Origin of the sequence: Oceanicola sp. 22II-s10i (assembly GCF_002210105.1) — a bacterium.
Taxonomy (GTDB): Bacteria; Pseudomonadota; Alphaproteobacteria; order Rhodobacterales; family Rhodobacteraceae; genus Pseudooceanicola.
Genome location: NZ_AQQU01000003.1, coordinates 275,890 through 333,560 on the forward strand (window position 1 = coordinate 275,890; position 57,671 = coordinate 333,560).

20 protein-coding genes (1 of these 20 running past the window's edge) are annotated in these 57,671 nt (G+C 68.8%); 10 read left to right on the plus strand and 10 right to left on the minus strand.

Annotated elements, in window-relative coordinates:
* Positions 1-38: 38 nt before the first annotated feature.
* The 6 genes from ATO6_RS11470 to ATO6_RS11495 all read right to left on the minus strand — a co-directional run bounded on the left by ATO6_RS11470 (position 39) and on the right by ATO6_RS11495 (position 40,745).
* Positions 39-830 carry an enoyl-CoA hydratase-related protein gene (locus ATO6_RS11470; protein ID WP_088624136.1) on the minus strand — a complete coding sequence of 264 codons (792 nt, stop codon included), beginning with the start codon at positions 828-830 and terminating at the stop codon, positions 39-41.
* A gap of 94 nt (positions 831-924) precedes the next feature.
* Entirely contained in the window at positions 925-2,925 is a 2,001-nt protein-coding gene (locus tag ATO6_RS11475) for a translocase (RefSeq protein ID WP_088624137.1), read from the minus strand.
* 3 nt (positions 2,926-2,928) lie between these two features.
* On the minus strand, positions 2,929-5,070 hold the full coding sequence (locus ATO6_RS11480) for an HlyD family efflux transporter periplasmic adaptor subunit (RefSeq protein ID WP_141101972.1): 2,142 nt from the start codon (positions 5,068-5,070) through the stop codon (positions 2,929-2,931).
* On the minus strand, positions 5,067-6,929 hold the full coding sequence (locus ATO6_RS11485) for an HlyD family efflux transporter periplasmic adaptor subunit (RefSeq protein WP_088624139.1): 1,863 nt from the start codon (positions 6,927-6,929) through the stop codon (positions 5,067-5,069). The genes ATO6_RS11480 and ATO6_RS11485 overlap by 4 nt, the downstream gene beginning before the upstream one ends.
* Positions 6,926-39,721, minus strand: coding sequence for an Ig-like domain-containing protein (locus tag ATO6_RS11490; RefSeq protein ID WP_141101973.1), 32,796 nt, complete (start codon positions 39,719-39,721; stop codon positions 6,926-6,928). The genes ATO6_RS11485 and ATO6_RS11490 overlap by 4 nt, the downstream gene beginning before the upstream one ends.
* Positions 39,722-39,905: 184 nt before the next feature.
* Positions 39,906-40,745, minus strand: a complete 840-nt coding sequence (locus ATO6_RS11495; RefSeq protein WP_176440898.1) for an efflux RND transporter periplasmic adaptor subunit — start codon at positions 40,743-40,745, stop codon at positions 39,906-39,908.
* Positions 40,746-41,025: 280 nt separating this feature from the next.
* Here ATO6_RS11495 and ATO6_RS11500 point away from each other — a divergent pair, with 280 nt between their 5' ends.
* The 6 genes from ATO6_RS11500 to ATO6_RS25315 all read left to right on the plus strand — a co-directional run bounded on the left by ATO6_RS11500 (position 41,026) and on the right by ATO6_RS25315 (position 48,539).
* On the plus strand, positions 41,026-42,081 hold the full coding sequence (locus ATO6_RS11500) for a C4-dicarboxylate TRAP transporter substrate-binding protein (protein WP_088624142.1): 1,056 nt from the start codon (positions 41,026-41,028) through the stop codon (positions 42,079-42,081).
* Entirely contained in the window at positions 42,078-42,638 is a 561-nt protein-coding gene (locus ATO6_RS11505; RefSeq protein ID WP_088624143.1) for a TRAP transporter small permease subunit, read from the plus strand. Before ATO6_RS11500 ends, ATO6_RS11505 begins: the two co-directional genes overlap by 4 nt.
* Entirely contained in the window at positions 42,635-43,939 is a 1,305-nt protein-coding gene (locus tag ATO6_RS11510) for a TRAP transporter large permease (RefSeq protein ID WP_088624144.1), read from the plus strand. Before ATO6_RS11505 ends, ATO6_RS11510 begins: the two co-directional genes overlap by 4 nt.
* Before the next feature lie 12 nt (positions 43,940-43,951).
* Complete coding sequence (locus ATO6_RS11515; RefSeq protein ID WP_088624145.1) at positions 43,952-44,950, plus strand: MBL fold metallo-hydrolase; 999 nt, start codon at positions 43,952-43,954, stop codon at positions 44,948-44,950.
* 49 nt (positions 44,951-44,999) lie between these two features.
* Positions 45,000-45,926, plus strand: a complete 927-nt coding sequence (locus ATO6_RS11520; protein WP_088624146.1) for a fumarylacetoacetate hydrolase family protein — start codon at positions 45,000-45,002, stop codon at positions 45,924-45,926.
* A 141-nt stretch (positions 45,927-46,067) separates the two neighbouring features.
* Positions 46,068-48,539 (plus strand): CoA transferase, encoded by a 2,472-nt coding sequence (locus tag ATO6_RS25315; protein ID WP_088624147.1) that lies wholly within the window; start codon positions 46,068-46,070, stop codon positions 48,537-48,539.
* A gap of 6 nt (positions 48,540-48,545) precedes the next feature.
* Here ATO6_RS25315 and ATO6_RS11530 read toward each other — a convergent pair whose 3' ends face one another.
* The 4 genes from ATO6_RS11530 to ATO6_RS11545 all read right to left on the minus strand — a co-directional run bounded on the left by ATO6_RS11530 (position 48,546) and on the right by ATO6_RS11545 (position 54,401).
* Entirely contained in the window at positions 48,546-50,123 is a 1,578-nt protein-coding gene (locus ATO6_RS11530; RefSeq protein ID WP_088624148.1) for a cisplatin damage response ATP-dependent DNA ligase, read from the minus strand.
* Positions 50,120-51,127 (minus strand): ligase-associated DNA damage response exonuclease, encoded by a 1,008-nt coding sequence (locus tag ATO6_RS11535; protein WP_088624149.1) that lies wholly within the window; start codon positions 51,125-51,127, stop codon positions 50,120-50,122. Before ATO6_RS11535 ends, ATO6_RS11530 begins: the two co-directional genes overlap by 4 nt.
* A gap of 52 nt (positions 51,128-51,179) precedes the next feature.
* Entirely contained in the window at positions 51,180-53,774 is a 2,595-nt protein-coding gene (locus ATO6_RS11540; protein ID WP_176440899.1) for a PAS domain-containing hybrid sensor histidine kinase/response regulator, read from the minus strand.
* Between the two features lie 87 nt (positions 53,775-53,861).
* Complete coding sequence (locus tag ATO6_RS11545; RefSeq protein ID WP_088624151.1) at positions 53,862-54,401, minus strand: oxidoreductase; 540 nt, start codon at positions 54,399-54,401, stop codon at positions 53,862-53,864.
* A 138-nt stretch (positions 54,402-54,539) separates the two neighbouring features.
* On the opposite strand from ATO6_RS11545, the gene ATO6_RS11550 reads away from it, so the two are divergent.
* The 4 genes from ATO6_RS11550 to ATO6_RS11560 form a co-directional block, all read left to right on the plus strand.
* On the plus strand, positions 54,540-55,136 hold the full coding sequence (locus tag ATO6_RS11550; RefSeq protein WP_088624152.1) for a response regulator transcription factor: 597 nt from the start codon (positions 54,540-54,542) through the stop codon (positions 55,134-55,136).
* Positions 55,137-55,229: 93 nt separating this feature from the next.
* Positions 55,230-57,335 carry a methyl-accepting chemotaxis protein gene (locus ATO6_RS11555; RefSeq protein WP_088624153.1) on the plus strand — a complete coding sequence of 702 codons (2,106 nt, stop codon included), beginning with the start codon at positions 55,230-55,232 and terminating at the stop codon, positions 57,333-57,335.
* Positions 57,336-57,647, plus strand: coding sequence for a hypothetical protein (locus tag ATO6_RS24805; protein ID WP_141101974.1), 312 nt, complete (start codon positions 57,336-57,338; stop codon positions 57,645-57,647).
* A protein-coding gene (locus ATO6_RS11560) for a chemotaxis protein CheD (RefSeq protein WP_254919127.1) crosses the window boundary here: on the plus strand, positions 57,644-57,671 show its 5' end (the start). The gene runs 503 nt beyond the window's last position; 28 of the gene's 531 nt are visible here — the first part of the coding sequence; its start codon is at positions 57,644-57,646; the stop codon falls past the right edge of the window. The genes ATO6_RS24805 and ATO6_RS11560 overlap by 4 nt, the downstream gene beginning before the upstream one ends.

The window sequence follows — 57,671 nt, forward strand, 5'->3', positions numbered from 1 at the left end:
GTCCTCGGGTCAAGCCCGAGGATGACCGTGCCAACGCCCTACCGTCCGGTGAAGTTCGGCGCCCGCTTCTCCAGGAAATGCGCCGAGCCTTCCTTGTAGTCCTCGGTATAGCGGCACTCCATGATCTGGTCCTCGGACTTGTGCACCGCCTCGGTCAGCGTCTGGTACTGCCCATCCCAGATCTGCGCCTTCATCAGCGCCGTCGACCGGGGCGAGGAGAAATTGGCGATCTGGGCCGCATAGTCCTGCACCGCCGCAAGGAAGCCTTCGTCCGGCAGGCACCGGGCGTAGCCCAGCCTCTCGGCCTCGGTCCCGTCGATCCGGCGGGCGGACATCAGCAGGTCGGCGGCGTTCATCGGCCCCACCAGGCGCGGCAGCAGCCAGGCCGAGGCGTGTTCCGCCACCAGCCCGCGCTTGGCGAAGGCCGTGGAGAGCTTGGCCGAGGCCGCCATGAACCGGATGTCGCAATACAGCGGCAGGCAGAAGCCGACCCCTGCCGTCGCCCCGTTGATCGCGGCGATGACCGGCTTGGGGATCGCCAGCATGTAGCTGTAGCGCTGGTTGAAATCGCCGTCCTTGCGCTCGTGCGGCGGGGGCATGTCCTTGCCCGCGCGCTGCGACAGGTTCTGCAGCGACGCGCCCGCGCAGAACGCCTTGCCACGGCCGGTGAAGACGATGGCGCGGACCTCGTCGTCCCCGGCGGCGCGCGTCATCGCCTCGCGCAGGCCATGCTCCATCTCGGGGCGCCACGTGTTGAACTCGTCGGGGCGGTTCAGGCTGATCGTGGCGACGCGGTTCGCGACTTCGTACAGGACGGCCGGTTCGGACATTTCGTTCTCCCTTGTTCCGGGCGCAGCCTCGGGCGCAGGCTCCGACACCGCAAGCGGCAGCGCCCGGATTTCAGGAGTGTCAAATCCGACGCGCCTAACGCCGCCCGGTGAAGGCCATCAGCTCCGCCAGCTTTTCGGACCGGCGCAGGCTGGCCATCCGGGTCTGCGCGCCGCGCCGTTCGGCACGCGCCTGCGCCACGACGCGGATCGCGCTGGCGCAGGGACCGGGCAGGCGGCGCGGCAGGGGCCACGGGATCAGGCGCGCCGCGCGGCAGAGGCCGGGGGCGAAGCGGGTCAGCACCGGGTCGGTGACCGCCACGATCTGTTCGCAACTGCCGGGATCGCCCTGCCGCCCGGCGCGGCCCATGAGCTGGCGGTCGATACGGCGGCTTTCGTGGAACTCGGTCAGGATGACATGCAGCCCGCCCGCCGCCCGCGCCTCGGGTGTCAGCTTTATGTCGGTGCCGCGCCCGGCCATGTTCGTGGCGATGGTGATCCGCCCGGCATGCCCGGCTTCGGCGACGATGGCGGCTTCCTCGGCGTCCTGCCGGGCGTTGAGCAGGCGGCAGGGCGTGCCCGCCAGCGCGGCGGCGATGCGTTCGGACACATCGACCGAGCGGGTGCCGATCAGCACCGGGCGTCCCCGGTCCGACATGCGGCGGGCGCGGGCGACGATGGCGGCGATCTTGGCCCGTTCGGTGCGGTAGAGCCGGGTGCCGGTCAGCCGCCGCCGCACCCGGCGGTTGGTGGGCACGCGGGCCAGCGGTCTGTCATAGGTGCGCGACAGTTCGCGGGCGACCTCGGCCAGCGTGCCGGACATGCCGCCGAACCACAGGTAGCGGCGGAAGAATTCCTGATAGGTGATCTGCGCCAGCGTGCGCCGCTCCTCGCTCAGGTCCAGACCTTCCTTGACCTCGACCATCTGGTGCAGCCCGGCCTGCCACTGGCGGTCGCCGAGGATGCGGCCGGTGAATTCGTCCACGATCTGCACCTTGCCGTCGGTGACGATGTAATGCTGGTCCCGTTCGTAAAGATGCAGCGCGCTCAGCGCGTGGCCCGCCAGTTCCGCGCGGGCGCGCGGCACCCGCCACAGGCCGCCGTTGCCCTCGGTCGCGCGGGCAAGGGCGGCGTGGCCCGCGTCGGTCAGCTCGACCCGCCGGGCATCGCGGCGGATGCGGAAATGTTCGGGCGCCGTCATCACGCGGGCGGCGGCCAGCGCGATGTGGCAGTCGGCGTCGCTCATCCGCCTGTGCGGGGCGGCGATGATGAGTGGCGTCTGCGCCTCGTCGATCAGGACGCTGTCCACCTCGTCCACGATGGCAAAGGCCAGGGCGGGGGGCATGGAGGGCCGCGCCCCGGCCCCCGCCAGCCGCGCCGCCGCCCGGCGCTGCGGCGAGGCGAGGTCGTCGCGCCCCAGCCGTTCGCGCAGGTATTCGAACACCAGCGTCTTGCCCGAGACATGGACGATCGGCGCCAGCCACGCGCGCCGCTTGACCGCCGGATCCGCCTCGGGGTCGATGGCCGCGGATCCGAGGCCGAGCAGGGCATAGACGGGCAGCAGGGTGTCGTGGTCGCGGGTGCAGAGGTATTCGTTCACCGTCACCACATGCACCGGCACGCCCGCCAGCGCGGCGGTGGCGGCGGCCAGGGCGGTGGTGGCGGTCTTGCCCTCGCCGGTGGCCATTTCCGTCAGGTGGCCGGAGAGGATCCGCCGGGCCCCCATGATCTGGACCGGGTGGTGCCGGTAGCCGAGCGCGCGGCGCGTCGCCTCGCGCGTCAGGGCAAAGGCGCGGACGGCGGCGGGGCCGTCGAAGCCTTCGGCCAGCAGGCGGGGGCGCAGGGATGCGGCCGTGGCGCGCAGGTCGTCGTCGGACAGCCGGTCGAGCCTGCGCCCGGCCCGGACCACCCGCGCCGCGAACCGGCGGTCGGCGGAGCCGGTGTCGGTGATCCGGGGCTTTAGCGCCGTCAGCACGGCGATGGCGGCCCTGTCCCACCATTTCAGCTTGGGATGCCGCCGTTCGGGCAGGGCCGACGGGGCACGGTCGCGCGTGTCCCACGGGCGACAGGCGGTCAGGCGGAGGGCGGCGACGGCCATCCGTCAGGCCCCGCCGAAATGGCGCAGGAAACTGCGCCGCACGGCGCGGTAGAGGCGCGGGGCCAGCGGTTCGGTCCCGAAGTCGAGCCGCACGAAGGCGCGCCCGTTGAACCGCGTGCCGGGCCGCAGCCCCGGCGCGCCGAGGTCCAGCGCGATCACCGGGTCGAGCGCCTGCGTCTCGTCCGCGGGGTCGAGCGCGATGTCCCCGCCACCGCCGCTGCCCAGCACCGGGCTGGGCAGGTAGCGTTCGACCGCGGGGACGATGCGCAGCAGCGCGGCGTCATGGGTGCCCGCGGTTTCGGCCAGCCGCACCTCGGCCCCCCGGAACCGCCCGTCGACCAGTTCGGCGAGGTATTCCGGGGCCACCGCGCGGATGATCGCGGGGCGGTCGGGCAGGATGTGTCCGACATCCGCCCCCTGCGCGACCCACTGGCCGACCAGATCGGCGGGGGGCGGCAGGTCGACCTCGCCATCCGTCCCGGCATGCAGGGTCAGCCCCGCGATCCGGTCCGCGATCCGGTCCAGTTCCGCCTGCGCCTGCGTCAGCGACTCCTGCGCGATGGCGATCTCCGCCCGGTCGCGGACGCTGGCGATCCGCAGGTCGGCCCGCGCCTCGGTCACACGCGCTTCGGCGGCGCGCCGTCGCGCGGTCAGTTCCGGATCCTCGAGCCGCAGCACGGGCTGGCCGGCGGTGACGCGGGCGCCGGGCGGTGCCAGAACCTCGGCCACGGTGCCGTCGGTTCCGGCCCTGAGCCATGCATTGTCCGGCAGCCAGACGACACCCTCGACCGTGGTCCGGAGCGGCAGGGGGATCAGAAAGACCGCTGCCGCCAGCGCCCCGGCGACTGCCATGCCGATGCCGGTGGCGCGGGGGCGGGCCTCGATCAGCTTGAGGTCGGTGAAGAAGTGCTTCAGCACCCGGCCCGCGGGCAGGATCAGCCCCTGGAAGACCGAGATCGCGGCGAGCGCCATGCCGACCGCGAAATAGGTCCCCGCCACGTAGAGCGCGATCGAGATCATGATGAGCAGACGGTAGACGAAGGCGGCGGGGGCGTAGAGCGCGAAGACCCACGCCTCGAACCGCGTGACGCGGCGGCTGTCGCGCACCGGCAGGGACAGCAGGCGGCGTTTCAGCAGATCGCCCCACCATTTCGACGCGCGGGTGGCGAGGTTAGGGATCTCGATCAGGTCAGACATGACGTAATAGCCGTCGAACTTGAGCAGCGGGTTGCCGTTCACCAGCAGTGTCGAGAAGCCCGAGATCAGCATGGCGTTCCACGCGACGTCTCGCAGCAGCCCCGGTTCCGCCGCCCGCCAGATGAACAGCGCGGCGGCGGCGATGGCGATTTCCGCGAGGATCCCCGCGCCGCCGACCAGCGCACGGGCCCGTTTCGACGGGAAGGCGGCCGAGGACGAGGCGTCGAGATAGGGGACCGGGTAGAACACGAGGAACATAAGTCCGACCTCGTGGCATTCGCCGCCGTAGCGTTTCAGCGCCAGACCGTGGGCCAGTTCGTGCACCGCCTTGACGACGACATAGACCCCGGCGATCAGCATCAGGTTCTGCAGCGCGAGGATCTCGCGCACCCCGCTGGAGGTCAGGTCCTCCCAGCTTCCCGGCAGCACGGCCAGCGCGCTGCCGAGCAGCAGTAGCCATCCCGCTGCGATGACCCAGCCGGCCGGGCCGCGCGCGAGCGGCGCCAGCAGGTCCAGCAGGCGGGTCGGGTCGAACAGGGGCAGGGGGATCGACAGCGGGTTCTTCCAGAACCGCGCGCGCTTCTGGCCCCGGCGCTTTCCCATCCGTTCAACCAGTTCCTCGGTCAGCGGGATCGTGTCGCCCGCCAGCAGGTCGGCCTGGTAGAGCTGGATCAGCAGCTGCACCACATCGTCCTGGCTGGGTGCCCGCGCGCCGAGCCGGTCGCAGGCGGCCTGCCATATCTCGTCAAGCGTGGCCTGACCGCTCATCGCGCCCGCGACCGCCCATGTCTCGGCGGTGAACCGGTGGTGCGTTGCGCCGAGCGGATCGCGCACCACGAACCACGGGTGGCCGAGATAGCGGTGGAGCGTGATGTCCAGCCCCGGCTTCAGGGCGGGACGCAGGGTGGCGACGCGATACCACAGGGCGGAGTGGAACGCCTCGCTCACGGGCGCAACTTCCACAGCAGGATGCGGGTCCGGTCGACGAGGGGCCGCACGATCGCGTAGAGCAGGCTGCTGTCGCCCGCCTCGATCTTGGCGATCCCCTGCAGGCCGGGGCGCAGGTCGGCGGGCGGATCGGTCAGCGCGGCCTCCACCCGGAAGAATGTGCGCCCGTCGCCTGTTTCGGCCACCTGCGCAAGTCGCCTGACCTCAAACCCGAGCTGCCGCGCGCTGAGGCCGGTCAGGGCCAGCGTGCCGGCCGCGCCCGGCTGGACGAGGCCGATGTCGTATTCGCCCACCTCGATTTCGAGCCGGAAGGACTCGCCCGAGGCGATGCGGAACAGCGCGTCGCCCCGGCTGACCGGCGCGCCCAGTTGCTGGGACAGGTCGCCTTCTGTCACCAGCCCGGCCATCGGGGCCCGGATCTCGATCCGCTCCAGCCTACTGCGGGCCAGATCGGCCTCGGCCTCGACCCGCGCGATGCGGGCGGCCAGCTGGCTGAGCGCGGCGCGGTCGCCCTCGGCCTGCGCGGCGTTGCGTTCCTGGATCAGCTTGGCGCGCTCGCTTTCCCATTTCAGCAGGTCGAGCCTGAGGTCGCGGTCATCCAGCGTGGCCAGCACCTCGCCCTGCGCCACCGTGTCCCCGGCGCGCACCGGGGCGGTGGCGATGTAACTGTCGAAGGGCGCCGTGGCGACACGGCTGACGGCGCCCTGCACGCGACCCGTCGCGGTGACGCGCAGGTCGGTCTGCGCCAGTGACAGCCATGCGACAAGCGCCGCAAGCATCAGCGCGATGGCCTTGACCCCCTGATGCCGGGCCCCGAACAGCATCCGCATCGCCCGTGCCGTCCAGACCCGCAGACGACCCGACACCATCCGGTGTTCGCGTAGGCGCAGCCCGATATGCGGGGCGGTCAGGTCGGCGATGTCCTCCAGCCGGGCGCGCTCGGCCTCGGTGAAGGCGGCGTCGCCGTCGCGCGGGGTCAGCCGCTCGGCGGCGAGCACCGCGATCAGCTCTCCGCGCACGAAGAGCGGCACGGTGACAAGGGCGAGGCTGCCCGCGCGGGCGGCATGGGCGGCATGGGCGGCGGTGACGGCGATCGTGTCGCCGTTGTCGGGCCAGGTGACGGTGCGCAGCTGCAGGCGCGCCTCTTCCATCGCCTGCACGAGGCCGCGGGCGGTGTCGGTGCGGTGCTCGACCTCGGCCGTCTGCGACAGGGCGCGCAGGCGGAGCCTGCCGCGGCGGAGCAGGGCCACCCCGACCCGGTCCGCGCGGATCAGCGGCTGAAGTTCATTGACCAGCGCCCGCAGCGCCGCCTCGAGCGAGGCGCCGTCCTCGAGCGCGGCCAGAACGGCGAGGGCGTCGGCCAGCCCGGCCCCCGTCGTCGCGTCCCGCCGCGCGGCCCGTTCCGCGATCAGGCTGTGCAGCCAGCCCATGCCCCACTGGGCCCGGCGGACGGTGCGGCTGAGCATGGCCGACGGCACCACAAGGGCGACCACCGCTTCGGCCCGCCCGGCGGGCGCCACGGGCAGGGCGACCACGCGCCGGTCGCCGCCTGCGGACCTGACTGCCGCGGTGCGATTTTCCCGTGCTTCGGCCACGGCGGATTTCAGCGCGGTTTCCTCGTCCTCGGGGGCGGGCGGGGCCGGGCCGCGCGGATGGCGGGCGGCGGGGGCGAGGCTGCCCTCGGTCGTTTCGAGCAGCAGGATGGCCCGGCTGATCCCGCCGAGGTCGCGGCAGAGCAGGGAGAACCATGCCTCGACGAAGGCCGGCGGGCCGGAGGGGTCCAGAAAGACGCTCCACGCGGCTTCGTCGCCATCGCGTGCCGGGTCCGGGCCGGCGTCGGTCTGCTCGGCCGTCATCATTCAGCCGGGATCCTGTCGGTGCCCCAGCTGTCCGGTCCGCCGCGCCTGCCGTTGCGGTCGCGCTGCGTCGCGGGGCGCTGCGACGCGGCCGCGGCGGCGAAGAGCGGGAAGGCCGCGACCTCGGCCATCGAGGTCTCGACCGCCGCCGTATCCTGCGCGGGCTCCGTCGCGTCCGTGGCATCGGCTGCGGCAGGCGCCCGGCCGAGCGGCGTGAGTGGCGTCAGGGTGATGACGCACCATCCGCCCGCCGGGGCCGATTGCCGTCCGCTCAGCAGGCCGGTCAGGCGGTCGGCAAGTGCGTCGGGCAGGTCCGCGCCGCACCACATCTGCATGGAGACGACGGGCCGTCCCTCGGGATCGCTGTCGGGCAGCTTGAGCTGCTTTCGGTCCGGCAGGATGTCGAAGGCTTCCAGCACCTCGTCGCTCAGCGCACAGATGCGCTGGCCGTCCTCGGCGCCGGTCAGCGCCTCCAGTTCGGCCCGCAGGTCGTCGGGGAAATCGGCGTCCGAGAGCAGGCAGCGTCCCAGAACCTTGTCCAGCGTCGGACCCGCGCCGGTGACATAGGCGATGTTGATGAACCCGCCGGCACCGCCGCCGCCGAAGAGAGCGCCGCCCGCACCGCCGGCCATGCTGACGCCACCGCCGCCCGGCGCCGAGAAGCCACCGCCGCCCGACAGCGAGACACCGCCGCCGCCGCCACCACCGCCGGACGCACCGCTGCCGGTGGCCGGGGGCGTGGCCGGGGTGGTGGTCAGCCGGGTCGGGTCGATCCGCGGGAAGGCGGCAAGCCCGGTGTCGAGCCCCGACAGAACCCGGTCCAGCGCGGCATCGTCGGCGGCGTCGACCGTGCCGTCGGCATTGTAGTCGCCGGGTCGGATCCCGACGTGCACCGCCTCGGCCCCGCCGGTCACGGCGCTGCCGTTGACCGAGACCACCGACAACCCGATCCGCCCGTCCGCGCCGTAGGTCATCGCGCTGGCGGTCCGTCCGATCAGGCGCATCAGCAGGTGTTCGCCCGCCGCCAGCGGGGTGGCGAAGGACACCGTCACCCGGTCCCGCGTCACGCCGTTCTCGGTGACCGAGGTGCGCGACACGGTCATGCCGGGGGCGATTTCACGCAGGTCGTCGACCTCGACGGCGGCGGGATCGGCAAAGATGTCGAACACCAGTTCCCGCAGCCCACCGTCGCTGTCGAAGCGGATCGGCAGGCCGGCCAGCCCGTCGGGGCCGACAAAGCTCTGGCCCGGTGCGGCCAGCGCATCGGCGATGGCGATCACCGCACCGTCGGCCCCGATCGTGACCGTCGCGCCGTGGCTGTCGCCGGGTGTGCCGTCGGCATTGCCGTCCAGATCGCCGAGCGGGCCCGTCAGGGCGGTCCCGCCCGAGGCGATCTCGATCCCGTAGTCGCCCGCCGCCAGCCGCGTGGTCGGCAGGAAGCGCAGACGGGTCTCGGACATCACGACCAGCGAACCACGCACGGTGGAGCCGTCGGGGGCGGTGACGGTGACGTCCGGCGCGGGCCCCGGCGTGGCGGGGCCGTAGAGGTTCAGCGGTCCGACGGCGACCGGCCCGTTGAAGGTGATGTCGATGGCCGTCGGGCTGCCGGTGATCTGCGTGACCAGCAGCGGCGCGGCGAGCACGGTCAGGGGCGCGCTGTCCAGCAGGTGACGGCCGTCCTCGTCGATGGCCTCGACCGTGACGGTGACATCGCCCGCGTTCTCCCACACGTGGCTGGCCGTCCGGGCGTCGGGGGCGAGCGTCGATGTGCGACCGTCGCCCCATGTGACGATGATCGCGGTGACCGTGTCGTCACCGGGATCGGCCAGCGTGAAGGCGATGGTCTGGGCAATCCCGGCCCGCGCGCCGGCGGGCAGGGTCAGGTCGCCGGTCGGGGCGACATCGGTGACCTCGACGGTCAGGTCGCGCGTGGCCTTGCGCCCGTCCGGCAGCGTCGCCTCCACGGTCAGTGTGACGGTGGCGGGTCCGTCGGTGGCGGCAAGGCTCAGCGCCCCGTCCGCGGCCAGCGTGGCGCCTGCCGGGCCCGAGAGCAGTGTAAACGTCGCGGCGACCGGGGCGTTGCCAGCCGAAGCGGCGAGCGAGGTCGTCAGCGTATCGCCCTCGGCCACGGCCAGCGGGCCGGGGTTGGCGATGGTGAGCGGGGGCAGGGTGACGGTCACCGTTACGGTGGCCGGGGTGCTCTGACCGCTGGCGTCGCGGGCGAGGTAGGTGAAGGTGTCGGTGCCGGTGAAACCCGCGTCCGGCGTGTAGGTGAGGCGGCCGTCGGTGCCGACGGTGACGGTGCCGTTGGCGGGGGTCTGCGCGATCTCGGGGGTCAGGGGATCGCCCTCGGGGTCCGTGTCGTTGGCCAGCACGTCGATGATGACGCTCTGGCCCGCGACGACGGTGGCGGCATCGTCGACCGCGTCCGGACGGCTGGGTTCCGTGACGGTCACCGTCACGGTGGCCGGGGCGCTCTGGCCGCTGGCGTCGCGGGCGACGTAGGTGAAGGTGTCGGTGCCGGAGAAGCCCGCGTCCGGCGTGTAGGTGAGGCGGCCGTCCGCGCCGACGGTGACGGTGCCGTTGGCCGGGGGCTGCGCGACCTCGGGGGTGAGCGGATCGCCCTCGGGGTCCGTGTCATTGGCCAGCACGTCGATGATGACGCTCTGGCCCGCGACGACGGTGGCGGCATCGTCGACCGCGTCCGGACGGCTGGGTTTCGTGACGGTCACGGTCACGGTGGCCGGTGTGCTCTGCCCGCTGGCGTCGCGGGCGAGGTAGGTGAAGGTGTCGGTGCCGGTGAAACCCGCGTTCGGCGTGTAGGTGAGGCGACCGTCCGCGCCGACGGTGACGGTGCCGTGGCCGGGCGTTTCGATGACCTCGGGGGTCAGGGGATCGCCCTCGGGGTCGGTATCGTTGGCCAGCACGTCGATGATGACCGGCTGGCCCTGGACCGTGGCGGCCGAGTCGCCGCTGGTCACGGGCCGGCCGTTGGCGACCTGAAGCACGCTGACCGACACCGTGGCCACATCGCTGGCGGTGCTGCCGTCGCTCGCGCGGTAGGTGAAGAGGTCGGGGCCGGTATAGCCGGCGTTCGGTGTGTAGAGCACCGTGCCGTCGGCCTGGACGACGGCCGTGCCGTTGGCGGGCGGGCTGACCAGCAGGACGGTCAGCGGATCACCCTGCGGGTCGGTGTCGTTGTCGAGCACCGCGATGACGACCGAAGCACCTGCGGCGACGGAGGCGGTGTCGGCGCGGGCGACCGGATCGGTCTGCGGGGCCGCGACGGTGATCGTGACGGTCGCGGCTGCGCTTTCGAATTCCCCGTCGCTGACCGCGTAGGTGAAGCTGTCGGTGCCGGTGAAGCCCTCATCGGGGGTGTAGATCGCGCCGCCCGAGGCGTCCAGCGTCACGGAGCCGTTCGCCGGGCCCGAGATCACCCGCCCGGTCAGGGTATCGCCGTCCGGGTCGCTGTCATTGTCGAACAGCGCGATTTCCGCGGCGGTGTCCGGCAGAGTGGTGGCGGCGTCGGGCAGAGCCACCGGCGCCCGGTTGGTCGCAGCGCCAAGCGCCACGTCGAGGATTTCGACCTCGGAGTCGGTCGCGCCCGATCCGATCAGGTCCAGCCAGAGGCTCGTCACCGTCTCGGCCGGCACGGCGGAGAGGTCGAAACGCAGGGTCAGCACCTCTCCCGCGATTGCCTTGCCGTCGGGCCCCAGCCCGGCCACCGCGACACCCGCGCCGCGCAGGACCGTGCCGTCGCTTTGCAGGTTAAAGGCGGCGTCGGCATGGGTCATGGCCAGCGGATTGAGGGGGGTGGAACCGGTCTGGTCCCACGTGGCCAGTGCGATTTCGAACGCGTCCTGCGGGGTGGCGCCGGTGTTGGCGACAAGCGTGGGGCGGAGGCGGATCGTCAGGGTGCCCTGACCGGGTTCAAGCGTGAAGTCCTGCCGTGCGCCGCCATCCGTCGGCACGCCTTCTCCAAGGGTCAGCGTGCCGCCGGTCACCGCGGCGGTCCCCGAAAGGGCCCAGCCGAATCCGGCATCCTCGCCATCGGCGATGTCGAAACTGCCGTTCCGGAACGGGCCACCGGAGGGCGCCGGGTTGCCGGGGGCCGAGACCCGGTCGCCGTCGATGTCCTGCCGTTTTCTGGCAAGGTCGATATACCACGTCGCCAGCTCACGCGCCTCGGCCACGGTCGGTGCGTTGGCGCTGTCGCCGAGCGCGAGTGCGATCAGCTTCTTCTGGCGCTCGCTGATCACGGTCGAGAAGGGTTTCGCCATGATCGAACCCGCATCGCCCTCGGGCATCGCGGAGCCGTCCGTGGCGTATTCGTCCATCAGGCCGAGGGTGTGCAGCCATTCATGCGCCACGGTCAGACCGATCCGCTCGCCGAGGTCGAGGAGGGTGTTTTCCCACGAGACTGTGGTGTTCGGGCGTGTCCGTTCGGCCTGCACGTCATAGGCAAGGCTGCGGATGGCCGCGTCGATCGGCACGGTGATGTCGGTCAGGTCCGAGGTCTTGAGGTTCAGCGCGGCGCGCAGGCGGGCGAGGATCTGCGCATCGGTCAGATCGTCGCGCAGGACAAAGGGGGCATCCGCATTGACCAGCCCGCCGAACGTCGCGCGGTCGGCGTCGAGTTCGGTGGTCGCTCGGGGCGCGGGATCGAAGACCGTGCGATTGCCCTGGAACCAGGCAACACCGGCCGTCGCCTCGGGCACCTTGAGGCTGTCGAGGATCGGGTTGATGTAGACCTTGTCGCGGAACGCATGTTCGGAGAGTTCCAGCAGGTCGGCGTCGACAAATGCACCCAGCCCCGCTTTCAGGCCCTTCAGCAGCCCCGCTTCGATCCTGAGGTGATAGGGCTCGGGCAGACCGGCGCCGCCGCTTTCAGGCAGCTGGTTCAATATCGGGTCGTAGAGGTGGGCCACCAGTGCGATCAGGCCATCGGCGGAACTGCCGAGCTCGGCGCCACGGAAGGTGTCGGTGCCGTAGCTGTCGCGCAGCAGCGTCAGCATATGGTCGATCTGATCCATGTTGGGATCGAGCTTGTGTTCGCGGAACGCCCGCGTGTCGATCCGGATCGTGCCGATCTCGGACCTGCCGTTGGTCAGCTTCAGATTCGCGTAGGCCGGGACATTCGGAAAGACCGGCTGCAGCTTTTTCGGGGCGAAGGTCAGGGCCTTGTCCACGGCACTGGCGGCGGCGGAGTTCAGCGTGAACCACGTCGACGTCCGCGAGCGGCTGCCGGCGGAGCTGTCGAAGCCTTCGATGGTGGCGTCGAACTGGGCGGTTCCCTTGACGGTGAACGCCGCGCTCTTGCCCTCCTGCACCGGGGCGAAGCGCAGGATGCCGTCGATGGTGCTGTCGTCTCCGATGTCGAGGACGTAATGGATTTCGATCTCGCGCCGCGATTTCTCTGATCCGTCGGCACCCAGCTCGACGATGTCGAACGATGTCGAGATGATACCCGCCTCGGCCATCTTGCGCAGCTCTTCCAGCGGGAAGGCGGTCGAGATCTCCAGCGCGATCCGCTGGTTGACACCTATGGTCATGGCCTCGGACTGCGTGCCTTCGATCGCCAGCGCGCCGCTGATCGCGTCCGTGTTCGGCGTGTGCTGGGATTCCGGGTTGATCGACCGGGTGTTCGCGGTCGCGACCGTCCGACGCAGCGACACCCACGACGGCAGGCCGCCCTCGGCGGTTTCGATGCGGAACCGCGAGGCCGTGGAGCCGTGGTTGGCAAGGATCACGCGGTTGCGGTTGTGGCCGTCGACAAAGACGCCGTTCGTTTCGCGGGCGATCGCCTCCAGCCCGCTGCGGTTGGAATCGGTGTTGTTGCCGTTGAAATTGGTGTCGAAGAACAGCTGGCCGTCGTTGTTGTCGCCGCTGTCGTCGGTCACGACCAGCCCGCCGGTCCCGATATTGTCGATCGAGACGGCATTGGCCCGCGTCCCGATATACTTGAACGTCAGCGTGCCCGCCGACCCGGCGACGCCGGAGGTGTCGACGGTCACACGGGTCGGAGTCCGGCTCATCTGGCCGAGGGAGATCGTCTCGCCTCCGCCGACCTGCGGGAGGATCTTGGCCTCGCCGTCCATGGGGGTGAAGACGACCTGCAGGCTGCCGTCGTTCACGCCGGCGAAGATCTCGGGAAACTTCACGGTGAAGCTCAGGGATTTCTGATCGCTAGGCATGTAGAACCGGTCAGAGGTCTGTTCCCGCTTCAACAGGGCGTCCGAGCCGATCAGCAGCGACATGTCGAGCAGGTTGGCCTGAACCCAGCTGATCATGGTCGGAAGCAGCGTTTCCAGCAGGGCCCGCGTGAACTGCTTGCCGGGGCTCAGCGCCTTTTTGTCGTCCGCCCCGAGCGCTTCGGCCCACGTGGGGTTGAACGCGTCCTTGAAGCTGCGCTGCGCGTAGTCCTTGCGGATCTTGTCGCGCAGGAACTGGTAGTCCGCGATGGTGATTTCGCCGTCGAGCCAGCCCTCGAACAGGGCGGGACGCAGTTCGGCCTCGAAGAACTTGAGGAATGCGCGGGCGTCGAGGTTTTCGGACAGGACGGTGAGCAGCTTGGACCGGCTGAGCAGCGTGATGTTGCGGAAGATGCCGATGATCGAGGTCTTGACCGTGTTGAAGATGTTCTGGGCCGCGTTGTCGCCCGCATCGCCAAGCGCAAGGCTGTTCCAGTAGATGTCCAGCGCCATGCCGTTCCAGGCCTGCATGAAACCGCCGGATCCGCCCTGCAGTCCCCAGCCGGGCAACTCGTAGCCATGCGCGTCGCTGCCGAACGGCATGATGAAGCGGCCGTAGATCGGTCGGAACGAGCTCTGGAAGTCGCCGTTGAAGATCACCGGCACGGGGCTGTCGTTGTTGCCGATCTCGGTGTTCGAGATCGTGCTGGCATCCGGGCGCACCAGACCTTCGCGCACCGGGCGGAACGCCGATCCGCCACCCAGTTTCGAATAGAACCAGCCGGTGCCGATGCCTTCCCACGGGCTGCGGTCGACATAGGGGCTGAACTGGCTCAGCCCGCGCGCGTCCGGGCCGGTCACGGTGCCGAACTTGACCTTCTCCTCGAATTCGCGGGCGATGTACCACGATCGGGGATTGAGCCGGGCCGGTGATGTGTCGCTGTAGAACCGCGACAGCACCCCGAGCGCCGAGGTCGGGCCCATGATCCGGTCGTAGTGATAGAGCGACCGCCAAATCGGATCCTCGTCGCTGCCGGCCACGGAATACGTCTGGCGGTTCACATCCGCCGTGCCGCCGTACCAGCCGAGCGCGCGGTTGTGCGCGGTGCCCCATCCGATCGCCAGTTCGCCGAGCGCGCCGAGGTCGAGACCTGGCCACGCGTCGTCCTCGATGAAACCGGGCAGGCCGGTCAGGCGCTTGTTGATGTCCGCTTCGGCCAGTGCGCGGCCATAGACCGTCAGGCTGAACTGGTTGGGATTGGTCACGAAAGCCAGGTTCAGGACGGGGATCTTGTCGATGCCGAACGTCTTGAGCGCGGAATCGTAGGACGGAATCTCCTGCGGGACCCGCTGGTAGTAGTTGTCGGCAAAGTCGACGCCATCCCAGATCCGGACATCCGGATCCTTGAAGTCGGACCAGTCGAGCCTCGCCCAGCCGATCAGGTTTGCGAACCGGCCCAGCTTCTTGGCCGCCGCGCCCACCTTCTGAAGCGCCTTGGCCACCGCCGGGTTGATCGCGACAGTGCCGAGCGCAAGCACCCCCGACGCGGTCGCGAGGCCGTCCAGGTAGGCCTTGACCGGCAGGTTCTTGGTCAGGTCCACGCCGTCATGCGGATCGATCGTGGTGAACTGGATGTCGTTGTTCTTGGTCGTCGGCTTGTGGACGAACATCCGCTGCACGATTTCCGAGTTCACGACCGCACCGCGCCCGTGGCCGATGAAATGCCAGTCGGCGGCCATCAGGTTGCTGCCGACCTGGCTGTCCAGGTGCAGGAGCGAGGCGAACATCGCGCTGGCCGCCGCTTCGGCAAAACCGGCGTCGTTGATCGATCCTTCGGCGGACCAGTCCATCAGCAGCACCAGCGGACCGCCCTTGCCGTCGTTCAGGCTGCGGCCCGGCGTGGCGGACTTGAACAGCCCGGTGTGCTGATCGTGCAGCAGCAGCAGGCCGCCGGTGTTGTTGGCGATGTCCTCGCCCAGTGTGAAGGTGACGCTTTCCGTCGGTCCCCCGGCCTGGAACAGGCTGAAATCGTGGGTGATGACGGTGACGTTGCTGATGGTGGTCGAGGCCGGTTCGGGCTGGGCCAGCTTGAAGCTCTCCGCCAGCCGCATGACACGCTTGTCCCCGTCCAGCACCTCGACGCCCCAGAAGTATGTCTGGCCGCGCGTCAGCTCCAGCCCCGGCGGCAGGCGGAAGGACACCATGCCGTCGGCGCCGGGCGCTTCGAACTTGCGGGCGTAGATGCGGTTGCGGTTGCCGTCGCCGAACAGCAGCCGGCCCAGATCGCTGCTGTCGCCCGGCACATCCGAGGTGGCGATCGCCGGGAAGTCAGTGTCCCAGCGGAAGCCCGCGTCGTAGAGCTTGCGCAGGGTCTCGTCGTCGGTGTCGTCCGGGAACAGCCCCAGTCCGGCGGGCACCGCGGCAAGGAAGAAGTTGCTTTCGTATTTCCGGTCCCCGAGGTCCCATTTGAAGGTGGGCCGGATGTCGGTGACACTGTCCCCGATGGTGGGCGAGACAAGTCCGAGGAACGGCGCCTGGCTGACGATGTTCTCGACCCGGCCGCCGGTCGAGAGCGGGGCGTTGGCCTCGGTCTCGCTCCGCCAGACATAGTCGCCCCCGCCGGTCCGCCAGATGGCGTAATCCGCAGCGATGTCGATGTCGGTGTTGATCCCGTCGCGCGACGAACGGGTAAAGAAGCCGACCGCGCGGTTGGTCAGCGGGCCTCCGCTTGAATTCTCCCCGACGGTCGCAAGGTCGTCGAACGGGTACAGATAGGGCAGCCGGAACATCTCTGCCGAGCCGCCGAAGGAATAGGCCTCGATCACCGCCGTCAGCGCGTCGATGTCGTAGCCGCCGATCAGGCCGGTGGATCCGTAAGCGCCGTAGAGCGTGCGCGCGTCGCCCGAGATCGCGACCCCGGTGCCGAAGGCGCCGGTGATCGGGCGCAGGATGCCGAGGACCTCGGTTTCGATATCGGGGTAGTTGCCGAACGGATCCGCGATGACGCCGATCGCGCTGCCGGGTTGATAGATCTCCTGCACCCGCACGCTGTCGAAGAACGCGGGTTCGTAATCCGGATCCCGTTCGTGATCCTGTTCGACGAACCGGTTCTGCCCCATGATGAAGGCGAATTTCAGATCCGGCGACAGGGCGATCCCCGACGCGTCATTCAGTGCAAGCGTGTCGTAGAAGGTCTGCAGGCGGAACCCGATGTCCGATTGCAGATCGCCGACGATCCGGTCCGGTTCGAGCGAGAAGCTCTGGGTTTCCTGAACGATCCAGCCGTCCGCCGTGCGGCGCAGCACGACCACGCCGTTCGCGCCCTGACGCGCCGACTTGTCCGTGACGATGACGCTGGCCTCGCCCTGGAAATTCGTGACGGCCTGCACGTCCCACGGGTGCCTCAGCGGCAGGGTCGAGCCGATCGCTTCACCGTTGGAGGACTGCGTGACGTTCTCCAGCCGCAGCACCTGGTTCGACTCGCTGAACAGGGAATCCAGCTTGTCGCCATGGGCCTGCCGTGCGGCGGGAAGCGGCTTTGTCTGATGCAGCAGGAATTCCCGCAGGGGCGGCATGTCGTAGATCAGGACACGGCCCTGACCCTGACCTTCGAACACCGATCCCTTGGTCTGGGTCAGGATCAACTGGCTTCCGTCGGGGGTAAAGGCCATGCCCCGACCGCCGTATCCGCTTTCGCCATAATAGGCGGTGTGGACAACCTTGTACTGGTTTTCGCCCTTGGTCAGCTGGATGATGTAGATCGCGTTGGTGTTGTAGTCGTTGACCAGCAGGAACCGGTTGGTCGGATCCAGCACGAGGTCGAAGGGCTGTGCCGTGGTCGGATCCCCGTTCGCGTCCAGCGGCCCCAGCTTGATGAACGCGGTGACGTTGTTGTCCAGCTTGTTGTCGACGTCGATCTGGCCCCCGGCCACGAGGTCGACAACCGCGACACCTCCGGCCCGCTGCAGGGTCACGAAGGCCAGGTTGGCCGAGGCGAGCGTCACGAGGTTGCGAGGCAGCGCCTGACCCTTTTCGGTGATCGTGTTGCCGTCGCCGTCCAGATGACCGATCGGGATTTCCAGAACGGGGGCCGGTATGTCCGAGCCCGTGTCGTCCCGTTCGATCAGCACCAGCCGGTCGACCCCGGCACTTGCGATCCGTGTCCCGAGCGCATTGTTGAGCGGGCCGTCCTGCACGATGGCGACCGTGGCCTTGCCGTTGTTGCCGATCGTCACCTCGTTGGACGCCGCATAGCCGAGGCCGCGGTATGTGTCCTTGGCGATGCCGGCCGAGATCGTGGGCGGGGGCGGGTTCTCGGCCGTGAAGGGCCGGATCGCCGGATCGAACCGCAACACCCGGACGGTGCTGCCGCCCAGCGACGCGCCCTTGGGCACGCCGACCAGTTCGATGACTTCGAACCCCGACTCCTCGGACGTGACATTGACCTTGACGACCACCGCTCCGTTGGCGAGGCGGATTTCGTTGGTGTCGGTGTCGCCCGAGGCCATGAGCCCCTCGATCCGGGCGCGCAGGGTGGCGACGTCGGCGTCCTCGACGCTGCCATAGACCACCCAGGTCGAACCGGTGTCGCCGGTCTGGGTCTTCACATCCGATGACGGGTTGGCCGGGGTCTGGGTCCTGAAATTCGATCCGCGCAGCGTCACCACGACCGGGCTGTTCGGCTTGCGCGTGACCTGCACGCGCTGGATCGACGGCGAGCTCTGTTGTCCCAGCCCGTCGGCAAAGCTGGCCATCGACACCACGAAGTCGACCAGCGGCCCCAGCGGGGTATACTGGATTTCCACCGTTTCGCCCTGCGCGATGCCGCTCGGGGTGATCCGGCTTACGTGCACGTCGGTCTGGCCGGTCGGCACGTTCAGACTGACGAAATCGCCGTTGACGCGGCCGCCCACATGGGTGCCGCCGAACCCGGCCACCATCCCGGCGAAGGGCGCATCCGCCTGCGGACGGGCGACCTGCACCTGTCCGTTGACGGTCTGGACGCCTTCGGACCGGATCCGGGACACCGACGCCTTGAAGTTGGCATAGAGCCCTTCACCGGTCAGCGAGACCGTGCGCGCCTTGCCATCCGCGCCGACGACACCGGTGGCGACTTCCTCCCATCCCCAGACCCAGCCTTCGGCGGTCGGCAGCAGCGCCTGCTTGTGGAACACGACCCGGTCGCCTTCCTGGAATCCGGTCGGGATGGCAAGCTGCACCGGTTCGCCGAGCGGCCGGTCGTCGAGATCGAGATCGAAGGCCGCCCCGAACTCGAAGCCGAACCCGTCAGGGATGCGCGGAATGTCCAGTTCCTCGGGGCCGATGGCGGTGATCCCGGCGTTCAGCGGCGCGAACAGCGCACCCGGCGGGATCAGCACCTCGTAGCCCTCGGCATTGCGGATCACGCCGCCCTCGGCGCCGACCTCGCTGCCCGAGGCGGCCGCGGCGGCGACCATCACGTCGACGATCTGTTCCGTCCCCTGCCAGATGATCGTGATCTGCGCCGTCCCGGCGCGGCCGCCGGTCACGTTCCCGTTCGCGTCGACGGCGGCGACCGAGGCATCCGAGCTGTAGAAGGCGGGCAGGGCGCCGTCCTCGGGGTCGGGCGCCTCGCCGCCGGGATCGAGCACGCGGATCTGCTGTGTGCCGCCGCCCGCCTCGACCGTGACGGCGGCCGGGATCGGCTGGAAGTCGAGGAAGGACAGGAAGCTGGTCACTTCGCTCTGTTCGCCGACCTGCAGCACCGTGACGGCGGTGGTGTTGCCGCGCCGGGCGATCAGGGTCGTGGTGCCGTCGGCCAGGCCCAGAACCTGCCCGTCATCGGTCAGCCGCGCGACGGTGGTGTCCGACAGCGACAGCTGCAGGTAATCGGCGGGCAGGGGCACGTCTGTCGCCCCGTCGGCGAAGCTGGCCGAGAAGCGCAGCGGGAAGCTTTCGCCGATGGCGATCCGGGGCACGCGGGTGACGATGTCGATGCCGGTCAGCGCGGGGTTGGTCACCTGAACCGGGATCTCGACGCGCGAGGCGGACCAGCCGTCGTCGGCGATCAGGACGATCTGCGCGGCACCGGTAAAGCCCGCCTCGGGGGTGAAGATCACGCTGCGCCCGTCGCGGGCGATGGTGGCCGTGCCGCCGGTGGCGCGGGCGACGGTGGCAAAGATCATGTCGCCCTCGGGATCGGTCAGCAGGTCGGTCAGGTCGGCCTCGGCACTGATGCCGGCATAGGCGGTCATGCCGGTGCCGCTCGCCTCGGGCGCGCGGTTCGCCGTGGCGCCGATGCTGCGGGCGTAGAGGCCGCGGTCGGTGGCGTCGGTGTCGCCGTCGCCGTCGATGTCGGCGGGCAGCAGCGTGGCGTCGTCCGCGTCCACGTCACCGTCGCGGTCCAGATCGCCGACCAGCGACAGGCGCGCCTGCCTCTCGCCCGCGGCGCCGGTCAGGGACAGCAGGTGCAGGCCCTGCGTCTCGGCGGAGAAGAGCAGCGTCGTGCTGCCGCCCGAGGTGCTGCGGGCCAGAAGGGTCAGGCCGGTCTGGGATGCGCCCGCCTGAACTTCGCCCGCGACCTCGAGCGCCAGCAGGACCGGGCCGCCCGCGACTTCGCTGCCGCGGATGTCCAGTGCCAGCTGTGCAGGCGTTTCGCCCGCCAGCGTGATCGCGAAGGGGGCCGCCGCCGCATCCGACAGCGGCGGTGCGATGCCGGCCAGCGGCCGTGCGGTGCCGCCGTCGAACCACATGCCGGTGCCGGTGTCGGCCAGCAGGCCGCCCTGTGCCTCCCATGCGTAGCGGACCGAAGCGCCGCCGACCTGCCGGGCCAGCACCATCTGTCCCTGATCGTCGTAGCGGTAGACGGTGCGGCTGCCGTCGGCCAGTTCCAGCGCCTCGATCCGTCCGCCCGCGCCGCGTTCGAAGGTTGCCAGCAACTGGCCGTCGTGGCTGAGCCCGCTGTCGCTGACGCGCATGACCTCGCCATCCGCGAAGGTGACGGCGCGCACCTTGCCCGCGCCGGTGAGGGACCATGCGGTGCCGTCGGGGCCCGTCAGGGTGAAAATCGCGGTGTCGAAGGTCGCCGGGGCCCATGGCGCGGCGGTGAAGGGGTCGAAGAACCGCCCGCCCGACAGCGCCAGCCACGGCGCCGCGGCCTCCAGCGTCCAGCCCGGTGCGGCGGCGTCGGTGGTGAAGACCGGTCGCGCCAGCGTGCCGCCGCCGAAGCGTTGCGTTTCCGCACCCACCGTGAAGCCGACGCGCGGCCCGTTCGGCAGGGTCAGCTGCAACCGGCTGTCGAGCGCCATGCCGCGCGGGGCCCCGGTGTCGCTGCGCCCGGTGTGACCCGGTTCGACGGCGAGCGCGAGGCTGTCCCAGTGCGCGATCCATGCGCTGCCGAAGACACCGGTCTGGCCGCCCGAAACCATCGGGTCGTGCCTGCGGGTCAGGGCAAAGCTGTTGTCGCCGACCCGGACCACCGCGTCGGTCGCCTGCGCGAAGGGGGCGTCGGCCTTGGTCTGGCTGGCGATCTCGACCGACTGGGTGGTGACGGTCCGGCGTCCGCTGAGGTCGGTGGCGTCGAGCACAAGGTCGTAGAACCCGTTGGTCAGCAGGGCGGGGTCGAGCGTGGCGAGCGCCCCGCTCAGCGGTTCGGTGCCCGAGGCGATCACCGTCTCGTCGCCGGTCAGCAGGTTGCGGGCCGTCAGGTGCCACGTGTCGAGCGCCGCGTCCTCGATCGTGCCGAGGATCGCAACCGCCCCGGTGACGGGGGCGTGACCGATGGTCCGCTCGATGCTCAGCACCGGCGGCGCGGTGTCGGCGGGGTCGCGGACGCGGATCACGGTGTCCGCCCGTCCGGTGGCGCCGTTGGCCCCGATGGCCTCGGCCCGGACCTCGATCCGGCCGGGCGTGCCGGTGGCGATGGTGATGCTGCCGTCCGCCGCAAGCGGTGCGGCCACGCCGTCGACGAACACCCGCAGGCTGTCTACGGGGCCGAGGCTGTCGGCACGGACGCTCAGCGTCACCTTCTGACCCGGCACGACGGGGAAATCCGGCGTCGCGATCAGTGTCACGACCGGCGCTTCGGGCAGGGCCGTCACACGGACCAGCAGCGGCGCGCGCGTCGTGGTCGACCCGTCCGACACGGTGACGAAGATCAGGGTGTCGCCCAGCTGGTCGACCGAAGGCGTCCAGCGCAGCCGCCCTGTGGCGGCGTTGAGCGTCGCCCCTTCGGGCAGGCCCTCGGCCGCCCATGTCAGGGCGTCGTCGGCATCCGGGTCCTCGGCGGCGAGCCTCAGGTCCAGCGCATCGCCCAGCGTCAGCAGGCGGCTCTGCGCCGCGACGACGGGCGCGCGGTTCACGTTGTCGACGATCACCGTCACCTGCCGCTCGGTCTGCGCGCCCGAGGTGTCGATGGCGGCAAAGCGCAGGTCGCGGGTTCCGGCGTCGCCATAGCCGGGCGTCCATGTGAACAGGCCCGTGGCCGTGTCGAAGGCCGCGCCGTCCGGCAGCGGCGTCAGGCTTTCGAAGCGGATCGGGTCGGCATCGGGGTCCGCGCCGATCAGCTGGATCGTCAGCTCGGTTCCTTCCCGCCCGCGCTGGACGGGCAGGGGCGTCAGGATCGGGGCCGCGTTGGTGTTGGTGACCTCGATCGAGATCGTCTCGCTGGTCGAGGCGCTGCCGTCGGTGACGGTCAGGACGATATCCTCGTAAAGCCCCGCCGCGAAACCGCCCGGTGTCCAGCTCAGCAGGCCGGTCGTCCGGTCCAGCGTCGCGCCGCCAGGCAGGCCGGTGGCGGTATAGGTCAGCGCGTCGTCGTCGGGGTCGATGCCCGACAGCTGCAGCGACAGGGGCTCGCCCTCGGCGACCGTCTGGTCGCCGACCGGCAGCAGCACCGGCGCGCCGTTCGCGGCCCGCACGGTCACGGTCAGCGTGACGGCATCCGACCCGACCGGGCCCGCGCCGTTGTTGCCATTGTCCGCGACGCGGATCGTGATCTCGTGCGCGCCCGCCTGCGCGGCAGTCGGGGTCCATGTCAGGGCCGCGCGACCGTAGAACGTGTCCGGCGTCAGCATCGCGCCGTCCGGCAGACCCTCGGCCGAGAAGGTCAGCGGATCGCCGTCCGGGTCGACGGCCTGCAGCGGCAGGGTGAACGGCTGGCCGATCACCGCGACGGCGGCGTTCAACGTGGTCAGACGCGGCGGGACCGACGCGGCCTCGACCGACAGGACGAAGCTCTGTTCGTCCATACGCACATCCGCCGCCTCGCCGCCGCCGTCGTCGGTGGCGGTGATGCGGATCAGGTAGTCGCCCCGGTCGAAGGCCTCGGGCGCGAAGACCAGCGTGCTGCCGTCGAATGTCGCGAAGCCGGTGTCCGGGCCGAGCGTCATCGCCTCGACGTCGATGCCCACGCGGTCGGCGCTGGCCAGCGGCACCAGCGTCGCGACTACGGTCACGACGCCGCCGTCGCCGTCGGTGACGTTGACCGGCACTTCGATTGTCTGGCCCGCGTCGACGGACCGGTTCTCAAGCGCCTCGATCTCGGGGGCGAGGTTGAGGTTCAGCACCTCCAGTTCGAAGCGCGCGCGCGTGGTGGCAGGCGTGCCGGTGCCGTCGCCGTCATCGGTGGCGATGATCGTCAGTGTGTGGAGCCCGGCCTGATCGAGGCCCGGTGTCCAGACCAGTTGCGCCGTTTCCGCGTCGAATGTCGCGCCATCGGGCAGGCCCTCGATGGTGTAGGTGACGGGGTGGTCGGCGATCGCGTCCGGTATCTCGTAGAGCGAGCCGTCCGCCAGGCGGATCGGGGGCAGCCCGCCGGGATTGTCGGGATCCTCCGCTGCGAGGTTGAGGCCGAAGGGCTGACCCTCGACGATCTGGAACCGGCCGAGATCGGAAAAGACCGGCGCGGCGTTGGCATTGGTGACAACGATCCGTGCCACGGACTCGGTCACCGTCGCGCCGTCCGACACGCGGACCGGGATGTCGTAGGTGCCCCGCTGGGTATAGCCGGGGGTCCATTCGAAGACACCGGTTTCCGGGTCGATCGTCGCGCCGGGCGGCAGCATCGGGCTGAAGTAGCGCAGCGTCGTGCCGGGATCGGCGTCGGTGGCGGTGATGGTGAAACGCAGCGGATCGCCTTCGCGCAGCGACCGGGCCGGGATCGGGGCAATGACCGGCGGCGCGTTGCGTTCCGCGACCGATATGGTGACCGGCAGGGTGCTGGTCATCTCGCCGTCGCTGACCGTCAGGCGGATGATGTGGACGCCAGCCTGCGTATAGTCCGGTCGCCAGGACAGGATGCCCGTCCGGCTGTCGAACCGCGCGCCCGGCGGAAGGTCCTGCGCCAACGCCACCACCTGCCGGTATTCCGGGTCGCGGGCGAAGTAGATGGCCTCCAGCAATTCGCCTTCGCCGACGGTCAGGCTCTGTTCCGGTTCGAAGAAATACGGGGCCGCATTGCCGCCGCCGATGTCGATGGCCCAGGCCACGTCCGCGAAGGCGCCCCGGTTGTCATAGACCCGCACCAGCACGCCTTCGCGCGTTGCGTGCTGCGTGCCGGGCATGAACCGCACCTCGCCGGTGTCGCGGTCGACGGTCAGCCCGTCCGGACCCGCGATCAGGACAAAGGCGAAATCGCCGCCCTCGTCATCCTCGACCGTGATGGTGCGCACGTATTCCTCGCCCGCCTCGGCCTCGGGGTCGGGGGTTTCGGGCACGCGGGGCGGGGTGTTTTCGGGCGGCAGGGCATAGACCCCGTGACCGACCGCGATGTGCAGCCCCTGCGGCGCGACGAAGGTGGCGGTGGTCGCCGTCAGCGTGTCGCCGGGACGGAAGAGGCCGCCTTCGGGCAGGTCGGGACCCAGCTCGATCAGCCACAGGTCGCTCGACCCCTGCGCGCCAACGGCCGCGCCGTCGAAATACTGCGCCGGATCCAGCACCAGCCGCAGCGGGACGACCAGATCGTCGCTGCCGGTGTTGGTGACGCTGACGTCCCACGATACGGTCCCGTCGGTGCGGTCCCGCCGGGTGGCGCTGAAGGCGATGTCGACCGCGTTGCTGAAATCGGTCAGGACGGTGAAGCGGCTCTCGAACGAGGTGCCGATCGCTAGTCCCGCCTGCGTGGACACGCTGTCCGTGATCGACAGCGTGTAATCGTCGGTCGGCAGGCCGTCGACCTCGAGCGTCACCGTCCGGCTGGTGGTGTCGTAGCGGATGTCGAGCAGGGTGATGACGACACCGCTGGCGGTGCTGAGCAGGTAGTTCGCGGGATTGAGGACCGAGGCGGGATCGTCGACTTCGCCCGCCAGCATGTCGCTGTCGAAGGTGATGCGGACCTCGGAGACCACGTCGGTCTGCACCGCCCCGTCGCCGGGGCTGACCGCGATGACGGTGGGCGCGGTCGTGGGGTTGACCACGTCGATCCCCGCGCCGTTGGCGATAAGGATGCGGCCGTCCGCCGTGCTGATCAGGCTGTCGCCGCGCGTGCTGCCGACACCCAGCGTGGCCGTCTGACGGGTCGCGGCGTCGAGCAGCACAAGCGCCGCGAGGCCGGTGGTCGGATCGACCGCGCTGGTGATGAAGGCCAGCCCTTCCAGATCGGTCCCTTGGCGTCCGAAGACGATGGATTCCGCATCGACCCCGACCTGCGCGACGACCTCGGCGCGGCCTTCGGCGTCGAACCGCAGGATGTCGCCCTGATCGGGCCATGACGTCGACCACAGCGCCCCGTCCGGTCCGAAGGCCAGCCCGCCGACGCGAGTGAAGGAGAAGGGGGTGAAGGTTTCGCTGACGGGGTCGAAGACCTCGACGCCCAGACCCGACGAGACGTAGATCAGGCCGGTGTCCGGGTCGATGGCGAGGCTCTGGGTCAGACCTTCGCCATAGGCGTTCAGTGTCGCGCCGGTGACCGGGTCGATCAGCAGCAGCTGGCGGCCCGACATCGCCCACAACCGTCCGTCGTTGCCGAACGCCATGTCGTAGATCGGCGTCCCGGTGCGCCCGACCTCGGTCCGCGCATCGGTCAGCGCGCCGTAGGGTGGCACCTCGTAGAGCGTGCTGCGGTTCGGCCCGCCGACGATCAGGATGCGCCCGTCGGGCGCTTCGGCCAGCGCCGTGGTGCCGATCCCGGCGCTGTCGACATCCGGGAACCCGCGGGCGAAGGCCGCCGCCGAGAAGGGGGACAGGACCGTGTCGTAGAACGAGGGCGAGGCGCCGGGGACCGGGGCGGGGACCCCGTCGAGGACCTGCAGGAACAGCGGGTCGGCGGTGACCTCGGCGGGCACCGGTTCGGCCAGCGGCGTGGCGGCGGTCGAGGCGCCGAAGCCGCCCCCGCCGAGATTGACTGCGAAGCCGTCGCCGGGGGCCGAGATGCCAGCGGGCGGACGTTCGGTGTTGCCGGCGTTGTCGGTCGCCAGCGCAAGGAATTCGTAGCTGACGCCCGGCTCGCCTTCGAAGCTGAAGACGCCGTCCGTGTTCTGGGCCGAGATCAGGCGATAGTCACCGCCGTCCGCCGCCGCATAGAGGCTGACGTGCCGCACGCCCGACCGCGCGTCGGTGGCGGTCCAGGACAGGGTATAGCGGTCGGTCCCGCCGACCGGGGTGACCCGCAGCGTCGTCGCCGGTGCGACCGTGTCGATGGTCTGGCGGACCGTGTTCGTCAGGTCCGATGGCCGGGTGTCGTAAAGGACCGTCGCCGTCGTCTCGATCACCGCGCCGTCCGCGACCCGCGTGCCGGGCGAGACCGCGTAGGTGACGGCGCCGGTCGGATCGTCGCCGCCGAGCAGCCCCGCGCCGGTCGTCGCCAGTTCCCCGGTCGTCGGATCGATGGCCTGGATCAGCCATGTCGCCGTGCGGGACGGTATGTCGATGCCGGCCGAAACCCGCAGGACATAGCCGCGCGAGCCCGTCAGGTCGAGTTCGGTCTGGAACAGCGCCCGGTCGTCGGGCGCGTTGATCACCACATCACCCAGCCGGACGGAGCCCAGCCGGAAACTGCGGGGATCGAGATCGGCGTCGAGCTCGGTCGTGACGCGGATCTCCTGCACCGGCTGGCCACCCTCGGCATCGCCGAAGCGGACCTCGAACGGCAGCTGCGCGTTGCCGGGCACAAGCTGTTCCGCGCCGTAGCCCTGCGGCCCGATGATCGCGGCATTGCGGCCCGCCGCCTCGATCTCTTCGAGGAACCTGCCGAGATCCAGCGGGCTCAGGTCGCCGGTCGAAAGGTCCGAGCCGACATCCGGCAGCGCATCGCCGAAGCCGAGGGGGGAGTAGACGTTGAACGACTGGAACAGGGTCGGATAGGTCAGCGACAGCGCGTAATCCGCGGGATCGGGCAGGGCGGGGACGGGAATGTCGAGCGGCGGGATGTTGTCGCCGAACCGGACGTCATAGCGCGCGATATCCGCCGTCAGCCCGTCGTCGTTGCCATACCATTCCCGCATCTTGGCAAAGAACGCCACGAGGTCGGTCGAGGTGCGGAAGGTCTCGGCCCCGCCGTTCAGCAGCACGCCCATCGACAGGGTCGACAGCAGGCTGGCGACATGGCCGCGCTCGCGCGGCTCCGGTGCTTCGCCGTCGGGCCGCAGGATGCCCGCCGTCTCCAGCGCCATGAGGTAGCTTTCGGCCCAGGCCTCGGCATCGCCCGCGATCGCGGTCAGCGCGCCCTGCGCCTGCGGATCGGCAAGGATCGCGTCGCGCAGGCGTGCGGCCTCGGCCAGCTGGATCTCGACGAACTCCTCGCGGGTCAGCGGGGTCGCGGCGGCAAGGACGTGGAACTGGAACGGGGCATAGAGGCGGACGGCGTCGTCGATCACCTCGACACGCCGGTCGCGGAAGATCAGGTCGAAGACCGGGTTGACCGCCGCCAGATCGCCGGGCCCGCCATCCAGCGCGCCCTGTTCGCGCAGATCGGGGAAGGCGTCGTAGAGATATTCCCGGACCTGCTCGAAATCGCGGTCCACCAGCGCCTGCAGCACCGGGTAGGTCTGGATGTTGAAGCTGAGCGCGGCCAGCCCGCCGGTCGGCAGATCGAGCGCGAAGCCCGGCGCCAGCATGTGCCCGTTGGTGTTCACCCGCGCGTCGAGCTCGGTCCAGACGACACCGCCGCCCGCGTCGGTCTGCGGGGCCCCGGCAAGGTTCGTGGTGAACTTGAGGAACGGCAGGTCGTAGACCCCCTCGGCGGTGCCGAGGTTCGGCGCGCCGAAGGTGAAATGCACGTAGGGCGCGTCGATGTTCGAATAGTTCTGCAGCGTCAGGGCGTAGTTGCCGGTGCCGCCGACCGGCACGATGCGCGGCCCGCCGAGGGCCAGCCCGATCTGGTTCTCGATCGCCCGTTCGACGAGGAACCGGTAGGGCATGATCGCCGAGGCGCCGTCGGGGTTGATGACTTCGACGTCATAGAGCCCGCGTTCCGCCCCTTCGAGGTCGAAGACCGCCACGATCCGCGACCCGTTCACCACCTCCTGTTTCACCGGCAGGACGGAGGCCACGCCGGGCCGGGTCAGCCTGAGCACCGCGCCGGGGGCAAAGCTCGCGCCCTCGACCACGGCGCTGACATAGCGCCCGTCGCCCACGCGGTCCTGTCTGACGTCGGTGATCTGGAACGGCAGCGCCTCGGAGATCAGGACGGTGTCCTGCGCCGTCTCGCCGATGTTGCGGACGAGGATATAATACTCGCCGGGCAGGGTCGATCCCACGGTCGCCGTCTGCCGTGCCCCGAGCGGGGTGTCGTAGATCGCGTCATAGGCCGCGCCGCCCGGCATCCCTTCGTAACGGACAAAGACCTCCAGCTGCGCCTCGGGATCGGCCGAGGCGAACTGCGTGCGCATGGTCTGGCCGAGACCGGTGGTCACGCGGAACAGCCGTTCCTCGCCCGCGGCAAGGGTCAGCGCCTCGGGCACGCCCAGCTGGATCTCGGGTGTCAGGATGAAGTTCGCGGTATCGGTCACCGCCTGGTTGTTGGCGGTCAGCCCGTCCTCGTTCACCTCGTCCCGGATGTCGGAGCGGACGATGAAGCGGTAGGAGCCTTCGATGGCCACGGGAAGGCGCGCGGTCAGTTCCGCGCGATAGCTGCCGCCCGCATCCAGCGGGCCGGTCCGGGTCACGCGGCCGATCAGCCGGTCGCCAAGGTCGAAACCGGCGTCCGAGGACAGGTAGACCGCGTCGGTCCAGCTGCCGGTGGCGGGGGCGCTGCCCTGGTTGGTGACGGTCCAGCCGACCGTGACCTCTTCGCCCACGACGAAGTCACCGCTCACGCCGACGTCCGAGGTCACGAGATCCGCGGGCGGGGGTTCGCGGAAGCGGATCGGCGTGGCCGAGGCGCGGGTGTTGTTGCGTTCCAGACCGCCCTCGTAGACCGCCCCGATCGGCGTGGCGGCCGAGGCGCGGTCGGTGACGACGAACAGGTAGTATTCGCCGCTCAGCACTTGCCGGGGTGTCAGATCGCGGGTGATGGCATAGCTTTCGCCCGCCGCCAGCCCGTCCTCGTGCCGGTAGGACCCGAGGTAGATGTCCGACGAAGGGTCGAGCGATTCATCGCGGGACAGGTAGATCAGGTCGGTCCATGCGGACTGGCTGTCGGGCGTGTCGGTGCCCGCGTTGGTGATCTCCCACGTCACTTGCAGGCGTTCGCCGCGGACGAGCTCGTCGGGCACTTCGATCCGCGCGACCTGCAGGTCGGGGCCGGGCGCCGCCGTGACGGTGCGCTGCAGGGCAATGACGTTGTCGCCTTCGCCCTGAAATTCCTGCACCGGGTTCGTGTAGCTGGCCCGCACCCCGCGCAGGCCCTCGGCCACGTCCGAGCGGGAATAGATGCCGCCGCCCACGGTGCGGCTGTCGGTTTCGATCAGGATGTGGAACGGGCCCGAGATCCCGACCGGCAGCGTGATGTCGCCCAGCACGTCATAGCTTTCGCCCGCCGCCAGCGGGCCGCGGTGCAGGAACTCGGCCAGCAGCGTGTCGGACCCGTCCAGCCCGCCATCGCGGGACAGGAAGACGCGGTCATGCCACTCCTCGGCCTCCGCGGTGCGGTTTCCGGTGTTCGTGACGGTGAAGGCGATCGGGACGGTCGCCCCGGCGGTCAGGTCCTCGGTCAGGGTGCGGGTGGTGATGGTCAGGTTCGGTTCGGCGAACACCACGTCGAACCGGGCGCTGGCCGTGTTGTTGTCGTTGGCCGCCCCCTCGTAGACCGAGCCGGTGTAGAGATCCCGCGTGGCGCTCAGGGTGCCCGATGTCGCCTCGCGTTCCGCCGCGCGGCCGGTGACGCCGCTGTCGGTGATGATATGGATGAAGTAGGGCCCGTCGATTCCGGCGGGCAGGCTGACCTCGGCGCTGGCGGTGTAGCGGTCGCCGTTGCTCAGGGGGGCCTCGGGGGTGATGGTCTGGACCGCCAGCCGCGTCGCACGGCTGAGGTTCAGGACCGGGTCGGGGCTGATCCAGACCGCATCGAACCACGACTGCGTGCCATCCCATACGTCGGGACCGGTGTATTCGACAGTCCACGACACGGTGGCCGGGCTGCCCGACCGGGTGCCGTCGGCGGGCGGGGTCACGGCGACCACCTGCAGATCGCCCGCCTCGGCGGTGATGTCGGCGGCGGTCGACATCAGGTTGTCGGTCTCGTCCTCCTCGCCCACGCCGAAGCCGCGCGCCGGCTGGTCGACGACCACGTGCACATACATGCCCGACAGTCCCGGCGGCAGCTCGATGGTCTCGGACCGGGTATAGCCCGCGCCGAGGTCCAGCGGCCCCTCGTTCACGAAGCTGCCGAGCTGCCAGACCGTCGCGCCGGGGGCGTCCAGATCGGCCATGTCGGACAGATAGACCACGTCCTGCCAGCGCGCGCCGCCATTCACGGCGGCATTGCCGAGGTTTTCCACCGACCACGACACGGTGACGCTGTCGCGGCCCGACACCGCCGGTCCGTCGATGCTCACGCCACCTGCGACGAGGTTCGGCAGGCGCGGGGTGAAACCGATCACGTCGATCGCCCGGCCCTTGTAGTTGTTGCTGTCCAGTTCGTTCGGATCGTCCGGGTTCTCGTTCCCGGCCAGCGTGTCCTCGACCACCAGATCGGTGCTGTCGGTCCACGGCGTGATGAACCAGCGCCCGCCTTCCAATGTCTCGGGGATCTTGACCCGGACGGTGCGGGTGTAGCTTTCGCCCAGTTCCAGCACGCCGTTGTTGGCCACGCTCGCCAGCAGGATCGCGCCGTTGCCCTTGGCAAAGTCGACCTCGCCGGGATCGTCGACCTTGGGGAGCGTGTTCGGTCGGCGCGGGTCCTTCGCGATCCAGATCGTGTCGGTCCAGCGGCCGGTGAAGGTCTCGTTCAGCCCGTCGTTGCGGACGGTGTAGCGGACCTCGATCTCGGACCCCGCGACGACCTGCGTCGGTGCGATCACGTTGCCGGCGATCAGGTCCGGCTTTGGCGCCGGGTCGATCTCGATCTGCGCCGATGCGGTGTTGTCGCGTTCCAGCGGGAATTCGTCGACGTTCGAGAAGGCGTCGGTGGACACGATGACATGCGCCGGTCCGCCGAAGCGCAGCGGGATCACCATCGGATCGGTGGTGAAGCGATAGCTTTCGCCGGGTGCGAGCGCCGAGAGGTTCTCGAACGTGCCGAGCAGCAGGTCGTCGGAGCCGAGTGTGGCGTCGAGCGACAGGTAGACCCGGTCGAACCAGCGCCCGGTGGCCGCAACGCTGCCCTGGTTGATGATCTCGTAGGTCGCCGTGATCGTCGCGCCCGCCGAGACCTCGTCGGTCGCTTCGATGAACGAGACCTGAAGGTTCGGACGGGGCAGGGGCGCGATGTCGATGACGCCGTCGTCCTCGGTCCGGTTGTTCTCGCCCCGCGCGCCGTGTTCGTAGAGCGTGGCGCGGTCGTTGGTGACGACGACGATCCGGTGCGGGCCGGAGACACGGGCGGGCAGGGTGATGCGTTCGGTGCGCTGGTAGCCCAGCCCGGCGGGCACGGCGGTGTCCGAGGCAAAGCGGCCCATGAAGACGGGCGCCCTGGTCGTGTCCAGCGGGACCAGATAGACCGCATCGGTCCAGCTGCCCTGCGCCGTCGCCTCGCCCAGGTTCTCGACCCGCCACGACACGTCGATCTGCGACCCTTCGGTGGTGGTCGGTGTCACCGCGATCTCGGCCACCCGCAGGTCGGGTGAGGGGCTGAGGGTGATTTCGCTTTCGGCGAGCGTTGAGGCGTTGTTGTTCGTGAAGATGAACTCGAACGGCCCGCGCGTCGTGACGCGGACGTAGACCTTGCCGGAGACCCCGTCCGGGACGCGGACGGATGCGGTCCGGGTATAGCTGTCGTCGGTGGCCAGTGCGCCGACGCGGGTGAAGCCTTCGGAATGGATCCGCTGGGTCGCGGCGGCGTCGGCAAAGATCTCGACCGTGTCGGTCCACGACCCGCTATCTGTGGTGCCGATGCCCCGGTTGGCGACGGTCCACGTCACGCTCAGCGGCTGGCCGCTGGCACCCGTCGCCTCGGCCTCGATCGCCTCGACCTGCAGGTCGGCATAGGGGCGCGGCATGACGTCGACGGGATGGGCGACCTGCCCGATGTCGTTGGCGGTCTTGCCGGCCTGGAACACCTCGGCGCCCGCGTCGGTCTGGACGTAGACCAGCAGCCGGTCCGAGAATTGCGGCCCGAAGACCACCTCGGCCGAGGCATCGTATCCCGCGCCGAGCGCGAGGCCGCCGAACCGTTCGAAGACCGCCAGTTCGAAGTCGTCCGCATTGCCGATCACGTCATCGCGCGAGGCCATGACGCGGTCGGTCCAGCCGGTTTCCGTGCCGCGCCCGGTGCCCTGGTTCTCGACCCGCCAGTTGACGACGATCGTGGCGGGATCGCGGGCGGTGAATTCGGGGGCGGTGACCGAGGTGACGACCAGATCGGCATGGGGCGCGAGGTCGATGGACAGCGCGGCGGTGGCCGCGTTGTTGTCCTCGTTCGCCTCCAGCGCGCCGTTGTCGGCATCGGCCACGGCAAGGATGCGCCAGTCGCCGAAGAGCTCGATCGGGACGGTGGCCGAGAAGGTCTCGGACAGCGTGCCCTCCGGCGGCAGGGTCGCGTCGCGGGTCCATTCGGCAAGGACGATGTCGTCCTCGTCCAGCACGTCGTCCTGCGACAGGACCACGATGTCCCGGCGGCCCGCGGCGGCGATCCCCGGCCCGGTGTTGGCGAAGGTGACGGCCACCTCGACAGGCTGGCCCGAGGTGACCCGGTCCGGCCCGGCCAGAGCGGTGACGCGCAGGTCGGGGCTGTCCACGGCGATGGCGTCGGGCGCGGCGGCGAGGTTGGGGGCGTCGTCCGCCTCGAACACGCGGTCCTGCGCGTCGGAGAGGACCAGCACCTGGTAGCCGCCGGGCGCGATGTCGGGAAAGGCGAAGGTGACCTCGGCGTCGTAGCTTTCGCCCGGCTCGAGGTCGAAGTCCCGCGCCACGGTGGCGACGAGGGTGGCGTTTTCGACCGTGCCGTCCGGGCTGAGATAGACCCGGTCCACCCATGGCGCCGCGGCAAGGCCCGCGCCGGTGTTCTCGACCGTCCATGTCACCGTCGCCTCGCGCCCCGGCGACGCGGTGTCGGGCGCGGTCACGTCGCGGGTCAGAAGGTCGGGCGCGGGGCCGACGGTCAGGGTCGTCGGCGTAATCGCGGCGGTGGTGTTGTTCGTCTCGCCCTGGCCCTCGGGCACGGCGGACTGGCTATCGGTGGCCACCAGCACGAAGACCGGCCCGGTCAGCCGACCCCCGCCCGAGAAGAAGCCCGAGGCGGTGTAGCTTTCCCCCACGCCGAGCGGGCCGGAGCGGTCCAGCGTGCCGATCAGGATGTCGTTGCCGCTGAGGGTCCGGTCCGTGGACAGGTAGACGGCGTCGGTCCATGTTCCGGCGGCGGTGTCGGGGCCGGTGTTGCGGACGCGCCATTCGACCTTGAACGCATCGCCGTATCCGGCGGTGCCGGGGGCCGCGACCGCTTCGACCACGAGGTCCGACACCGGGGCGGTCAGCGCAATGGAGCGGTCCGACGCATTGTCCGCGCGGGTGTCGGGTTCCACGACCTGCGCCCCGGCATCCGCGATCAAGGCGATGCGGAAATTGCCGTCCAGATCGACGGGCAGGCGGATCCTGGCCGAGCCGGTATAGGACCCGTCACGGGCCAACGCGCCGGTATGCGTGACCTCGGTCAGCAGGATGTCGTCCGCATCGCCGATGATCGAATCCCGCGACAGCACGATCCGGTCGATCCATTCGGCGGCAGCCGTGGGTTCGCCCGCGTTGCGGACCTGCCAGCTCAGCGCGATTTCCTGCCCGCCGGTGCCCGTGTCCGGGGCCGTGAAGCGGGTCACGCGCAGGTCGGGATACTGCTTCTCCGCCGCCGTGAAATCGAAGGAGACCGGCTGATCGTAGCCGTTGCCGCCATCCGGTGCGACCTCGACGATGCCGATCTGGCCCGAAGCGTTGCGGTTGGAATAGACCTGCGCCCTGAGCTCGCCGGAGCCGAGTTGGCCTTCCGGCAGGGTCGCGACGATCTGGTGGCGCACGCGGTCGCCGGGGGCGAGCGGCGCTCCGGTATGCTGGACGGCTCCGTTGAAGACCTGCCCGAACACGCCGAGGTTCTGGATGAAGACGCGATCGGACCATGCTTCGCGGGTCACCGCGTTGCCGGCGTTGACCACGTCCCAGCTGATCGTCACCTGACCGCCCGCGGTCGGGGCGGTTTCCGCGATGGCGATGTTCTCGATCTTCAGGTCGGGGGCGGACACGATCGAAAGCGCGGTGGCGTTGTTGTCCTCGGCGTCCCCGGCTTCGTTGCTCTCGGGCACGGCATTGGTTGAATCGGTCGTCACCTCGAAGGTGAACAGCCCCGTCTGCGCGGCGCCCGCCGGCCAGATGACCTCGGCCTCGTGCGCCACTGTCGCGCCGGCGGCGATGGTTCCGCCGAAGGCCACGTCGGTCAGGGCAATCTCGGTCCGGGTGGTTTCGTTTCGGACCCGGATCTGTTCGGTGAAGGGGCCCGTAGCGCTGACCGGGCCCGCGTTGCGGGTGGTCCAGCGCAGGATGACGCGGTCGCCGGGCCGCCAGTCGGCGGGGGGCGAGACCGACAGGTTCTCGACCACCAGGTCGGAAAGGCTGTCCGGCAGGGCCGTCACTTCGATCCGGGCGATGTCGCCCTCTGTGCCGGGTTCGGGCGTGGCGTTCAGGGCGTCGGCCACGACCAGCACCTCGAGCGCGCCGGTGCCGAGCGCGCCGCCGGGCAGGGGGACCGTCACCTCGCGCGGGCGTGTCGCGCCGGGGGCGAGCGGATCGCCCTGCGGCACTTCGGACACGGCGAGGATCGCGCCGGTGTCCGTCCGCCGCACGATCACCCGGTCGATACCCCCGCCGCCCGCCGCCGCGCCGGTGTTCGCAAGTGTCCAGCGCAGGGTCATCGGCTGGCCCGCGCGGGGTGTTCCGTCCACCCGCAGGTCGCGCAGCACAAGGTCCGCACCGGTCGCGCCCTTGGCCAGGCTGATCGGCTGGCCCGCACGGTTCTGGGTGATGTTCCAGGCAAACCGCCCGTCCTCGACCGAGTTTTCCTGACCGCCAAGCACGAGGAAGTAATCGCCGCTTTCCGGCAGCCGGAAACGGTCCAGGTCGGTTCCGGCATAGAATTCCCTGAGCCGCTCGCCCGACGGGGCGTGGAGCGCCGCCTGCACCGATCCTTCGACAAACAGGCTGTCGATGCTGAGCCAGTCGCCCGCCACGCCCGCGATGCGCCGCACCAGCGTGGAATTTCCCGGCGTCAGGGTGGCCGCCAGATGGCCTTCGGGTGCGATCTGCGGGGCGTTTGCCATGTCGATCAGGCGGAACCGGAAATCGCCGGTCGCGCTCTGCGTGCCGCGGACGATCAGGTTGTAGCTGCCTGCACCAAGCGGCAGGACCTGACGCGCGCCGTTGTCGCTGTTCATCGTGCTGCCGCCGAAGGGCCGGCCGTCACTGCGCAGGATGGACCATGTCAGGTCGGACGCCCCGGTCTGCCCGTCGAGATAGAACAGCCCGCCATCTTCGATGGTGAAGGCATAGGACAGGCTGTCGCCCGGCGTGGACAGGGTGCCGTTGACCACTTCGCCGACCGGCATCGTCTGCGCGGTGTGTCCGGTGGCCCGAATGCCCGCGGTCAGCGTCCCCTCGGTGGTGCTGTTATACGCCTGCCGCGCGAACAGCGTGTATACGCCGCTCTCGGACGCGAGAAAGGCGCCCGGATCGGTATGGACATACTGGACGAGGTGCAAGCGGCCCGAGGGGTCGATCAGCCCGAATTCGGCGTTGGTCGGCAGGCTGCCGCGGTCCACGGCGTCGAGATAATAGCGCTGTCCCGCAGTCAGTTCGATCCGCGTGAAGTCCATGCCGCCCGCGGGCGCGGGTGTCAGCGCGAAGGCGCCGGGGCTGTCGGTGATCGCGGGCGTGGACAGGTCATGGAGGGTCACGCGGTAGTCACCGGTGCGGCCCCCGGAGTTGTAGACCTCGAGGTCCCACGTGCCCGCGCCGAGGCGCAGCACCGATCCGGCCGCGCTGGTGTTGCGGAACATCTCGCCTCCGCCATAGACGATGCGTCCGTCCCCGACATTCCGCAGCCGCCAGAACAGGCCGCCGTCGGAATTGACGGTGTCGAGGAACATCGCCCGTGCGCTGTCCAGCGTGAACCTGTGGCGCACCGTCTCGACCGGTTCGGTCAGGCTGCCCGATATAGTCGTGCCCGGCATCAGCGCCACCTGACGTTCGACCGGTGCGCGCAGCGTGAAATCGGTGGTGAAGGGCGGCGAATCCACGTCGCCGACGATCATGATCGTATAGGTGCCGTCGCGGGGCAGGGTGGCCTGTGGCGTGTCGCGCAGCCAGAAGTCGTTCCGCGAGCCGAACGGCGTGAACTGCCCGCGGTCATCGACGATAAAGAACGTCCCCGACGACACGCTGTTGGTGCTGGTCGACACGTCGCCAAGCCAGATCTGTTCCCCGGCCGTGCCGGTGTAGCGGTAGCTGGCGATACCGGAACCGGGGTTCAGTTCGGCCGTCACCGCCTCGCCGAGAGAGATGGCGGGGCCGCTGCCGAGCGCGAAGAGCCCGGCGCGGTAGCTGCCGACGGCGGATCCGGTCGAGCGGAAATCAAGCGCCCACGTCCCCGCCTGCAGCGTCAGCGCGGCCGGAGCCGGGGTGCCGATGCCGGGCACGCCGAACCCGGTGTCCATCCGCATCTCGGACCCGACCGGTCCGAAGGGGCCGTGCAGGCTCATCAGGATCCCGGAATTGTCGGTCTGCCCGTCCAGGTAGATCGTCGTCGGTTCCGTCAGGGTGAAGACGTGGCGGACCGTGCTGCCCGCTTCGGTGATTTCACCGGTGATGATGTCTCCGACCGCCGCGGCCGTTCCGGTCAGCGCCTCGGCCGCGGCGGGGCCGTCATCGTTCAGACGCAGGCGGGCCGTGGTCGGTTCGGTCAGCCGGTGGTCGGAATTGACCAGCAGCGTGTAGCGGCCAGTGTAGAGCGCCGTGCCCAGCGACAGGTCGCGCCAGGACTGCAGCGTGATTTCATGGCCGAACGGGTCGAAGACCTGAAAGTTGACGAAGGAGCTGCTGACATCCAGCTGCAGCCCCGTCACCCTCAGCCGGTCGCCCGCGGTGACGTCGAAGCCGAAGGTCCGGCTGCCATGCGCCTCGATCTCGACCGTCGTGTCCGTGTCGCGCGGCAGCGTCGGCGCGGCCGAGAAGCGGTTGATGCGGGCGGCGTAGTCGCCGGTCGCGCCGTTGGCTCCGGTGACGACGAGCCGATAGGTGCCGGGACTGAGGTCGAAGACGCCCTCGCGTCCGGCGGGCTGGCTGGAAAACGTGCGCGTGCCCAGCGACACGCCCTCTGCCGTCTGCAGATCCCACGACAGGGCGCCGGAATCGGTCTGGCTGTCGATCAGGATCCGGTCCGTGGTGTTCAGGGTGAATTCGTGAACGTTGGTGGCGCCGGGTGTCGCGATCGAGGCCGCGATGCGGTCACCGGTCTGGACCTGGGTCACCGTGGTGGTCACGTCGAAAACGCCGATGTCCAGCGATCCCGGTTCGGTCAGTGAACCGAGGTTGGAGCCCTCGACCACCAGATACCATGTTCCCGTGGCCCCGTAGCTGGTCGCGCCCAGGTCAGCGTTGTTGGACGCCGCCACCTCGAGCCCCGCAGGGTCGAACAGCCGGATGACATGGGCGCCGCCGACGGCGGCCGTCCGGCGGATATGGACGACATCCTCGGCATTCAGCGCGACACGGAACACCGCGTTGCTTCGGGCAGGGGACAGATCGACCGTTCGCAGCGTATTGCGGTCAAGTACCGGGGCCGCTGCGGCGTCCAGCAGGCGGAAGGGGATCGTTCCGGTGCTGGTGCCGTTGAAATAGACTTCAAGCACATGATCGCCCGCTCCGGTGCGGAACAGCTTGTCGCCCCCGTCGCGGTCGGCGAATCCCGAAGCCACTTCATTTCCGACTGCGTCCAGAACCCTGTATCGGGCGTTCGAGGTCCCGGTGAACAGGGTGTCGAAAAGATAGGTGCCGGGCGTTTCCGCTGTGAAGGTATAGCGGCGCAGGTCGTTTACGCCCGTCAGCGCGGCCTCGGTCATCTCGCCGAGGGTCAGCGCCTGGGTCGTGATCGAGGTCAGGTAGGCGCGGAGCGTGAATTCCCCCTCCGATTGATCGCTGTTGGCGCTGGCGACCACGTAGACGGTGCGTTCGCCGATGCCGCGCTGACCGGCCAGAATATTCGTGCTGCCGCCGTTGGCCAGGTATTCACCCGTGGGCGACAGGATCGAGACGGACCCCGTGGGGCCGCTGCTTTCCACCACCAGTTCCGCCCCGTCCGGGATCGTGACCCGTCGCGCGACGGTGCCCCCGGCCGCGCCTGTCGCGACGACCGTCTGGGTGTCGAGCGGCATTTCCGGGGCCGCGGTCAGGTCCACCAGTCGCAGCGCGTAATCGCCGGTGCGGTCAATGCCTGGCTCGATCACGACGCGGTAGGTGCCTGCGCCAAGGGCGAGGGGCTGGGAATAGGAGTATTCCGAGTCGATCGACCGGGTCGACAGCAGCGTGCCCTCGGGCCCCTCAATCCGGTAGTTCAGCCGCGATCGCGCCAGCGCATCCACGGCCACCAGCCGGGGGCTGTCCAAGGTGAAACTGTGGAAATGCCGGCCGCCGGGTGTGATCGTGCCCTCGATCCGTTGGCCCAGTGCGGTGGTTGTGCTGCGGTCCACGGCGCGGTGCAGGGTGAACCGGCCGGTCCGTTCCGCGATATTGTCGAAATCCCCGCGCACGAGGATGAAATAGGTGCCGTCCCGTGCGATGCGCTGACGCAGGACGTCGTCCTCGTTCCGGGCAAGGATTGCGCCGCCGGCGTCGAACAGTTCGAGGTTCACGAAGGAGCGCGCCGTCACCGGTTCCGGTGTCACGGCGATCACGTCCCCGGCGCTGGCCTCGAACCGGACGACCTGACTGTCCGATCCCGGTTGCAGCAACACATCGAAACTGTCGCCGATGGTGATGTCCGGGGCATCGGTCAGGGGGTGCAGGCTGAAGCTGTAGGACGGCTGACCGAAATCGGCCCGGACCTCGATCAGATGCGCACCCGCATCGAGGTTCAGCATGCGGTCGCCACTGTTCATGTATTCGGTGCTGGTGCGACCCCAGTTGTCCGTCAGGGTGATTGTGATCCCCGAAGGAAAACTGCCGTTGGACAGATGCGGCGTCAGAACGTAGAGCCCCTGCCGCGGCACCGTGACGGCATAACGGTCGACCGTATCGGCGTCCGCGATCGTGCCGGTGACGTCCTGTCCCGGCTGGATCGCGGTTTCCCCCCCGGTCAGCGGGCTGGTCACGGGGATATTGCGGACAGTGGGCGTGAAGCTGAAGGCGACGGGATCGCTCGCCAGCGTCTCGCCCTCGATGCTAATGAGGTAGCTGCCGCCCGCGCTCAGGATCGGCGTGCTGATCGGGTCAGGCGCACCGCTGCGGAAATAGTCGTCCAGAACCGTCTGCCCCTGCGGCCCGGTGATCCGGACGCCGACATCGCCCTGCGGCAGGCCGGTCAGCGCGCCGAACCCGATGTCGATCACGTCGCCGGCCCCGGCCGAAATACGGTAGAGGGCCGTCTCCCGGCCCGTGGCCAGTTGCCCGTCGATGCTGGTCCCGCTGGTTGCCGCCACGGTCGAGGTGCCGAGGTCGCGCAGTTCGAACCGATAGGTGCCCGTGCTGCTGCCGACGCCGCCGACCGTGAAGGTATAGGTGCCCGAGGCAAGCGCCAGACTGGCGGGGATGGAGGCGAATGTGCCATTGGTCCGCGTCACACCGTCGCCGGCCCGCGCCGTCGCGATCTGTTCGCCGTCCTCGGCCGTCAGCCGCCATTCCACGGCGCCCGCGCTCAGGTCGTCGATATGGATCTCGGCGGCTTCGGTCAGCGTGAAGACATGCGCTTCTTCTTCGCCGGGCAGGTCGATCGTGCCGGTGACAGGAAAGAAATCCGCCGAGAGAAGCAGGCGCGGTTCGAGCGTCTCGAACGAAAGCGTGGGCCCCTCGGCCCCCGTCAGATCGCGCCGGTCCCCACCGGTGTGCCGTGGTGCCAATGCCCCCCGGCCTTGAACGTCATCATCGCGCGGCAAATCTGCTGCTCCATCATTCCAAATAACTTTCTAAAATATCCTGAAACCGGCATCTGTCCGGAAATTGGACAGACGAATCAAACAACAATACAAAAACCTTAATCCGAGTAATTCTTATCACAAGGTGAAATATTGCAGGACACCCGGTTCAAGGGGGTGGGGCGAACTGCACCTCGCACCGGACGCCTGCGGGCAGCGCAAGGTCGGGGTTGGGCAGGTCGATGATCAGGCCGACGGTGCCCGACGCGGCATCGAAGACACGATCCACCACCGTGATCGAGGCACCGTATGCGCCGCCGACCGGCGGCTCTGGCAGGATCGTGACCACGTCGCCGCGCGCCAGATGCGGGTAGTAGGCGATCGGAACGAAGGCTTCGACCCGCAGCCGGTCGATCCGCGCGATGGTCAGGACCGGTTCCTCGCCCGTTCGGTATTCGCCCGCAGACACCGCGCGCTGGACGACCACGCCAGCCACCGGGCTGCGCAGCACCTTGCGGTCGCGCCTTTCGGCGGCGGCGCGGGCGTCTATCGCCGCGATCTTGCGGGCCAGTTGCGCGGCGGCCAGTTCGCTGCGTGCGATGGATGCCGCCATCTCGGCCTCGTCCGCCTCGCTGCCGGGGATGGCGTTGCGGTCGGCCAGCCGCCGCGTCCGCCCCGCGACGGTTTCCGCATGGGCGAGGCGGGCCTCGGCCACCGCGATCGCGGTGCCGTCATCGGCCCGCGCCTGCGCGGCCTCCAGTTCCACCTCTTCGACGGCGGCGTCGAGCCGGGCCAGGACGTCGCCCTCGGCCACCAGATCGCCCTGTTCCACCAGAACCTCGGACATCAGCCCGGCCACCGGCGTGGCCAGGTCGACCACGTCGTAGGGGCGGATCAGGCAACTGACCGGGTCCAGCCCGTTGGCCGCGGCGGGCGCGGCCGACACCGCCATGGCCGAACAGATCAGGCCGATCCTTGCGGCGATGCCGGATGTGTGGGTGCGCAGCATGTCGGTCCCTCCTCGGGGGGCTGTGTCGCGGTTCGCGGGCACTCTGCCTCGCAAAAGCATCGCGCGTCAAAGGTCCGTGCGGCGTGCCATCTTGACGGAACACGCGTTTAACAGGCATGTTTCAAACATGCATTCGACTCCCTGATGCCGGTCGCTGAACGACCCTCGGGGGAACGGACATTGCGCGCCACCGCCGGTCAGGGAGAGATCGCGGAGCAGGCCGCCAAGAGGGACGGGCACCGGCTAGGCCAGCCCGGAAAATACGGGGAGGAGGACCCGCATGAACAGACTGACCACGACCGCGCTGAGCGGTGCATTCGCGCTGGCGGCATGGCCCGCACTGGCCGAGAGCTACAACTGGACCATCGTTGCCGGCCACCCGCCGCTGACCACCGGCGTCTCGGCCATCAGCACTCATTTCGTGCCCGAGGTGACCAGGCGACTGGAGGAACTCGGCCACACCGTCACCTGGACCGAGGCCTACGCCGGGGCGGTGGCGGACGTGAACGGCGTGCTGGAGGCGGTCGGCGACGGGATCGCCGAGTTCGGCTATGTCCCGCACCTGTTCGAGGGCGACAAGCTGCCGCTTGAGCAGATCACCTATGTCACGCCCTTCGGCACCGCCGATCTGACCAAGCTGATGGGGGTTATCGACAAGCTGCACGAGGAGATCCCCGAGATCGGCGAGGGCTGGGCCAAGAACAACCAGCTGGTGCTGGCCCCGGTCGGGATCGACACCTACCACTTCGTCACCAAGTTCCCGATCGAGACGCCCGAGGACATCTCGGGGCACAAGATCGGCACCGCCGGCCTCGCTCTGAACTGGCTCAAGGACACGGGCGCGACACCGGTTGCCGGCGCGCTTCCGAGTTTCTACAATTCAATGTCCACAGGGCTTTACGACGGGATCCTCACCTTTGAATCGGTGGTGGCGCCCTACAAGTTCTACGAGGTCGCGCCCTATGTCACCAAGATCAACTTCGGCGCGCAATATGCCTCGGCGCTGACGGTGAACCTCGACATCTGGGAGGACCTGCCCGAGGACGTCCAGCAGGCGATCCAGACCGTCGCGGACGAATACCGCGACATCGCGGCCTCATCCTACCAGAAGAGCGGCGAGACCTCGCTGGCCAAGGCAGTCGAGGGCGGGGCGCAGGTCAGCGAACTGTCCGACGAGGTCCGTGCGGCCTATGCCAAGAAGCTGCCGGATATCGCCGGTGACTGGGCCAAGGCGCTGGATGCGCAAGGCCTGCCGGGCACCAAGACGCTGGAAACCTACATGCGCCTGTCGAACGAGGCCGGGATCACCCACGCCCGCAACTGGGGCGGTATGTGAGCGAGGCCATCGACGATACGCCGCCGCCGGGCATGCCCGGCGGCGCGCTGACCCTGTGGGTGAACCGCGTGGCGCTGGCGCTGGCCGTCGTCGGCGGGCTCGGCACCATGGGGATCATGGCGCTGATCAACGCGGACGTTGTCGGGCGCGGCGTGTTCGGATCCCCGATCCCCGCCACGGCCGAGATCGTCAGCGCGGCCATCGTCGCCATCGTCTTCCTGCAATTGCCGCAGGCCACGGCGGCGGGGCGAAACGTGCGCTCCGACATGCTGCTGACCCGCCTGCGGGCCCGGTCACCCGCCGCGGGGGACTGGCTGGACGTCTTCCATCATCTCGTGGGGACCATCATGCTGGCGATCCTGATGCGCTATGTCGGGCCGGAGATATTCGAATCCATCGAAGGCCATGAGACCGTCGGGCTCTATGGCATCTGGACCATGCCGAAATGGCCCTTTGTCACCTGCGTGCTGATCGGCTGTGCGCTGACGCTGGTGTCCTATGCCATGCTGACCGCAGGCCTGACGCTGCGCGCCATGCGCGGGGGGCACCGGGCATGAGCAATGTCGAAATCGGCATCGCCTCGATCGTCGCGATCCTCGTCCTGATCCAGCTGGGGATGCATGTCGCCATCGCGCTGATGACGGTCAGCTTCTTCGGCGTCTACCTCGTGAAGGGCAAGTTCCTGATCGCGGGCAAGCTGCTGTCCCACGCCGCCCTCGACGGGGTGGCGCGCTATTCCTTCGGGGTGATCCCGCTCTTCGTCCTGATGGGCGTCCTCGTCGGGGCCTGCGGGCTGGGGCGGGACGTGTTCGACGTGGCGGGGCAATTGTTCCGGCGCTTCAAGGGCGGCCTGGGGATCGCCACCGTCTTTGCCAACGCGGTCTTTGCCGCCGTCAACGGCACCTCCATCGCGTCGGCCTCGGTCTTTACCAAGGTCGCGGTGCCGGAGCTGATCCGCCAGGGCTATACGCCGCGCTTCTCGGTCGGCGTCGTTGCGGGGTCGTCGGTGCTGGGGATGCTGATCCCGCCGTCTTTGCTGCTGATCCTCTACGGGATCATCGCCGAGGTCTCGATCGGGGATCTCTTCACGGCGGGCATCCTGCCGGGGATCGTGCTGGCCAGCTTCTTCTGCATCCTGATCGTCGCCTTGGCCCGCTTCGCGCCGCGTTTCACCGGCAGCCCCGACCGGGCGGACCTGCCGCATATGTCGCGGGGCACCATGGCGCTGAAATCCGCGCCCATTATCGCGCTGATCCTGCTGGTTCTCGGGGGCATCTACGGCGGGCTCTTCACCCCGACCGAGGCGGGCGGTGTCGGCGCGCTCGGCGCGCTGGTGATCGCGATGGTCAAGGGGCGGCTCGGCGGGCGGGCGATCGGGAACATCCTGCTGGAGACCGGGCAGGTCACGGCCTCGATCACCTTCCTGATCATCGCAGCGCACATGTATTCGCGCCTGCTGGCCCTGACCGGGCTGCCGATGGCGATGACCGGGCTGCTGGCCGAATGGGAGCTTGGGCTCTACGGTATCCTGCTGCTCTACCTGATCGCGATCATCCTGCTGGGCACGATCCTCGACAGCTCCTCGATCCTGCTGATCCTGCTGCCGCTGATCCTGCCCGTGGTGCAGCCCTTCGGCGTCGATCTGGTCTGGTTCGGGGTGGTCACCATCATCGCGGTCGAGGTCGGCCTGCTGACCCCGCCACTCGGCGTCGCGTGTTTCGTCATCAAGGCGAACCTCGACGACCGCCGCATCACGCTCAACGACATCTTCGCCGGGGCCGCGCCGTTCGCGCTGGTCATGGTCTTCATGGTCGCGCTGGTTCTGGCGCTGCCATGGCTCGCCACCGGCCTGCTTTAGGGAGAGGACCCGATGTACGAAGACACCAAGCGCGAACTGCAGGAACTGGGCAACGGCCTTTACGCATGGGTGCAGGGGGACGGGTCGTGGGGCTGGTCGAACTCGGGCCTGATCGCGGGCGAGGACGACAAGGTGCTGATGGTGGACACGCTGTTCACCGGGCGGCTGACGCAGGATGTGCTGGACGCCTACCGCCGCGCGGTGCCCGCCGCCAACGTGATCGACGTTCTGGTCAACACGCATTCCAACGGCGACCACACCTACGGCAACCACCTGGTCAAGGGCGCGCGGATCATCGGCTCCACCGCCTGTCTGGAAGAGATGGAGGAGCGGCCCGCCAGCAAGGTGCAGGAGGTGATCGCGAATCCCGAAGCCTTCGGGGCTTACGGGCAGTTCTTCACGGAAACCATGGGCTCGCGCTTCGACTTCTCCGACATCGGGCACCTGCCGCCGAACGAGACCTTCGACGGCACGATGAGCCTGACCATCGGGGGGCGGACGGTCGAACTGACCGAGCTGGGCCCGGCCCATACACGCGGCGATATCGTGGTCCATGTGCCCGACGCCCGCACGGTCTATACCGGCGACATCGTGTTCCATGGTGGCCATCCGATCATCTGGGCGGGGCCGATCGGCAACTGGATCGCGGCCTGCGAATTCATCCTCGGGCTCGACGTCGACACGGTGGTTCCGGGGCATGGCGCGGTTTGCGGCAAGGGGCCTGTGAAGGACCTGCGGGACTACCTCGTCAGCGTCAAGACACAGGCGACCAAGGCGCACGAGGCGGGGCTGGACTGGGCCGAGGCGGCATGGGAGGTGGGCTATGCGGAATTCGACAGCTGGTTGGACCGGGAACGGGTCGTCGCGAACGTGGCGAACGTCTATAAGGAACTGACGAACGGCGCGGTGAACCCCACGCGTGAGGAGATCATGGCCCAGATGCTGCGCTATCGCCACGGGGCGGAATGCGCGCATGACGGGCCCTGCGACTGTCACGCGAAGAAGGCGTGACAAGCGACTGTGAAGACAAGACATTCCATAAGGGATTGAAGGAACCGGAATGAAACTCGTGACTTTCGAAAAGAACGGCAAACAGGCCATCGGCATTCTGGACGGTGACTCTATCGCCGTCCTGGATGGCGCCGCGAACCCCGCCTTTGCCTCCATGCTCGCGCTGATAGAAGCCGGCGACGAGGGGCTCGAGGCCGCGCGCAAGGCGCAGGGCGCGGCGGCGAAGGAGGCGGTGTCGGGCGTGCGGCTCAAGGCGCCGGTGCCGGTGCCGGTGCAGATGCGCGACAGCCTCGTGTTCGAGAAACACCTTCGGCAGGCGCGCGCCAACCGCTACCTGTGGGATCCCAAGGCGACCAAGATGGACCCGGCGGATTTCAAGATGCCGGACGTCTGGTACGAACAGCCGATCTACTACAAGGGCAACCGCTTCAGCGTGTCGGGCCCCGAGGACACAATCATCTGGCCCAAGGGCGAGACGCGGCTGGATTACGAGCTGGAACTGGGGATGTTCGTCGGCAAGGGCGGCTGCGACATTCCCAAGGAAAAGGCCAACGAGCACATCTTCGGCTTTACCTGCTTCAACGATTTTTCGGCCCGCGATCACCAGATGAAGGAAGGGGCAGGCGGCCTCGGCCCGGCGAAGGGCAAGGATTTCCGCACCGCCAACGCCATGGGGCCCTGCCTTGTCACGCGGGACGAGATCGGCGACGGCTCGGGCCTGACGATGGTTGCGCGGATCAACGGCGAGGAATGGTCGCGCGGCACGTCCAGCGACATGCACCATTCCTTTGCGCGGATCATCGAACACGTCAGCCGCGACGAGGAGCTGCAGCCGGGCGAGTTCCTGGGCTCCGGCACCGTCGGCGGTGGCTGCGGGCTGGAACTGGGCAGGTTCCTGAACCCCGGCGACACGGTCGAGCTGGAAATCGAGGGCATCGGCATCCTGCGCAGCCACATCGCGAACGAGCGGCGCTGACCCACATGTGAAAAGGCGGGGCAGCCGGCTAACTTTTGCCGTCCGCCCCTTGCTTACCGGCTGGAAAGTGGAAAAACTGCCCGCCGGGAGAGGGCGCGTCGGACACCCGGCGCGCCCCGGTTTTTCTGGAGGAGCAAGGAAATGGCCGAGGGCAAGAGCGGGTATCTGTCACATCTGAAGGTGCTGGACCTGACCGATCACAGGGGCGCCATCGCGGGACGCGTCTTTGCCCAGCTCGGGGCCGACGTGGTGCAGGTGGAGCCGAAATCGGGCACCGACAGCCGCTTTCAGCCGCCCTGGGACGAGGACGGGGATTCGCTCTACTGGGCGGCCTACGGGGCCGGTCGCCGCTCCATCGCGCTCGACATCAAGGACGCCGCCGACCGCGCGACCTTCGAGGAACTGGTCAAGCGCGCCGATATCCTGATCGAGACCGGCAATCCGGCCGAGGACGATCTGCTGGATGCCGAGGCGATGGCCGCGCTGAATCCCGGCCTGATCCACGCCGTCGTGACGCCCTTCGGCCTCGAGGGGCCCAAGGCGAAGTATGCCGACAGCGACCTGATCGTCTGGGCCTCGGGCGGACCGCTGCTGCCCGTCGCGGCGGTGGCCGAACGGCCCTACCGCATCTCGGTCCCGCAGGCCTATCACCACGCCACGATGGACGCCGTGCAGGGCGCCATCGTCGCCTATTTCGAACGCAAGAAGTCCGGCCTCGGCCAGCGCGTTGTCGTGTCGGCACAGGCCTCCGCCACTCAGTCGACCCTGTCGATGAGCCTTGCGGGCGCGGTCGGTCACACCGGCTTCACGCTCCGCAAATCCGTGGCCAGCATGAAGAACCAGCCGGATCTCTCCGGGTCCGGGGCGCGGACGAACAAGTCCAAGTGGCAGGTGCAGGACGGCCTGGTCGAGATGCACCTCGCCATGGGGCCCGCCACCGGCCGGTTCACCAACAAGCTGTTCCAGTTCCTGAAGGAAGAAGGCGCGCCCGGCGCGGACGAGATCGCGGAATGGGACTGGCCGACCATCCAGGACCGCATCGTCGCGGACGAGCTGGGCGAGGACGATCTGCAGCGCGCCCGTGACTGCGTTCAGGCCTACCTCGCGCCCAAGGTCAAGTTCGACGCGGTGGACATCGCCATCGCGCAGCGCGTGCTGATGGCGCCGATCTGCACCATCGAGGACCTGCTCAAGTCCGATCACCTGAAGGCGCGCGGCTTTTTCCGCGAGCAGACGCACAAGGGCAAGACCATCCGCCAGCCCGGACCCTTCGCGCGCTACAATGCCGACATGTTCACCCCGCTCTCCGAAGCGCCCGCCATCGACGCGGACGGGGATGCGATCCGCAAGGACTGGCTCGGCCTCGATCCCGTCAAGTTCGAAGGCTCCGGCAAGCCCGAGCGGCCGCTTGAGGGGATCAAGGTCCTCGACCTCGCGTGGGTCGTCGCCGGTCCGATGATCGGCCGCAACATGGCCGATTTCGGGGCGACGGTGATCCGTGTCGAAAGCTCCAAGCGGGTCGAGACCGCGCGGATGCTCGGACCGTTCCCCGGCGGGACCATCGACAAGATGCGCTCGGGCCAGTTCGAGAACTGCAATACGGGCAAGTATGGCCTGTCGCTGGATCTCGGCAGCCCCGAGGCACGCGATGTGCTGCTGGACCTCGTCGAATGGGCGGATGTCGTGGTCGAAAGCTTCGCGCCCGGCCAGATGAAACGCTGGGGCCTCGACTACGACAACCTGAAGAAGCGCAACCCCTCGCTGATCATGCTGTCGACCTCGCTCATGGGGCAGGTCGGGCCGTGGTCCAAGCTGGCGGGCTTCGGCAACATCGGCGGTGCGATGTCGGGCTATCAGCAGCTCGTTGGCCCCGAGGACGGGCTGCCGGTCGGGCCCTATGGACCCTACACCGACTATGTCGGGCCGCGCTTCGGCCTCGTGGCGCTGCTGGCGGCGCTGGATCATCGCGAAAAGACGGGCGAGGGCGGCTGGATGGACGTGGGGCAGGCCGAAACCGGCATGCAGTCCATGGCCGACCGGTTCGCGGATTACGAGATCACGGGCACCATCGCCCGTGGCCTGGGCAATCGCGATCCGCTCGTGGTGCCGAACAACACCTACGCCTGCAAGAAGCACGGCTACGATGACCGCTGGGTCGCGATCTCGGTGCGTGACGATGACGACTGGGCGCGGTTCGCGGCCGAGGTCGGCGGCGAGCTGGCATCCGACGCCAGCCTGAAGACCCGCGAGGGGCGCAAGGCGGCCGAAGAGCGGATCGACGCGCTGGTCGGCGATTGGTGCAGCACGCAGGAAAGCGTGGATGTCGAGAAGCGCCTGCAGGCGATCGGCGTGCCCGCGCATGTCGCGGCCTCGTCCGAGGACATCTATACCGATCCGCAGGTGAAGCTCTGGGAGCATTTCATCACCATCCCGCGCGGCAATGGCGAGGACAGCGTGGTCGAGGCCTGCCGCTGGCATCTCAGCCGGACGCCGGCCCGGCCCGAACGCTCCAGCCCCGACTACGGGCGCGACAACGCGCATGTGCTGGGCAAGGTGCTGGGTTACGACGCCGGGCGGATCGAGGCGCTGGACAAGGCGGGCGCGCTGGTCTGACCGCGGTCAGGCGGGAGGCCCCTCGGGCGGCAGGAGCGCGGTCAGCGCCTCCAGCCGGTCGGCCTCCTGCGCGGGCTTGTCGGTGCGGATCCGGGCGATGCGCGGAAACCGCATCGCCACGCCCGACTTGTGGCGGGTGGACCGGTTGAGGCCCTCGAAGGCGATCTCAAGCACCAGTTCGGGTTTCACCGCGCGCACGGGGCCGAACCGCTCGGTGGTGTTCGACCGGACGAAACGGTCGAGCGACTTGAGCTCCGCATCGGTGAAGCCGAAATAGGCCTTGCCGACCGGAACCAGCATGTTGCCGTCCCACAGGCCGAAGGTGAAATCCGAATAATAGCCCGACCGCTTGCCGTGCCCACGCTGCGCATAGAGCAGCACGGCATCCACGGTCATCGGATCACGCTTCCACTTGAACCAGTGCCCCCGGATCCGACCGGCGAGGTAGGGGCTGTCGCGGCGCTTGATCATCAGCCCCTCGATCACCGGATCGGGCGGATCGGCCCTGAGTGCGGCCAGCGCGTCCCACGTGTCGAAGGACAGCAGCGGCGACAGGTCGATCCGTTCTGGATCGGCCTTGGCGATGACCTGTTCCAGCCGCGCCCGGCGCCGGTCGAAGGGCTGGGCGCGCATATCCTCATGGCCGTGGATCAGGATGTCATAGGCCCTCAGCGCCGCCGGGTGGCTCTTGAGCAGCCCCTTGCCGACCGTCTTGCGGTTCAGCCGCTTCTGCAACTCGCCGAAGGCCGCCACGCTCTCACCGCGCCGGACCAGAAGTTCGCCGTCGATGGTGCCCTCGAAGTCGAGCGCGTCCAGCAGGTCGGGAAAGCTGCCCGAGATATCCTCGCCGGTCCGTGAATAGAGCCGCCGCTCGCCGTCCTCTACCGCCGCCTGCACGCGGATGCCGTCCCATTTCCATTCGGCGGCAAAGTCCTCGGGGGCGAGGGGGCCAAGCTGGTCCAGATCCGTCGCCGTCGACAGCATCACCGGGCGGAACGGGGAACGGGCGGCGGAAACGGGTTTCTCCCCGCCTTCCAGCCAGGCGAAGAGGCTTTCGAACGGCGGCTCCAGCCCATGCCAGAGCTCCTCGATCTCCTCCACCGGCACGCTGCCGAACTCCGCCAGCGCCGTCCGCGCCAGCCGGGCCGAGACGCCGACCCTGAGCGCGCCGGTCGCGATCTTGAGGTAGGCGTAGCGCGCCGAGGGCTCCAGCCGGTCGAGGCGCGCGGCGATCACGCCTGGCAGGGCGGCCTTGCCGGTCGCCTCCAGTTCCGCCACCAGTTCGGCCAGCGGCGGATCCTCGGGCGCCTCGGCCACGGGCCAGATCAGCGCGATCGTCTCGGCCAGGTCGCCGACGAAATCGTAGGACAGGCGGAACAGTTCCTCGTCCACCTTCTCGGCCACCAGCCCGCGCAGCAGCGAGGGCGTCACCTGCCGCAGGTCCAGATCACCCGTCAACGCCCCGAGCGCGATGCCCCGGTCGGGATCGGGACGGGTGCGGAAATGCTCGACCAGATGCCGGATCTTGCCGTTCCGCTGGGGGGTGAAGGCCAGCGCCTCGATCAGACGGGCAAAGTGCCTCATGCCTCGGCCTCGTCCTCGTAGCCGACCAGCCGCAGGGGGCGCCCGACCCGGCCGCGCAGGTCCAGTTCGCGCATCAGCGCATCCTCGCGCCCGTGGGTGATCCACGTCTCCTGCGGATCGACCTCGTCGATGGTGCGCAGGAGGTCGGGCCAGTCGGCATGGTCCGACAGGATCAGCGGCAGTTCCACGCCCCGCTGCCGGGCACGGGCGCGGATCTGCATCCAGCCGCTGGCAAAGCAGATCACCGGATCGGGAAAGCGCTGTGCCCATGTGGCGGCAAAGGCGGACGGCGGGGCGAGGACGATCTGGCCCGCGAAGTCGGCCTTGGTCTTGCGATCCGTCGTGGCAGGCCGCAGGTCGCCGAGCGGAACGCCCTGTTCGACGTGATACCAGCAGAGGCGTTCCAGCGCGCCGTGCAGGTAGATGGGCGCGTCCCATCCCGCCTCGCGCAGTAGCATGATGACCCGCTGCGCCTTGCCGAGCGCATAGGCCCCCACCAGATGCGCGCGATCCGGAAAGGCGCGGACCGAGGCCAGCAGCTTGCCGATCTCGGCGGCCGGGTCAGGGTGGCGGAAGACGGGCAGGGCAAAGGTCGCCTCGGTCACGAAGACGTCGCAGGGCACGGGTTCGAACGGGGCGGCGACGGGGTTCGGGTGACGGCAGTAATCGCCGGTCACCACGAAGCGGCGGCCGCCGGTCGCGATCTCGATCTGCGCGGAGCCGAGGACGTGGCCCGCGGGGTGAAACGACACCTCGGCATCGCCGATCCTTACGCGACCCACGGCCTCCTGCCGGCTCTGGGTGAAATCCTCGCCGTAGCGGATCGCCATGATGTCCAACGTCTGCCGCGTGGCCAGCACAGCGCCGTGGCCGGGACGGGCATGATCCGCGTGGCCATGGGTAATCAGCGCCCGCCGGACCGGGCGCAGCGGGTCGACGTGGAAGTCGCCTGCCGGGCAATAAAGGCCCTCGGGCGTGGGATATAGCTGTGCGTCGGCGGTCATTGCGCAAAGCTAGACCGGTGCATCGCCACAGCAAGATGGCGTGCGCCCGCGTTCAGGCGCGGCGTTCGGCCGGGTCCGCAGGGATAGGGGGCGGGTCGGTGCGTGGATGCTCCAGCGGGATCGCGATGAGGCAGGCGCGGGTTGCAAGCCAGACATCGCGGGCCTCGCGCAGGTGGCCGCGCAGGCTGCGCGGCTGACCCTGCCGCGCGGCCTGTTCCGCCTGAACCAGAACGGCGTGGAGCCGCCGCGCCCCGACCGTCGCCGCAGCGCCGGAAAAGGCGTGGAGCGCATCTGCGGTCGCCGGGCTGGCGCGAAACGGTTCCTCCGGTGGCGCGGCGATCCTGTCCGGGCCAAGCAGGTCGTCACCCTCGGCGATGAACCGGTCGATCAGGGTCCGGCGGGCGGCCGATGACAGAAACGCAGAGCCCGTGGCCGCCGGATCGAGGATGGGAAGGGATGGCACGTCACCCGCGGGCGGTGGCTCGTCGCGGGGCGATACCGGGTCGTGCTGGCCGGACAGCACGCGCGACAGATCCGCGCTGGTCATCGGCTTGGACGCGATTTCGTCTACGCCGGCCTCTCGCAGGCTGATGTCCACTGCCTCGTCCACATGGGCGGTCAGGGCGACGATCCGGGCCGAACGGTTCGGTCCGAAACCCGCGCGGATGGTGCGGGTCGCCTCGACGCCGTCCATGACCGGCATCGAGACATCCATCACGATCAGATCGAAGGCGGTGTGCGCGGCGATCTCGACAGCCTCCGCCCCGTCATGCGCCTCGGTCACACGGTGTCCGAGCCTTTGCAGCATGCGACCCGCCACGAAACGGTTGGTCGCGTTATCCTCGACCAGCAGGACATTGAGTGGTGATCCGGCCCTTGCCTGTTTCGGTGCCTGCACACGGAAGTCCGCGCCCCCGGTTTTTGCCACCGGGGCGGATTGCGCGGCGGGCAGGGGCAGCGTCAGGTGGAACAGGCTGCCCTCGCCCTCGATGCTGTCCGCGACGATATCGCCACCCATGCCGCGCGCCAGTTGCCGGGCTATGCCCAGACCCAGCCCGGTGCCCTGAACCTGCCGGTCGAGCGCGGAATCGAGCCGGACGAAATCGTCAAAGATCTTCTTCAGATCCGCGGAGGGGATCCCGATGCCGGTATCGGCCACCGATATCTCTACCCGGTCGCGTCCTGTGCGTTCGGCCGAAATCGTGACCTCGCCGCCTTCGGTGAACTTCACGGCATTCGACACGAGGTTCAGCAGGATCTGACGGACCCGTCGCGCATCGCCGGTCACGGCGCCGACGGCCGATTCCGCGGGCCGGGACAGGCGGTTGCGGTTCCCTCGTGCCCGCGGCCGCTCCGCGTCGATGACCGACTGGATCAGGTCGTCGAGGTCGAAGGGACCGGTCCTGACCGGCGCGCCGCCCTCGATCCGGGTGATGTCGAGCACATCGTTGACAAGGTCCAGCAGAAGCCGGCCGGAATGGTCGAGCACCGGCAGATAGCGTTCGCGGATCTCGCTTTCGTTGGCGTCGCGCATCAGGTCGACCGTGCCGAGGATGCCATTCAGCGGTGTCCGCATTTCGTGGCTGACCACACCAAGGAACCGTGCCTTGGCCCGTTCCCCGGCCAGCGCGGTGTCGCGGGACTGTTTCAGCACCGCCTCCGTCTCCACCTGATGCGAGACGTCGCGGATCACGCAGACACAGGCCTGCTGTCCGCGCCGGTCGGTCATGTCCAGCGAAAGCTCGACCGGGAACCGCGCGCCCGCGGCGCTGCAGCCGATCAGGCGGTGTGGGACGTTGACCCTGCCCTCGCAGAACATGCGCAGATCATGGGCGGTGACGGGACGTCCGGTGGCCTCGGGATGGAGAAGAACGGTGCCGATCCGCTGGCCCATGAGCGTGTCGCGCGGCTGGCCGAACATGATTGAGGCGGCCTCGTTCGCCAGTTCGATATGGCCGCGCCGGTCGATCAGCAACAGCGCATCGCGCGAGGTCGAAACGATTGTGGCCAGCCGCGACGAGGTTGCCAGCACCTCGCGTGCGCGGCGTTCATGGGCCCCGGCCAGATGGCGGAACATGAGGACCAGCAGGCTGAGCGCGATCAGCAGCACGAAGGCGGCAATGGCCAGGCGCTGCAGGACCGCCGCAACCCCGCGTCGGGACGCGTCGGACTGTCTGACCAGCCCCTGGTTGCCGATTGTCAGGATGGCGCGCATGTCCTGACGAAGCAGGCCGAGGCTGGACCGAAGCCCCGGCAGACCGGCGGTCAGCGCGGTGTCGCTGGAATCGATCAGCGGCACGAGATCGCGGATCGTCCCGGCCAGTTCCATGAACCTCCCGCCCAATTCGTTGGACTGCAGCACGCTGAAATACAGCGGACTGGAGGTCAGCGTGTCGAACCGGCTGTAGAGTATGTCATAGCGCTTGCGTAGCTCAGCGAGGGCCGAAGTCGCACTGTCCGGCGCGGCAGAGACCGCGCGATCGACGGCCAGCGCGAGTTCCAGGAATTCAACCTCGAGCTGTGACAGTGTCCACTGCATGTTGTCGTTCGGAGAGTCCGACAGTTGCCGCAGGTTCTGCCGCACCTCTGTCGACAGGTAGACCACCACGATCAGGCAGAGGACCGAAAACACGCCAAGGACGAGCATGCGCAGCGGTCGCGCACCCAGTCGTGTCCAATCGCCTTCTCGTCGCATTCGTTTTCCCGCGCGATGCCCAAGCCGGGCCTGCTGAGGCTATTCGGTGAAGTCGATCCGGTCCAGTTGCCAGATGGATCTGGCATACACCACCTCGGTGCGGAACACGTGAGCTGAGTCGTATTCGTAGACCAGCCAAAGGGGTCCCTTGTCCCTGAGCGACATCGGCGCGCCGTTGCGCTCGATCGCGATCAGCGCCGCATCTGGCATCAGGTCTTTGATCCCGGACTCCACCTGGTATCCGTTGGCCGCCGTCAGCAGTGCATGGCCGGCCGGAATGCCCAGGGCGGTCATCAGAGAAGCGACCCGGACGCCACGGAAACTCTGCGGTCCTTCGGTCCAGATGGTGGTGGTGACAAACCCGTCCTGCGGCATCGCGGCCAGATCGGACCGGTCCAGCACCCGTTGCGTTCCATCCGGCAGTCCGATGGTCAGGATCGTTTCGGCCCCGGCACGACCGGGGGCGAGGGTAAGCCACAGAAGGGACAGGCAGATCACGAGCACGGCGGTCGTATCGAGACGCAGGATGTGGCGCAGCCAGCAGATCTCCGCCGGGGCGCCGATACGGGCTGACATCATGATCACCTCCTGTCAAAACGCTTCCACGTGTGTATGATGGAGCCTTGTGCCGGAAAAGGCTTGAGAAGGCGTGAACCGGGGTCTGGCCGATCGATTGCCGTTCCGGCGTGTTTGCCGAACCCCCCCCGGAGGTGCCGCATGGCCCTGATCCTGTTGGCCGACGACCATCTTCTCGTCCGAGACGCCATCGCGATGGTGCTGTCAGAGATGGGCCGGCACGATCTCATCCTCGCTGATTCCGTCTGTTCGGCCGTCGAAATGGTTGATGCGGGCCGCAGGCCGGAGCTGGTGATTCTCGACTTCAGGATGCCCGGAATGGCCGGGCTCGCGGGGGTCCGGCGCATGCGTGACCGTCTGCCCGGTGTCCCGGTCGCGCTGTTGTCGGGCACGCCTGCCGGCGCGATCGCGCCCGATGCCCTGGCCGCCGGGGCCGCCGGGTTCATCTCAAAGACGCTGCTGCCGGCGGGGCTCCTCGGAGCGGTTGACCAATTGCTGGCGGGCCAGACTTATTTCGCGCCCGACGCGGGCCCGGATCCCGAAGGCCCGGCGCTGACACGACGCGAGTATCAGGTCCTGCGCGGCCTTGCCAACGGTCTGGCCAACAAGGAAATTGCCCGCGATCTGGAAATATCGGAAGTGACGGTCAAGCTGCACGTCCAGTCCGTCTGCCGCAAGCTCGACGCACGGAACCGGACCCATGCGGCGATCATGGCGATGCGACTCGGTCTGTTGTGATTTTCCGCAGCGCTTAAACCGGTATTCACGACTCGGCGCCGATAACGGACTGGCGCGGCCCCGTTTCCGCGCGTCTGCCCCGGGACGGATGCCATGTCGCCAAGCCTTGCCTGTTGTCTGTTGTGGCGGACTGTCGCCTGCTTCGGAGTGCTGTTCGCGGTGCCGTCGGCCGCCAATGCCGCAATGCCCGGGGGGGCACCCGCGGTGGCCTGGCCCCTGGCGCTCGCGGCGGGAACCGGTATTGGCCTGACGGCGGGGCTGATGTTCTGCGCGTGGCGCATGTCGCGCAGCATGGGTCGCATTGCTCGTGCGCTTAAGGGCAAGGGGACAGGCGACGGCGGCGGGACGGGGCCGATCGCTGGCGTGCTGGATTTGATATCCGGGCTGCAGGGCGATCTCGCTGCGCGGGCGGCCGAAGTGCCGGACGCGGAAATGCGCTGCGCCGCGATCGACGCCACCTCGGCCGCGCTGATGATCACGGATTCCGAATTTCGTATCGTTTATGTGAACGACGCCATCCTGCGGTTACTTGCACATCGGCAGGCTGCCCTTGCGGCCCGTCTGGGCCAGTTCGACCCCTCGGATCTGGTCGGTCGTTCGATGGATATGTTCCACAGTGATCCTGACCGGATCAGGCGGCTCCTGAATGAGCCGGGTGCGATGCCGCTGGTGGCCGAAATGAGCCTTGGGGAGGTGCGCCTTCAGGTGCGGGTCAGTCATATCAGTTCGGCCAGCACCGGTCGGCAGGGTATGGTGATCGAATGGATCGACGTGACCGAGGACAGGCGGACATCCGCGATCCTGAGCGCGATCGAAAAAGGCCATGCCCTCGCGGAATTCGATGCCGAGGGGCGGCTGTCCACTTCGAACCAGAACTTTCTGCGCTGCTGTCCAGCCGCGCGTGCGGGCGCGACTCTGGATGCGCTGTTTGGCGGCGCGTCAGGATCCGGAGGTTTGCAGCCAACGGAAAGGTTGCGTCGCGATGGCGTGCTGGCTGGTCCGTTCAGCTGGCCCGGCGCGGCGTGCGAGCCATCCCGTTGGATAGATGGGGCGGTCTACCCGATATACTCCGGCCAGGGCCGGCCGACCGGCAGCGTGCTGATCGGCACGGACGTGACCGAGGACCGTCGGCGCGTGGCCGAGGCCGAAGCGGGGCGCCAGCGCGTTCAGGATGAATTGAAGACGGTGGTCGGTCATCTCAGTATCGGACTGAAACACCTTGCCGATGGGGACCTGACTTTCCGCATCGCCATGCCCTTCGCGTCTGAACACGAGGCCCTGAGAGCTGATTTCAACACCGCTCTGAAGGCGGTGGATACGGCCCTGTCAGCCATGGCCTCGGAAGCGGCCGGCATGCGCTACGACTCGGCCGAGATCTGCGAATCTGCGACGGATATGGCCACGCGTACGGAACGTCTGGCTGCCACCTTGCAGGGCACGGCCGCCAATCTTGACCGGCTGACACGGACGATCACCGCCACGGCCGAGGGCGCGGTCCAAGCGAACGATATCGTATTGGACACACGGACGCGGACCGAAAAGAGCGGGGCCGTCGTGGATGAAGCCGAAGGTGCCATGGCCGAAATCGCCCGGTCCTCAGGTGAGGTGGTCAAGGTCGTTTCGGTTATTGACGACATAGCGTTCCAGACAAACCTCCTTGCGCTCAACGCCGGGGTCGAAGCGGCGCGTGCTGGCGAAGCCGGCCGCGGTTTCGCTGTCGTCGCGACCGAGGTCCGGGCGCTGGCGCAGCGCTGTTCCGATGCGGCCGCCGAAGTCGCGACATTGATCAACGCATCCGACCGCCACGTCTCGCACGGGGTATCTCTGGTCGGGCAGGCGGGCGACGCGCTGAAATCCATCGTGTCCTCGATTGCGGAGATTTCGGACTACATTTCCGAAATCGCGCGGTCGGGACGGGAACAGGCCGAGGGACTGGGACAGGTCAACGAGGCCACAAATCAAATCGACCAGTCCACTCAGCAAAACGCGGCCATGTTTGAACAGACAACGGCCGCGAGCGAGGCACTTGCGGCGCGCGCACGCGCGATGGCCGATGCAATCGCGGCGTTCAAGACATCGGAAACACCCGTCTCGCTGTCTGGTGAGATGCCTGGCGTGCGGCCTGCCATCGAAGCTCGACGATTTTCGCCGTCCTCCGATGCCAAGCTCGCCAGCCTGACACGGTGGGGAGGGCATTAAATGCCGGCACCCACTCCGGAATATCTCGCTCGGGCGACGACCTTTCCCAATAACAGTCTGACTGGTCGGACCAGTGTTCGAGTTTTCGAAGAAAGTCACCTGACCACGGTGAATGTTCGTCTGAAAGTTGGTCGAGGCCGGAGTATTGAGGAGATCGTGATGCCTGGACAGCACTCCATTTTTTGTGCCGGCCAGACAGCCGCAACCGAAGTCGTTGCGCTTGCGATGGTGGTGCCTTCGGCCCCAAATTTTTCCGAGGCGATTGCAAAACCGAGATCTTTTCTCCGCGGCAATTCGTGGAGATTTGCATGAGACAGGTTGCAATGCAGCTCGATC

What these genes read in the sequence shown, in the direction of transcription:
- ATO6_RS11535 (WP_088624149.1), bottom strand. Translation starts at nt 51,127, where the DNA reads ATGACCGCCGACGCACAGCTATATCCCACGCCCGAGGGCCTTTATTGC.
- ATO6_RS11515 (WP_088624145.1), top strand. Translation starts at nt 43,952, where the DNA reads ATGTACGAAGACACCAAGCGCGAACTGCAGGAACTGGGCAACGGCCTT.
- ATO6_RS11520 (WP_088624146.1), top strand. Translation starts at nt 45,000, where the DNA reads ATGAAACTCGTGACTTTCGAAAAGAACGGCAAACAGGCCATCGGCATT.
- ATO6_RS11530 (WP_088624148.1), bottom strand. Translation starts at nt 50,123, where the DNA reads ATGAGGCACTTTGCCCGTCTGATCGAGGCGCTGGCCTTCACCCCCCAG.
- ATO6_RS11550 (WP_088624152.1), top strand. Translation starts at nt 54,540, where the DNA reads ATGGCCCTGATCCTGTTGGCCGACGACCATCTTCTCGTCCGAGACGCC.
- ATO6_RS11555 (WP_088624153.1), top strand. Translation starts at nt 55,230, where the DNA reads ATGTCGCCAAGCCTTGCCTGTTGTCTGTTGTGGCGGACTGTCGCCTGC.
- ATO6_RS11470 (WP_088624136.1), bottom strand. Translation starts at nt 830, where the DNA reads ATGTCCGAACCGGCCGTCCTGTACGAAGTCGCGAACCGCGTCGCCACG.
- ATO6_RS11485 (WP_088624139.1), bottom strand. Translation starts at nt 6,929, where the DNA reads ATGATGACGGCCGAGCAGACCGACGCCGGCCCGGACCCGGCACGCGAT.
- ATO6_RS11495 (WP_176440898.1), bottom strand. Translation starts at nt 40,745, where the DNA reads ATGCTGCGCACCCACACATCCGGCATCGCCGCAAGGATCGGCCTGATC.
- ATO6_RS11510 (WP_088624144.1), top strand. Translation starts at nt 42,635, where the DNA reads ATGAGCAATGTCGAAATCGGCATCGCCTCGATCGTCGCGATCCTCGTC.
- ATO6_RS11500 (WP_088624142.1), top strand. Translation starts at nt 41,026, where the DNA reads ATGAACAGACTGACCACGACCGCGCTGAGCGGTGCATTCGCGCTGGCG.
- ATO6_RS25315 (WP_088624147.1), top strand. Translation starts at nt 46,068, where the DNA reads ATGGCCGAGGGCAAGAGCGGGTATCTGTCACATCTGAAGGTGCTGGAC.
- ATO6_RS24805 (WP_141101974.1), top strand. Translation starts at nt 57,336, where the DNA reads ATGCCGGCACCCACTCCGGAATATCTCGCTCGGGCGACGACCTTTCCC.
- ATO6_RS11540 (WP_176440899.1), bottom strand. Translation starts at nt 53,774, where the DNA reads ATGCTCGTCCTTGGCGTGTTTTCGGTCCTCTGCCTGATCGTGGTGGTC.
- ATO6_RS11475 (WP_088624137.1), bottom strand. Translation starts at nt 2,925, where the DNA reads ATGGCCGTCGCCGCCCTCCGCCTGACCGCCTGTCGCCCGTGGGACACG.
- ATO6_RS11545 (WP_088624151.1), bottom strand. Translation starts at nt 54,401, where the DNA reads ATGATGTCAGCCCGTATCGGCGCCCCGGCGGAGATCTGCTGGCTGCGC.